The organism is Paenibacillus sp., assembly GCF_035645195.1.
Taxonomy (GTDB): domain Bacteria; phylum Bacillota; class Bacilli; order Paenibacillales; family YIM-B00363; genus Paenibacillus_AE.
This window is the reverse complement of sequence record NZ_DASQNA010000039.1, coordinates 169,711-227,381: the sequence shown is the minus strand read 5'-3', so window position 1 is coordinate 227,381 and position 57,671 is coordinate 169,711. Positions and strand designations below refer to the sequence as shown.

At 59.4% G+C, this 57,671-nt stretch carries 44 protein-coding genes (2 of these 44 only partly in view); 6 read left to right on the top strand and 38 right to left on the bottom strand.

Annotated features, from left to right (window positions below; all coding sequences use genetic code 11):
• The 8 genes from VE009_RS21540 to VE009_RS21505 all read right to left on the bottom strand — a co-directional run.
• Positions 1–1,069, bottom strand: the 5' portion of a protein-coding gene (locus VE009_RS21540; RefSeq protein WP_325011263.1) for a TRAP transporter large permease. It extends 218 nt beyond the left edge of the window; only the first 1,069 of its 1,287 coding nucleotides appear in the window; it begins with the start codon at positions 1,067–1,069; its stop codon lies beyond the left edge, outside the window.
• A 1-nt stretch (position 1,070) separates the two neighbouring features.
• Positions 1,071–1,502: a TRAP transporter small permease gene (locus VE009_RS21535; protein WP_325011261.1), complete on the bottom strand. Its 432-nt coding sequence runs from the start codon at positions 1,500–1,502 to the stop codon at positions 1,071–1,073.
• Positions 1,503–1,615: 113 nt separating this feature from the next.
• Positions 1,616–2,689, bottom strand: coding sequence for a C4-dicarboxylate TRAP transporter substrate-binding protein (locus tag VE009_RS21530; RefSeq protein WP_325011259.1), 1,074 nt, complete (start codon positions 2,687–2,689; stop codon positions 1,616–1,618).
• A gap of 96 nt (positions 2,690–2,785) precedes the next feature.
• A complete protein-coding gene (locus VE009_RS21525) occupies positions 2,786–3,919 on the bottom strand; it encodes a mandelate racemase/muconate lactonizing enzyme family protein (RefSeq protein ID WP_325011257.1) in 1,134 nt (377 codons plus the stop codon).
• Positions 3,920–3,948: 29 nt separating this feature from the next.
• Positions 3,949–4,965, bottom strand: a complete 1,017-nt coding sequence (locus tag VE009_RS21520) for a zinc-binding alcohol dehydrogenase family protein (RefSeq protein WP_325011255.1) — start codon at positions 4,963–4,965, stop codon at positions 3,949–3,951.
• A gap of 34 nt (positions 4,966–4,999) precedes the next feature.
• A complete protein-coding gene (locus VE009_RS21515) occupies positions 5,000–5,698 on the bottom strand; it encodes a GntR family transcriptional regulator (protein WP_325011253.1) in 699 nt (232 codons plus the stop codon).
• 40 nt (positions 5,699–5,738) lie between these two features.
• Positions 5,739–6,857, bottom strand: a complete 1,119-nt coding sequence (locus tag VE009_RS21510) for an enolase C-terminal domain-like protein (protein ID WP_325011251.1) — start codon at positions 6,855–6,857, stop codon at positions 5,739–5,741.
• 8 nt (positions 6,858–6,865) lie between these two features.
• Positions 6,866–7,540, bottom strand: coding sequence for an RraA family protein (locus tag VE009_RS21505; RefSeq protein WP_325011249.1), 675 nt, complete (start codon positions 7,538–7,540; stop codon positions 6,866–6,868).
• A gap of 281 nt (positions 7,541–7,821) precedes the next feature.
• Between VE009_RS21505 and VE009_RS21500 the strand changes: the two genes are divergently transcribed.
• Positions 7,822–7,983, top strand: coding sequence for a hypothetical protein (locus tag VE009_RS21500; RefSeq protein ID WP_325011247.1), 162 nt, complete (start codon positions 7,822–7,824; stop codon positions 7,981–7,983).
• A gap of 193 nt (positions 7,984–8,176) precedes the next feature.
• Here the strand turns inward: VE009_RS21500 and ligA are convergent, their stop codons facing one another.
• The 13 genes from ligA to VE009_RS21435 all read right to left on the bottom strand — a co-directional run bounded on the left by ligA (position 8,177) and on the right by VE009_RS21435 (position 27,913).
• Complete coding sequence (ligA, locus tag VE009_RS21495) at positions 8,177–10,201, bottom strand: NAD-dependent DNA ligase LigA (RefSeq protein ID WP_325011246.1); 2,025 nt, start codon at positions 10,199–10,201, stop codon at positions 8,177–8,179.
• 123 nt (positions 10,202–10,324) lie between these two features.
• Positions 10,325–12,640: a DNA helicase PcrA gene (gene pcrA / locus VE009_RS21490; protein ID WP_325011244.1), complete on the bottom strand. Its 2,316-nt coding sequence runs from the start codon at positions 12,638–12,640 to the stop codon at positions 10,325–10,327.
• Between the two features lie 82 nt (positions 12,641–12,722).
• Positions 12,723–13,415, bottom strand: a complete 693-nt coding sequence (locus VE009_RS21485) for a heptaprenylglyceryl phosphate synthase (RefSeq protein WP_325011242.1) — start codon at positions 13,413–13,415, stop codon at positions 12,723–12,725.
• Positions 13,416–13,493: 78 nt separating this feature from the next.
• Entirely contained in the window at positions 13,494–13,727 is a 234-nt protein-coding gene (locus VE009_RS21480) for a hypothetical protein (RefSeq protein WP_325011240.1), read from the bottom strand.
• Positions 13,728–14,062: 335 nt separating this feature from the next.
• Entirely contained in the window at positions 14,063–15,106 is a 1,044-nt protein-coding gene (locus VE009_RS21475) for a pectinesterase family protein (protein ID WP_325011238.1), read from the bottom strand.
• Positions 15,103–16,146 (bottom strand): alpha/beta hydrolase family protein, encoded by a 1,044-nt coding sequence (locus tag VE009_RS21470; protein ID WP_325011236.1) that lies wholly within the window; start codon positions 16,144–16,146, stop codon positions 15,103–15,105. Before VE009_RS21470 ends, VE009_RS21475 begins: the two co-directional genes overlap by 4 nt.
• Positions 16,147–16,735: 589 nt before the next feature.
• Positions 16,736–17,734, bottom strand: a complete 999-nt coding sequence (locus tag VE009_RS21465; protein WP_325011471.1) for a spore coat protein — start codon at positions 17,732–17,734, stop codon at positions 16,736–16,738.
• Entirely contained in the window at positions 17,734–17,988 is a 255-nt protein-coding gene (locus VE009_RS21460; RefSeq protein WP_325011234.1) for a hypothetical protein, read from the bottom strand. Before VE009_RS21460 ends, VE009_RS21465 begins: the two co-directional genes overlap by 1 nt.
• Before the next feature lie 124 nt (positions 17,989–18,112).
• Positions 18,113–22,564 carry a S8 family serine peptidase gene (locus VE009_RS21455; protein WP_325011232.1) on the bottom strand — a complete coding sequence of 1,484 codons (4,452 nt, stop codon included), beginning with the start codon at positions 22,562–22,564 and terminating at the stop codon, positions 18,113–18,115.
• A 169-nt stretch (positions 22,565–22,733) separates the two neighbouring features.
• Positions 22,734–24,710, bottom strand: coding sequence for a glycoside hydrolase family 127 protein (locus VE009_RS21450; protein WP_325011230.1), 1,977 nt, complete (start codon positions 24,708–24,710; stop codon positions 22,734–22,736).
• Between the two features lie 27 nt (positions 24,711–24,737).
• Positions 24,738–25,562, bottom strand: coding sequence for a carbohydrate ABC transporter permease (locus VE009_RS21445; RefSeq protein WP_325011228.1), 825 nt, complete (start codon positions 25,560–25,562; stop codon positions 24,738–24,740).
• Between the two features lie 14 nt (positions 25,563–25,576).
• Positions 25,577–26,443 (bottom strand): sugar ABC transporter permease, encoded by an 867-nt coding sequence (locus tag VE009_RS21440; protein WP_325011470.1) that lies wholly within the window; start codon positions 26,441–26,443, stop codon positions 25,577–25,579.
• A 153-nt stretch (positions 26,444–26,596) separates the two neighbouring features.
• A complete protein-coding gene (locus tag VE009_RS21435; protein ID WP_325011469.1) occupies positions 26,597–27,913 on the bottom strand; it encodes a sugar ABC transporter substrate-binding protein in 1,317 nt (438 codons plus the stop codon).
• Positions 27,914–28,102: 189 nt separating this feature from the next.
• Between VE009_RS21435 and VE009_RS21430 the strand changes: the two genes are divergently transcribed.
• A complete protein-coding gene (locus VE009_RS21430) occupies positions 28,103–28,993 on the top strand; it encodes an AraC family transcriptional regulator (RefSeq protein WP_325011227.1) in 891 nt (296 codons plus the stop codon).
• Between the two features lie 95 nt (positions 28,994–29,088).
• On the opposite strand, the gene VE009_RS21425 is transcribed toward VE009_RS21430, so the two are convergent.
• From VE009_RS21425 to ssuE, 4 genes are all read right to left on the bottom strand, one after another.
• On the bottom strand, positions 29,089–30,456 hold the full coding sequence (locus VE009_RS21425; RefSeq protein WP_325011224.1) for a glycoside hydrolase family 140 protein: 1,368 nt from the start codon (positions 30,454–30,456) through the stop codon (positions 29,089–29,091).
• A gap of 53 nt (positions 30,457–30,509) precedes the next feature.
• On the bottom strand, positions 30,510–31,994 hold the full coding sequence (locus tag VE009_RS21420; protein WP_325011222.1) for a DUF5060 domain-containing protein: 1,485 nt from the start codon (positions 31,992–31,994) through the stop codon (positions 30,510–30,512).
• Positions 31,995–32,343: 349 nt separating this feature from the next.
• Positions 32,344–33,564 (bottom strand): MFS transporter, encoded by a 1,221-nt coding sequence (locus VE009_RS21415; RefSeq protein ID WP_325011221.1) that lies wholly within the window; start codon positions 33,562–33,564, stop codon positions 32,344–32,346.
• A complete protein-coding gene (gene ssuE, locus VE009_RS21410) occupies positions 33,554–34,126 on the bottom strand; it encodes an NADPH-dependent FMN reductase (protein ID WP_325011220.1) in 573 nt (190 codons plus the stop codon). Before ssuE ends, VE009_RS21415 begins: the two co-directional genes overlap by 11 nt.
• A gap of 128 nt (positions 34,127–34,254) precedes the next feature.
• Here ssuE and VE009_RS21405 point away from each other — a divergent pair, with 128 nt between their 5' ends.
• Positions 34,255–35,913: a PucR family transcriptional regulator gene (locus VE009_RS21405; protein WP_325011218.1), complete on the top strand. Its 1,659-nt coding sequence runs from the start codon at positions 34,255–34,257 to the stop codon at positions 35,911–35,913.
• Here VE009_RS21405 and VE009_RS21400 read toward each other — a convergent pair.
• From VE009_RS21400 to VE009_RS21365, 8 genes are all read right to left on the bottom strand, one after another.
• The gene (locus VE009_RS21400) at positions 35,902–36,132 is read right to left on the bottom strand and encodes a hypothetical protein (protein ID WP_325011216.1); all 231 of its coding nucleotides are present in this window, start codon (positions 36,130–36,132) and stop codon (positions 35,902–35,904) included. The genes VE009_RS21405 and VE009_RS21400 overlap by 12 nt on opposite strands.
• Before the next feature lie 126 nt (positions 36,133–36,258).
• Positions 36,259–37,584, bottom strand: coding sequence for an LLM class flavin-dependent oxidoreductase (locus VE009_RS21395; protein WP_325011214.1), 1,326 nt, complete (start codon positions 37,582–37,584; stop codon positions 36,259–36,261).
• Between the two features lie 76 nt (positions 37,585–37,660).
• Positions 37,661–39,268, bottom strand: a complete 1,608-nt coding sequence (locus VE009_RS21390; RefSeq protein WP_325011212.1) for an ABC transporter substrate-binding protein — start codon at positions 39,266–39,268, stop codon at positions 37,661–37,663.
• Between the two features lie 36 nt (positions 39,269–39,304).
• Entirely contained in the window at positions 39,305–40,300 is a 996-nt protein-coding gene (locus VE009_RS21385; protein ID WP_325011210.1) for an oligopeptide/dipeptide ABC transporter ATP-binding protein, read from the bottom strand.
• Entirely contained in the window at positions 40,260–41,288 is a 1,029-nt protein-coding gene (locus VE009_RS21380) for an ABC transporter ATP-binding protein (protein WP_325011209.1), read from the bottom strand. Before VE009_RS21380 ends, VE009_RS21385 begins: the two co-directional genes overlap by 41 nt.
• Before the next feature lie 34 nt (positions 41,289–41,322).
• Entirely contained in the window at positions 41,323–42,255 is a 933-nt protein-coding gene (locus VE009_RS21375) for an ABC transporter permease (protein ID WP_325011207.1), read from the bottom strand.
• A gap of 15 nt (positions 42,256–42,270) precedes the next feature.
• A complete protein-coding gene (locus VE009_RS21370; protein WP_325011205.1) occupies positions 42,271–43,188 on the bottom strand; it encodes an ABC transporter permease in 918 nt (305 codons plus the stop codon).
• Between the two features lie 413 nt (positions 43,189–43,601).
• Positions 43,602–46,109 (bottom strand): DUF3656 domain-containing U32 family peptidase, encoded by a 2,508-nt coding sequence (locus tag VE009_RS21365; protein ID WP_325011203.1) that lies wholly within the window; start codon positions 46,107–46,109, stop codon positions 43,602–43,604.
• A gap of 154 nt (positions 46,110–46,263) precedes the next feature.
• On the opposite strand from VE009_RS21365, the gene VE009_RS21360 reads away from it, so the two are divergent.
• Complete coding sequence (locus VE009_RS21360; RefSeq protein WP_325011200.1) at positions 46,264–47,232, top strand: sugar phosphate isomerase/epimerase; 969 nt, start codon at positions 46,264–46,266, stop codon at positions 47,230–47,232.
• Between the two features lie 114 nt (positions 47,233–47,346).
• Here the strand turns inward: VE009_RS21360 and VE009_RS21355 are convergent, their stop codons facing one another.
• Complete coding sequence (locus VE009_RS21355; protein ID WP_325011198.1) at positions 47,347–47,604, bottom strand: DUF2759 family protein; 258 nt, start codon at positions 47,602–47,604, stop codon at positions 47,347–47,349.
• A gap of 347 nt (positions 47,605–47,951) precedes the next feature.
• On the opposite strand from VE009_RS21355, the gene VE009_RS21350 reads away from it, so the two are divergent.
• Positions 47,952–48,704 (top strand): hypothetical protein, encoded by a 753-nt coding sequence (locus VE009_RS21350; RefSeq protein WP_325011196.1) that lies wholly within the window; start codon positions 47,952–47,954, stop codon positions 48,702–48,704.
• 61 nt (positions 48,705–48,765) lie between these two features.
• On the opposite strand, the gene VE009_RS21345 is transcribed toward VE009_RS21350, so the two are convergent.
• The 3 genes from VE009_RS21345 to uvrB form a co-directional block, all read right to left on the bottom strand.
• A complete protein-coding gene (locus VE009_RS21345; RefSeq protein ID WP_325011195.1) occupies positions 48,766–49,104 on the bottom strand; it encodes a hypothetical protein in 339 nt (112 codons plus the stop codon).
• 144 nt (positions 49,105–49,248) lie between these two features.
• On the bottom strand, positions 49,249–52,152 hold the full coding sequence (uvrA, locus tag VE009_RS21340; RefSeq protein WP_325011193.1) for an excinuclease ABC subunit UvrA: 2,904 nt from the start codon (positions 52,150–52,152) through the stop codon (positions 49,249–49,251).
• 37 nt (positions 52,153–52,189) lie between these two features.
• Positions 52,190–54,187: an excinuclease ABC subunit UvrB gene (uvrB, locus tag VE009_RS21335; protein ID WP_325011191.1), complete on the bottom strand. Its 1,998-nt coding sequence runs from the start codon at positions 54,185–54,187 to the stop codon at positions 52,190–52,192.
• Positions 54,188–54,269: 82 nt separating this feature from the next.
• Here uvrB and VE009_RS21330 point away from each other — a divergent pair, with 82 nt between their 5' ends.
• Positions 54,270–55,442: a glycosyltransferase family 4 protein gene (locus tag VE009_RS21330; protein WP_325011188.1), complete on the top strand. Its 1,173-nt coding sequence runs from the start codon at positions 54,270–54,272 to the stop codon at positions 55,440–55,442.
• Between the two features lie 33 nt (positions 55,443–55,475).
• Here the strand turns inward: VE009_RS21330 and VE009_RS21325 are convergent, their stop codons facing one another.
• A protein-coding gene (locus tag VE009_RS21325) for an Ig-like domain-containing protein (RefSeq protein WP_325011187.1) crosses the window boundary here: on the bottom strand, positions 55,476–57,671 show its 3' end. The gene runs 3,612 nt beyond the window's last position; only the last 2,196 of its 5,808 coding nucleotides appear in the window; its start codon lies beyond the right edge, outside the window; its stop codon occupies positions 55,476–55,478.

Below are 57,671 nucleotides of genomic sequence, written 5' to 3'. Positions count from 1 at the left end.
GATCGATGCCGTACGCACCGACCATCGGCATCAGCAGCGGAACGAGAATGATCATTGCGACGTTGCCCTCGATAAACAACCCGATAAATAGCAAGAAAATGTTAACAATAACTAAGAACAACAAAGGGTTGTCAACGAAGCCCAACACAAAATCAGTAGCTTTATGAGGGATTCGCTCCATCGTTAGCACCCACGCGAAAGCCGACGAGGACGCAATAAGAAGCAAAATTGATGCGGTCGTACTCACCGATTCGACGATCGCTATCTTGAGATGCTCCAGCTTCATTTCCCGGTAAATCACCAAACCAAGCAGCAGCGTAAAGACGACCGCCATGGCTCCGGCTTCCGTCGGCGTGAAAGCGCCGATCCGGATGCCTCCGATAATAAGAACCGGAAGAATGAACGCTACAAGCGCATGGCGCGATTCTTTAATGATTTCTACCGGCGTGGCCCATGTCTCGCGAATCGGCTGGTAGCCCCTTTTTTTCGAAATGATATGCACCGTAACCATCAGGATGATACACAGCATGATGCCAGGGACGATACCGGCGACAAAAAGTTTGCCGATCGAAACGTTCGCAATATATCCGTATAAAATAAGGGCTATACCAGGCGGAATGATCGGCGTAATAATGGAAGACGCTGCGGTGACCGCTGTAGAAAACGCCCGATCATACCCTTTCTTCTCCATTTCCGGCACTAAAATTTTCGACTGCATCGCCGCATCGGCCAGTCCGGAGCCGGACAGTCCCCCCATCAGCGTGCTGAGCAGCACGTTCACCTGCGCCAATCCGCCCGGCAGCCGTCCTGTCACGACCTCGGAAAAGTTAATGAGCCGCTTGGATATGCCGGAGTAATTCATCAGGACGCCGACGGCCACGAAGAACAAAATCGCCATGAGCGGAATCGACTCGACGCCCGCGACCATTCTTTGCACCATAAAAATGCTGCTGATTTGAGAATCGGAGAGCAGAAAATAGGTCAGCGTTCCCGCGATGAGCGAAAAAGAAACCGGAACCTTCAAGAGAATGAGTACGAAAATGAGGATGACGGGGATGAGGACTTCCAAGCTACTCTCCTCCCTTCAGGACGTTCCTTAATCCGATCGCAAGGCGAGCGACGGCAAACACGCCGCATAATACAACGGATAGGTCGATGAACGTATAAGAAATTCTCAGAATGGGAGTCAACTTGTCTCCGGCTTGCATCGCCAATTCGAACCCTAACCAAATGAAGACATACAGCAAAATAACGATCAGAACGAGATGCCAAACGATCATGACCCATCGTTGCAGCTTCTTGTTTAATCGATCTACAAAAAAACCGATGCTTACGTGGCCGTCTCCCCGGAATGCCGCGCTCGAACCTAAGAAGGTGAACCAAACGATCAAAGCGAGCGTCGCTTCCTCCGTCCATTTTAACGGCTCGCCCATGACGTACCGCATGAATACGCCCGCTACCGTAATCCCCACGATCATAATGAGGGCCAATGAAGCCAACATTTCATCAAGACGTCCCATGATTTTAGTCATTCTGGTAAGCAGATGAGACACCCCCACGGTCGAATTTGAGAAAGGGGAAAGGGGAACATCGTCTGCTCCCCTTCATCCGTATCCTATTCTTTCAAAATGTTTTGAACGGTATCGTAGAGGCCTGGCGTCCAATTCGTGAACGTCGCATAAACCGGCTCAACCGCCTTCTTGAACACGGAACGATCGATTTCATGGAATGTAACGCCTTCCGCTTTCAGCTTCTCGATCGTTTCTTCGTCGCTTGCTATGACCGTTTCCGTCATGAAGTTGCCTGCTTCGTCGCCTGTCTCTTTCAAGATCTGAACGAGATCTTCCGGCAGCGATTCCATATATTTCTGCCCGGCGATCCATGTCGTGATGTTCACGATGTGGCCCGTCAAGATGATGTGCTTCGCTTGTTCATAGGCTTTGGAGCCGTAAATTACCGTCAGCGGATTTTCCATGCCGTCGATCACGCCTTGAGACAAGGAGGGGTATACGTCGCCAAGCGGCATCGGCGTAGCGGTAGCGCCCATGGCTTCGACGGTCTTGATGAAAATGTCCGCGTTCGGTGCGCGAAGCTTCATGCCTTTGAATTCTTCCGGTGTCTGCGCCGGCTTGTTAGCGATGACATGGCGAATGCCATAGAGCCAGTTCGTCGTCACGATATGAATGCCTTGATCTCTCAACTGTTGATCGATGCCTTGGAACCAATCGGATTGGTAAAGCTTGAACATGGAGTCGACATCGTCCGCTAAATAAGGCCCCATCATGATTCCCATATCCGGCACGAAATCGCTCAGGAACGAACCGTCGGACAGCGTAATGACATTCGCGCCGCTGCGCATTTGCTCCGTCAAGTCAACCTTCGTTCCGAGCTGGGAGCTCGGGTACAGCTCGAGGACCAGACGGCCGTTGCTTTTTTCTTCGGCGAGTTCCTTCCAACGGTTCGCGGCCAGGTCGATCGGCTCTCCCGGATTGTTTTCGTAACCGATTTTCAGCGTATATGTTTTGTCATCCGCCGGCGGATTCGCCTCAGGCTTGCTGTCGGAGCCGGTATTCGTATTGGAGTTTGTATTTGAGCCGGAATTGTTCGGTGTCGTTGTTTGAGCGCATGCCGTCAATAACATCACAAGAGCCAACGCCGCCGTGAATACCCATTTCGTGTTTCGTTTCATGTTTTTTGTACCCCTCCGTAATTGAATGTACACCGCAATGGTTCATTGACTGAACGTACTGCCTCTCCTCACCTCCTCTAAGCGGAATCAACTTGTTTATTTGCTTCCGCCCACGAACGTCGAAGCCGCATGTTCCCGAATTTCATATTGCGAAAGCTGCTGCCGGTTCAGCACGATCCCGTGCCCGGGCAGCTGACTCGGAACGCCTGTCGCATTCTCGACTGTGATCGGTATATCGAGAATGCCCAGCTCGGAGAACGAACCGCCTGTCACGTTTTCAAGCATGTAGCTGTTCTGCACGCCGCACAGCAGATGCAGCGAAAGCTCCATCATAAAATGCGGCGCGACCAATTTGCCGAACGCGTTCGACATATGGGCGATTTTCAGCCACTCCGTAATTCCTCCGACGAAGGCGACGTCCGCTTGCACATAGTCCACTGCATCCGCTTTCAAATATTCCAGCACTTGATGTTTGCTGTGCAGGCTTTCCCCGAGCGCGATCGGCGTCTTGAGCCGGCTCTTTAAGAGCTTGTGAGCATGGACGTCATGGAAGAGCAGCGGCTCCTCGATCCATCCCAGATTCAGGTCGTCCAGTTTGCTAAGCAGCGCGATCGAATCGACGGAGCTGAGCTTTTGATTCAGGTCTACGAGCACGCGTCCGTCTTTGCCGAGACGTTCCTGAACCTTCGTAATGCGCTCGACGTCCTCCTCGATGTCCGGCTTGCCGATTTTGATTTTGACTGTGCGGTAGCCTTGTTCCATATAGCTGTCTACCCGCTCGAGCAGCTTCTCGATCGTGTCGTCCGACCGAAGATTGATTTCGCTAATATAAGCGGGGATTTGTTCTCTCGCGCCGCCGAGCAGTTTATACAGCGGCTGGCCGTAATGCTTCCCCATGACGTCCCAAACCGCGATATCGATCGCCGCGATCGCCATGGAATTGACGCCGAGTCCAAGTCTGCGCGATTGTCTTTGAAGCTTATACCAAATTTCCTCGTAATGCAGCGGATTCATGCCGATCACGAGATGGGCCAAATACTCCTCCAACAAAGCTACGATCGCCTTGCCGCCAACGTCTACGGTATAGCTGATCCCCGTCCCCGTCAGCCCTGTATCCGTTTTCAATTCAACGACGATGATTTCCAGCCATTGCACCTTGTTCGTTGCATCCTCCCACGGGATGCTCGGGGGGATCCGGTACCCTTTGCACGATACGTGTTCGATTTTCATCGTTGACTTCCTTTCCTACAAGCTGGCGATTATAACTCAAGTACCGCTTTGATCATATTGCCGCCGGGCTGCGTCCAGCTGCGAAACGCTTCCGTTCCCGAAAGGAATGGAGCGCGGTGCGAGATGAAAGAGGATGCGTCTACATGCCCCGATTGGATCGCTTGGATGACTTCCTGAAACTCTTCCTTGGATGCCGCCCGGCTGGCCAACAAATCCAGCTCCTTCTTATGGAAAACGGCGTCCGTAATCGGAATATCCCCTTTTACGAGACTGATGTAGACCACTCTGCCGGCGTGAGACGCATAATGTATGGTGTTCGCCATCGATTGCGCATTGCCGGTCGCGTCGAACACGATATTGGGGAATTCGCCCCCCGTGAGTTCGGATAGCTGTGCGATCACGTCGGTCCTGGCCGAGAGCGTATGATCCACTTGCGCCCACTGCTTTGCGAAATGCAGTCTCGCATCGCTGATATCCAACGCAGCCACCTTCGCGCCCTTGAGCTTGCAAAATTTCATCGCCGCCAAGCCGATCGGACCCGCGCCGACGACGAGCGCAACATCGTCTCTCCCTACTTTCCCGCGATTGACCGCATGCGCGCCGATCGCCAGCGGTTCGACGATCACGCTCTCGTCCCAATCGAGCCCGTTGACGGGTACGAGCTTGTGCTGCGGAACAGCCATGTACTCCCGCATCCCTCCATCGAGATGGACGCCGAGCACCTGCAGGCGTACGCAGGCGTTCGCCTTGCCGCTGCGGCATGCGACACACATGCCGCATTCCAGATACGGGATGACGCACACTTTGTCCCCGACTCGCAGCCCTTGTTCGTTAGCCCCGCCCAATCGGACGATTTCGCCGGCAAGTTCGTGTCCTAGTATTCTAGGATACTCAAAAAAAGGCTGGTTGCCGTGATAAGCATGGTAATCGGTTCCGCACACGCCGATCCGATGCAATCGGATGATCGCTTCCCCTTCCATACAGTCAGGTTCGTTCTTTGCCGCGAATGCGAGTTCGCCAGGCTGCCGCAGGACGATTGCGTTCATCGCAAACCCTTCTTTCTCCATATATACAATATATTTACTCGAAAAAGTCGGCGTATTTATCCATGATTTTTTGCCAATCGTTCACAATGTATCTCAGATGCGTGATCAACAGCTGCTCCGTCTTCTCCACTTCGTTGCGCTTCAGATGCTCCAAGAGCATTTCGTGATGCTTGATGGATTCCTGCTCGTGCCTGCCTTCCCTCAGCTCCAAATATCTCATTCGGTTCAAATGCGCTCTCATGACTTGAAGAACTTGCATTAGCGTTTGGTTGTTCACTAATTGCAGAATTCTCGTATGATAGCTTGCATCCAACTGAATAAAATCGATATAGTTGCCTTGTCTGACGGCTTCTTTCTGCTGGACGATGATCGACAGTATGTCTTTCTCGGCCTTCTGATACGTTTCGTCCTCGCGATCCCATAGGCCCGCAATCGTCTTGAAGGCGCCGATCTCCAAGGTTTCCCGGACGAATTGCGCTTCCCTGACCTTCTTTTCGGACAGATGCGCGATAATGGCGCCGCGCTGCGGATAGATTTGAATCAGCTCTTCCTGCTGCAGCCGGTTGATAGCTTCCCTCACGGGAGTTCGGCTGATCCCGAACGCGGAGGCCAGCGAGCTTTCATAGATCATTTCCCCCGGCTTTAACTGCAAAGTCACGATTTGTTCCTTAAGAGCCTTATATACGTCATCGCCTAATGTTTTGCGAGAAGCTTTTAATGGATGAAAATTCATAGCTTACTCCTCCTCTCCCTCCATTATTCCCCCCCTCCAATTATTTAGCAATAACTTTATAGGATGAGCATTGCGAGCGGATCAGTTCCCAGTCGAGCTCGACGCCGATGCCTGGCGCAGTAGGCACGTGAATGAAGCCTTCCTCATCGATCGGCAAATCTTCTTTCATCAGAAATTTGAAGTTGTCCTCGGGCACGAAATATTCATAATACTCGCAGTTCCGGATCGCGCACGAAACATGCAGGTTCACGATATCCATATAGTTCATCGTTGTCGTATGAATCTCGCAGCGCAAGCCGAACGATTCGGCGAGATGGGCAATTTTCATCGTTCCCGTAATGCCGTTTTTCCACGATACATCCGCTCTTACGATGTCCGCAGCGTTCATCGCGATCGCTTGCGCGACTCCCCAATGACAGCCTCGGGTCGTTTCCGTAGCCGCAATCGGAATGTCGAGACTTCGGCACAGCTCGCGATATTTATAAAGTTCGAAGTCGCGGAACGGTTCCTCGAACCATAAGTAATTCAACCGCTCCAGCTGCCTTCCGACACGTATGGCTTCGTCCAGGCTGTATTCGGCGACCGGGTCCGTCAATAGTGTGAAATGGTCCCCTACCGCGCCGCGAAGCGCTTCGTGAATTTCCATGTCTTTCTGAACCGGTCCCGGCGGATGGGCTTTATAAGCCTTAATTCCCTTCGATTGATAGTACAGCGCTTCCTGGACGTAGTCTTCCACCGTTTCGTGAAATAAACCGCTTGCATAGACGGGCAGCTTCGTCCGGTACGCTCCCATATACTTATAGAGCGGCAGGTTTGCCGCTTTGGCGGCTATATCCCATAGCGCCACATCTACCGGGCCGCATATGTAGACTGGGAAGAACGCCAAGTGCCGGTCGATATTCCACAGCTCGTGCCAGATCGCTTCCCGATCATAAGGGTCCCTGCCGATCAGCACCGGCGCGATATTTTCCTGCAAGTAGGCTTCCGTTATCGTTCCGGAACGCGCCGCCAGCGCGGTCGCGATTCCTTCGATGCCCGTATCCGTTGTAATTTTAAGGACGACAACATCCCACGGCATGCCGCTTTTCCCTTGGCGCTTTTGGTCGAAGAAGCTCTTCTCCCGCTTGACCAGCCAAGTCTCGAATTTCGTGATGATCATAGCGCCTCCTACAGGATGCCGTATTTCTTAAATGCTTCCGTGCTGGACATGCCGTTCTCGATTTCCTTCCGGACAAGCTTCTCGCCGCGAACCTTTTCCAGCGCCCGTTGAATGACCTCGTGCTCGACCTTCTTCGGAACGATCAGCACGCCGTCCAGATCGGCAAACACTAAATCTCCCGGATGAATCCATACCCCGCCGATTTCAATCGGGCACCGGTAGTTGACAACCTGGGTGCGTACGCCGGAGTCTTGCGCATAGCGGCCGCGCGAGAACACAGGCCAGTTTTGCTCCAGCACCATCTTCGTATCCCGGTGGAAGCCGTCGATGATCGCCCCGACCGCCCCGCGTTTGCGCGCCGTTGCGGTTAAAATTTCGCCCCAATACGCGCATCGCATCGTACCGCCGGCGGCAATGTACACTTCTCCGGGCTGCAGTTGGTCGAGCGCCGCCGTTAATTCGCCGAACGGCTTCTCTTGCTCGCCGAATACGTCGATCATAAGCGCCGGCATGGCCCTGCCGACAACGACCATGTCTTCCTTCATCGGCTGAATCGGCTGAGGCAGGAACTGGTGGTAAAAGCCTTTCGCGTCAAGAATGTCCCCTACGACCGGCGTGTACAGCTCCTTCTTGATCAGCGCGAATAATTGTTCGTCGCTGCTCCATTCCGCTTGGGTTTGCACTCGTTGGTATCCCCCTTGTCCTTTTATTACCGTATCCTTGGCCACTAGTATACAAGTTGTGAGGGTATACGGATCCGCCTTCTATGTAGATCGATTTCTCAATACAAGAATACTTGAGGACTAGTATACCAGTCAATGCTTTTTTTGAAGCGCTTTCTCCATGCCGATGGTGAAGTTCACGTTTCCCCCACCCTTCCGCAGGTTATCTGTCTTCCCTTTGGCTAGCTTACGCCCGCGTGCAAATGGCTAAATTTGCGCAAACTACTCTGGGGGTGATACGTATGACTGGACGCAATTCGCATCCGAAACGGGACGGGGGCCAAGCCCAGCCTTCCCGCCTAGACCAGTACGGCGAGACGATGGCGAACGACAACGATTGGCAGGATTTCACGCCGGAGCAGCAGCAGGCGATCGAAAGCGACGCTTGCGAGCAGAAGGATTGATTTGCGGAAGAAGGGGGCGGCGGCTCGCCCCCTCTTCACACACACGTGCCGTTCTCCTTCACGAGCAATGCCGCTCGACAGCCCTTGGTTCCTCCGGCCGGGAGAGAATGAGGGCTGTTTGCGTTCCGGAACGGTACCGCCGCCGCCAACAAAAACGAGGCTTTCGGATGAAGATCCGAAAGCCTCGCTTCTGTCACATGCCCAACAATCGCTTCAGTTCCTCTTCGTCGTCGATGATCGCGACGCCGAGCTCCTGCGCCTTCGTCAGCTTGCTGCCCGCGTTCTCGCCGGCGACCACGAAGTCCGTCTTCTTGGACACGCTGCCCGCCACCTTGGCGCCGAGCGCTTCGAGCCGCTTCGCCGCTTCGTCGCGGGTCATCGTGGTCAAGGTGCCCGTCAGCACGACGGTCTTACCGAAGAACGGCGAATCGGCTGCCGCGGCCGCGTCGAGCGCCGGCGCCTCCGCCTCCGCTTTGACGCCGGCCGCTAACATGCGCGCCACCGACTCCTGCACGAGCGGATCGGCGAAGAACGAGTGGATGCTCTCCGCGACGATGCCGCCGACGTCCTGCAAGCCGACGAGCTCCTCCGGCGTCGCCTTCATGACGGCTTCGAGCGAGCGGTAATGGTCCGCGAGCATTTTCGTCGTCGTCTTGCCCGTGTTCGGAATACCGAGCGCGTACAAGAACGAGGCGAGATCGCGCGACTTGCTCTTCTCGATCGCGTCGAGCAGCTTCTGCGCCTTCTTCTCGCCGAACCGCTCGAGGCCCAGCAAATCGTCCTTCGTCAAATAATACAAATCCGCCGGGTCTTTCACGTCCCGCTCGTCATACAGCTGCTCCGCCGTCTTCTCGCTGAACGTCTCGATGTCCATCGCGTCGCGCGTCGCGAAATGCGACACCCGCGCGACGATCTGCGGCTTGCAGCCGAGCTTGTTCGGGCAGAACAGATGCGCTCCGCGTTGCTCTACCGGGTGCCCGCAAGCCGGACACGCCGTCGGCGCGACGATTTCGCGGCCCTCCGCTTCCTCCGCCTTCCCGAGAATTTCGGGAATGACGTCGTTCGCGCGCCGGATCGAAATGAGCGTACCGATGCCGTACCGGAGCCCTTTGCGCTCGATGTCGTCCATATTGTTCAGCGTGCAGTTGGACACCGTCACGCCGGCGATGTCGACCGGCTCGACGATCGCGAGCGGCGTCAGCTTGCCCGTGCGGCCGACGTTCCAGACGACGTCGTTCAGCACGGTCGTCGTTTCCTCCGCTTCGAACTTGAACGCCACCGCCCAGCGCGGAAACTTGTCCGTATAGCCGAGCACTTCCCTCGTGCGGAGATCGTTCACCTTGACGACCGCCCCGTCGATCAAGAAATCGAGCTCGTGGCGCGTCGTCGCGAGGCGCATCAGCTCGTCGTACACCGCCTCGATCGATTCGAAGTGCTGCGCGTACGGATTCACCTTGAACCGGTTGTCCCGCAGGAACGCCAGCATCTCCATATGCGTCGCGAACGGACGCTCCTCGGACGCGTAGCCGATGTTGTAGAAGAACGCGTCGAGCTTGCGCTCCGCCGTCACCGCCGGATTCAAGTTGCGCAGCGCGCCCGCCGCGGCGTTCCGCGCGTTCTTGAGCGGCTCCGCCGCCGTCTCGTTATATTTCTGGAGGACGGACAAATACATGAAGCCTTCTCCCTGCACCTCGATGAGTCCGTTCTTATACGGAATGGAGGCCGGCACCGAGCGGATGGTGCGCACCTGCGGCAGGATGCCTTCGCCGACCGTCCCGTTGCCGCGCGTCGCCGCCTGCACGAGCTCGCCGTTCTCGTACGTGAGGTTCAACGTCAACCCGTCAAACTTCAGCTCGAGCACGAACGACGGCTCCGGCAGCGGTTCGTCCGGTTCGCCCGCGTTGTACTCGTTCACGAGCTTCTGCACCCGCGCATGCCAAGCGAGCAAATCTTCCTTCGTCTGCGCCTTGTCGAGACTCCACAGCCGGGCGCGGTGCTTATGCGGGTCGAAGCCCTTCAGCACCTCGCCGCCGACGCGCAGCGTCGGGGAATCGGGCAGCACCTCGCCCGTCTCCTTCTCCAGCGCCGCGAGCCGGTCGTACAGCTTGTCGTACTCCGCGTCGCTGATCTCCGGCCGATCCAGCGTGTAATACAAATAATTGTGCCGATTCAGCTCGTCCACGAGCTGCCGCATCTGCTCCCTCGCCGTCGCCGCCATCCTGCTCACGACCTCCGAAACGATAATATATGGTTATGTAAAACGGCCGCCGCGCGCGAAACAACGGAACGCCATGTCCGCGGTTTCGGCCGAACGGCCCTCTTGCCCGATTAGAATAAGCAGTTACACCTTCGTGATCGGCGCGAACCGGGCGAGCAGCTTCTTCACCCCGACCGGCGCCGGGAACGCGATCTGCAGCTCCTTGTCGTCGCCGTCGCCGCGCACCGACACGACCGTGCCCGTGCCCCACTTGCCGTGCTGCACCTTGTCGCCCGGCGCGAAGTCGGCGCCCGCGGCGCCGCCGCCGGCGAACGTCGGCTGCATCTTCGTCACGCGAGGCACGCCCGCGCCCGCGCCGCCGGAAGCCGCCGTGAAGGCGCTCTTCGCCGCGTTGCCGAAGCTCGACGGTCCGCTGCCGAACGACGAGCCGCCGAGTCCGCCGCCGCCGAACCCGCCCGCAGGCCGCGAGCCGAACGTCGGCCGGCCCGGGGAGACGATCTCCTTGTACTGGTCCGGAATTTCGTCCAAGAACCGCGACGGCGCGTTCGCCTGCGTCCGCCCGAACAGCGTCCGCATCCGCGCGCACGTCAGGAACAATTCCTTCTCCGCGCGCGTGATGCCGACGTAGGCGAGGCGCCGCTCTTCCTCGAGCTCCTCGACGTCGTTCGCCGACCGGCTGTGCGGGAAGACGTTCTCCTCCATGCCGGCGATGAACACGACCGGGAACTCGAGACCCTTCGCGCTGTGCATCGTCATCAGGATGACCGCGTCGCCGCCTTCCTCCGGATCGTCGTTCATAGAATCGATGTCGGCGATCAGCGCGAGATCGGTGAGGAACGACACGAGCGACTTGTCTTCGTTCCGCTTCTCGAAATCCATCGTCACCGACAGGAATTCCTCGATGTTCTCAAGGCGCGCCTTCGACTCCAGCGTATTTTCGCGTTGCAGCTCCATGCGGTACTGCGTCATCTCAAGCATCTTCTCGGTCAGTTCCGTAACGGACAAATATTCGACCATGCGGGATAAATTATCGATGATTTCTTTGAACTCTCGCAATGCCGTCGCCGCCCGGCCCGTTACGTCCACCGAGGTGATGCCGTCGATCATCGCGTACATCGACACGCCCCGCGCCGCAGCCGCCGCGCCGAGCTTGTCGATCGTCGTATCGCCGATGCCCCGCTTCGGCACGTTGACGATCCGCGCGAACGAAATATCGTCGTCCGGGTTCGAAATGAGCCGCAAATACGCGAGCAAATCTTTGATCTCTTTCCGATCGTAGAACTTTACGCCGCCGACGATTTGGTACGGGATGTCCGACTTGATCAGCACTTCCTCGATCACGCGGGACTGCGCGTTCGTCCGGTACAAAATCGCGTGCTCGCCGAACCGGCGTCCCGCGGAGCGGTTTTTCCGGATCGTTCCCGCGATGAAATACGCTTCCTCATGCTCCGAATCCGCCATATACAGCTGGATCTTATTGCCTTCGCCTTGGTCCGTCCACAAGTTTTTCGCCTTGCGGCCGGCGTTGTTCTTGATGACCTCGTTCGCGGCGTTCAGGATGTTGGCCGTCGACCGGTAATTTTGCTCGAGCAAAATCGACCGCGCCTCCGGATAATCCTCTTCGAAGTTGAGAATGTTCGAAATATCCGCGCCGCGCCACTTATAGATCGACTGGTCGGAGTCGCCCACGACGCAGATGCGGTGATGCTTGTCCGCCAGCATCTTACACAGCATGTATTGCGCGCGGTTCGTATCCTGGTACTCGTCGACGTGAATATACTGGAACTTGTTTTGGTAAAACTCCAGCACCTGCGGCTCTTCCTGGAAGAGACGGATCGTCGTCATGATCAGGTCGTCGAAGTCGAGCGAGTTGTTCGCCTTCAGCCGCTCCTGATATTTCTTGTACACCTTCGCGACGATGCCGTCGAAATAATCGCCGATTTTCTGTTCGAATTGCTCCGGCGTAATCAGCTCGTTCTTCGCGTTGCTGATCGCCGCCTGCACGGCGCGCGGTTCGAACTTTTTGCTGTCGATGTTCAGATCCTTCATGCAGTTCCGAATGACCGACAGCTGGTCCCCCGAGTCTAGAATCGAGAAGCTCTGCGAAAACCCGATCCGCCCGATGTCGCGGCGCAGGATGCGCACGCACATCGAGTGGAACGTCGATACCCAAATGTCCTGCCCCTGCGGGCCGACCAGCTTCGCCACCCGCTCCTGCATCTCCCGCGCCGCTTTGTTCGTGAACGTAATCGCGAGAATCGCCCAAGGCGCCACCTTCTTCGCGCCGATCAAATACGCGATTCGGTGCGTCAGCACCCGCGTCTTGCCGCTCCCCGCGCCCGCGAGCACGAGCAAAGGGCCGTCCGTCGCCTCCACCGCCTCCCGCTGCCGCGGATTCAGCTTCGTCACCGCTTCTCGAATGTCAACCGGATGTCCCATGCGTGCTCAAACCTTTCTATTCCCGAAATGCTATAAATGATAAAACCGATAATATGATGAAAATGTTCCCGCGAATCCGCCCCTACGACTTTACAGCCCGCACCGTCTCCAGCGCAAGGGGTAAAGATTGATAAACGATATTGCCGACTACGATCGTGTCCGCCACCTGCGCCGCCGCAGCGGCCTTCTCCGCGCCGTCGATGCCGCCGCCGTAGAAGAGGCGCGCGTTCGTCATCGCGGCCTTCGCCTTCGCGACGGCCGCGAGATCGCCGAACGCGCCGGAGTATTCGATATACACGATCGGCAGTCTCAGCAGCCGGTCGGCGAACCTCGCGTACGCGACGATGTCCGCTTCGTCGACCGGCTTCGCCTTCGCCACGCGCGCCGCCTCGCAGTCCGGGTTCGCGATGACGTACCCTTCGGCGGCGACGACGCCCTCGCGCGGCAGCAAATGCCCGTACCGCTTGAGCGCCTCGGCGTGCCGCCCGACGACGAAATCGGCGTCGGCGCTGTTCAGCGCGATCGGCACCAAGTACGCGTCGAACCCCGGCACGACGCCTTCCAGCGTCGTCACCTCGAGCGCGCAGGGCAATTCGTACCGCCTGAGGCGCGCCAAAAGGTCGACCGTGTTGTCATACGTGACCCCGCTCGACCCTCCGACCAGCACGGCGTCCGTTCCGGAGAGGCACAAGGCATCGAGCGCCTCGTCGTCCAGCTCCTTGTCCGGATCCAGCTTAAATACATGCTTCCATTCTTCCATCCAACGATCGACCATGACGCCCCCTGCACGCATCGCACGAAAACATTTGTTCTTCTTTTTCCAGTCTAAACGAGGCGGAAAACCATGTCAAACCTAGGTTTTGGCATATTCGTCGTATTTGTCGTCCGGCTCCTTCGCCATGCTCCGGATGATTTTCGTCTCCTCCGCGATCGGGTCGCGTTCGGCCCGAACGCGGTACTCGTACGGCGCGCTGATGCGCTCCCGCGCCAGCTCGTTCGTATCGAAGCGCTTCTCGTCCCGCTCCTTCGTTACGTCGAGCGCTTCTTCCAGCACGCGTTCCAGTTCATCCTTTTTCGTCTCTTCCATCGGTGCATCCATTCCTTCCTACGGTATGGTAGTCCCTGTTAGGATGCCCAAACGAGGGAAAAACAAGCAAAGGCGCAGCGCTGCGGCGGCACGAAAAAAGGGGCGTCTCCGCCCCCTGCCGCGCCCATTCGAGCCCCGTTTGTTCGGCATATCTAACTTTTAATTCACCTAGCCTTACAAAAGTGCTTACAAACTCTTTCCATTCTGGCCCCGAAGCCCCGTTTGTTCGGCATACCTAACCTTTTGTTCCCCTGGCCTAACAAATGGCTTACAAACTGTTTCCATTCTTCGCCGGTCGGGGATCACAGCGCTCACCCGCCTCGACCGCGGCGCCCCTAGTCTCCCTCTTCCGGGTTCCAGCCGTCGCCGCCGGCGAGAACGCGCGCGGGCTCGAACCGCGCCGCCTCCCCCGCGTCGAGCGGCTTCGCCCACGGGACGCGGCGCGACGGGTCGGCCCCGGGGCCGGCGCTGCCGTACTCGCGGAACCGGACCGTCGCCTCCCGCTCCGGCTTGCCCCAGTTGCTCCAGCCGGCCGGCGCGACGCAGGCGTCCATCCGGCAGCGCAGGAACGCCACGCTCGCATGCTCCCGCCATGGCCGGCCGAGGTAGACCGAGCCCGGCGCGGCGTCGCCCGTGATCAGGCAGTCCCAGAACACGTATCCGTACGCCGCCTCCCGCGGGGTCGACGCCGCCGTGATCCACCCGTTCGCTTCGCCGGGAGGCGCGTCCGGCCGCCGGCGCGAGAACAACTCGCAGCCCCGGAACACCGCCGTCGCCGAGCCGAAAATAAAGTCGACGTCGCCCTCGATGTAGCAATCGCGGTAGTATTGCCGCACCTGCCGCCGAGGGAATACGTCGCCCGGACCGCCGAACGCGGCGCGCTCGACCGGCGCCGGCGGCAGCGGCCCGGTGAACAGCGTATCCTGCGCGCCGACGAACCGGCAGCGCCGGAACTGCGCGCGATCCCCGTCCGCGTAGACGGCGACCGCCTGCCCGACCTTCGCGCCGGGCCCCGCCGTATTCGCGAACGTCATGTCCGCCGCGAACAAATCGTCCCCGCCGAAATAGGCGGTATACGAATTGAACGTGTTATACATCTCTCCGTTCGGATACTTCTTTAACGCGTAATCGTCGTACTCGACGACCGTCCGGTCCGCCCCCGAGCCGATCAAGTGGACGCCCGGCTTGTCGACGAACAGCTTCTCTCGGTATACGCCCGGCTTCACGGCAATCGTTGCCGGCGCGCGGTTCCCGGCGGGAACGGCGTCGATCGCGGCCTGAATCGTTGCGAAATCGCCGCTCCCGTCCGCCGCCACGACGACCTCGAACGTCTCGAAGACCGTCTCCTCCCACAGTTTCTCTCTCCGCCCGCCGCTCATGCGCCTTCGCCTCCGAGCTCCGCCGCGAGCCAATCGTAGGCGACCGCGCCGCTGATTTCGTGCCCGCCTTGGAAGAAGTCGGCGCGCAGCCGATCCTCCGCTCCGGCGGCCTGATAAATGTCGCGCAGCGACGCATACGCCTCCACCGCCGGTCCGCGCGGGAACACCGCGTCGCGGTCGCCGCTCTCGATCAAAAGCGGCCGCGGCGCGATCAGCCCGATGACGTCCGGCATGTCGAAATCCGTCAGCATGCCCGGAACGTAATTATCGATGCAATGATTCCGATCCAAGACGCTGCCGCGGAACGTATTCGCGTACCCGCTCACGACGGCGGCGCGCAGCCGCTCGTCGAGCGCCGCGGCGAACGCCGCGACCAAGCCGCCGCCGGAGATGCCCATGATGCCGATCCGGTCCGAGCGGGCTTCGGAGCGGCGCTGCAGGTAGTCGACCGCGCGCAGCGTCTCGAATACGCGGTAGCCCGCGATCGTCCGCCCCGTCATCAACAGATGAACGGCGATGCGGAAGCACGAATTCGCCTTCGGCCCGCCCGCCGCATCCTCGGCGTAGCGGCGATCGCCGAAGCCGAGCAGCTCGGGGGCCGCTACGACGAAGCCCCGCCGAACGAGAGCGACGGCGAAATCTTTATGCAGTCCCGGGTCTCCCTTGCGCTCTCCGCCGTCCGGCTCGAGACCGACGATCTCCCGCACCCCGTAGCCGTGCCCGTGGCAGGCGACGACGGCAGGCGACGGCCCTTCCGCGCCGTCCGGGATCAGCACGTACATCGGCATCCGCAGTCCGTCGAACGTCGTGATCTCTACGCGTTCGCGAACGTAACCGTCCAGCTGCACCCGCTCCTTGACGACGGGCGCCGGATCGACCGCGTCATCCGGCAGCGTTCCCAGCAGCACCTTCTGCCGCGCGGCAGCCGTCTCCCTCCAGGCCCGCCAATTGCCGCCCGGGACGAAGCCGCGCCTCGCGACGCCCTCCTCCGTCAATCGGCGAAAATACGTTTCAAGCTGTTCCCCCTGACTCTGTTCCATCCCGTTCTCCTCCTATTCTTCGTTCGTTCATTCTGGTCCCTCCGCCGCTTCCGCGCTTCCAGCCTCGGAATTCCCGGTTCTGCGTTAATGCACGCCTTCGATGCCGTGCGTGAACAATAATTTGGGCTTGCCTGGCCGGTGATCAACAAGACGGCGCAGCCGACACGGCGATGATCGGATACCGGCTTCGCTTTAAGAGTACCGAGTTCCTTCGTCTGAATGAAACCGTTTTCCCATTAGTTTATACTATGCCGCGGTCTCTTGGAAACAGGGAGCGGAAGAATGCGGACAAGAGCCGAATTCATCGGCCCTCGTCCCGCGAAGTCAAGCTTACAGCGGCGTTACAGCTTGCTGCCGCGAAGAACGGTCGTACTGCACCTTCGCTCCTTGATGAAAATAAAACTTGGAGTTCGACGTCACGATGCGGCTGATTTCCATCCCGTCGATTTTCGATCGCCTTCCAAATCAAGATCGTTAGCTTGTTGTACAGAATGCGGAGTATCGTACCAGAACGTGCGGAAGCGGTTACAAGCAAATATCAAAACAAGCCCTGCGCGGCTTGTCGCTGCGCAGGGCTTGCTTGCGGCGGCTATGTGGTCAGCTGCTCCGATTCGCCGCCATGGGCGTCGGCGGCTTGCGTGTCGGCGGCGGCGGCCGCTTTCGTGCGGCGGGGCCGCTTCGTCGCCGGCGCCGCGGGCACGGACGCCGGCGGCGCGGCTTCGGCGGCGTCCGCCTGCGCCTGCAGCGACGCCTCCTCGCGGAGCGCGGACGATTCCGCCGGCTCCGCGTCCCGCATCGGCGGCGGCGCCTCCGACGCGCTCTTCGCGCCTTCGGCCGGCGGCTCCGCGTAGCGCGGCTGCATCGGCTGCGCGTGCTGCGCCGTCAACGGCGGCTGCGCGGCTGCGCGCGGCGGCTCCGCGTAACGCGGCATCGCCTGCTGCGCCTGCGACCGAGCTTGCTGCTGCGGCTGCGGCGGCACGTACGCGGCCGTCGGCGCGCCGCCGAACGGCATCGCGTGCGGCTGCGCGAACTCCGGCGGCCGCGGCGCCGGCTGCGGGCCTGGCCCCGGTTGCGCGCCTAGCCGCGGCTGCGCCCCCATTTGGGGCGGGGCGTAGCCCGCGAAGCGCGGCGGCTCCGGCGGCGCGTACACGTGCGCCGGCCGCATCGTCGGCGCGCCCGCGAACTGCGGCGCCATCGCCTGCGGCATCGCTTGGCGCCCGGCCTGATGCATCGCCTGAGGCGCCGCTTGATGCGGGGCCTGCGGCTCCCGCGCCCGCTGCGTCACCGCCCGCGCCGCCTCCGCCGCGCGCGACGCCGCCCGCTGCACCTCTTGCGCCGGCGCCGGGAAGCCCGGCTCCAGCAGAGCGTGCTGCCGCATCATCGACGAGAGCAGCTCGTGCTGTCTCGCGGCGTCGTAGCCGAGCCGCTCGAACAACCGGCGCACGTCCGGCGTCGTCGCCTCCAGCGCCGCTTCCATATACATCAACACGGCCTGCCGCAGCTCGCCGAGGATCGCGCCCGCCAGCACGGCGTCCGGCAGCCCTCCGCGGCGCGACGGCGCCGTCCGTTCCATCATGCCCGGAATCATCACATGTAGACCCCCGTATTCGGATATGCTCGGCCGGCGCCGGCGTAAGCCTGCAGCGTGCGCGCCAGCTCGTCCAGCCGCTCGCCGCCCCGTTCGGCTTGGTGCGCGAAATAGCCGCGCAGCTGCGCCTGCCCGCATTCCGCCGCGCCGAGCGCGAACCAATGCGCGAGCCGCTCTTCGAGCTGCAGCGCCTGCGACAGCCGCACCAGCTCCGCCCCCGTCAGCGCGGACCGCGAAGCGTCGTTCGTCGCCATGATGACGTCCCCCTTCCAAAAAATACCCATCCCCTGTAGGGTGCGGCACCGCAAGGAAATTTATACATCCCCTCCCGGAAGCAAACGAAAACCGCAGCCCCGAAGGGCTGCGGTTCGCAGCAACTTAATCGATAAAGTCGACCCGCTGCAGCAAGCGCCGCAGCATGACCGCCGCCTGCGCGCGATCCGCCGCGGCCGCCGGCGCGAACGTGCCGTCGGGGTTGCCCCCGACGATGCCCGCCGCGCTCGCCTTCGCGACCGCGTCGACCGCCCACGGGCTGATCGACGCCCGATCGGCGAACGCCGCGCCCGCGCCGGTGGCGGCCGTCGCCCCGGCGAAGTCGAGCGCCCTGCCGAACATAACGGCCATTTGCTCGCGCGTGATGCGCTCGTTCGGCCGGAACGCGCCGCCGTCGAACCCGGTGACGAGGCCCGCGTCCGCCGCCGCGCCGACCGCACCCGCGTACCAGGCGTCGGCCGGCACATCCGCGAACGCCGCGGCCGCGGACGGCTCCGGCGAGAGGCCGAGCGCGCGCGTCAGCATCGCCGCGAATTCCGCCCGCGTCACCGCGCTCTCCGGCGAGAACGCATCCGCTCCGGTGCCGTTCAGCACCAGCTTCCCGGCGAGCAGCTCGACGTCCGCTTCCGCCCAATGGCCCGCCATGTCGGCGAACTCGCGCTTCGACTGCAGCAGGACGTACACGCTGTTCCCGTTCCGCTTCAGCGTCGCCTTCGTCTTGCCGCCGCTCGTCCGGAACGTCGCCGGCACGAACGACAGCGCGCCCGTCGCCGAGTCGAACCGCGCCGCCGTCGCGTTCCGCGCGTTCAGCGTCCCGTCCACCGTCATCGTGCGTTCGACGTACGTGTCGCCGAAGTCGTCGTACGCGAACTCCCGATCGCCGGACGTCACGCGAAGCGCGAAATCGACCGGGTCGCCGATCGTCGATGCCCCCGCGCGGGACGCCGCCGCTCGGACCGTCGAAGCGTCGCCGCCGGCGACGGGGGTCACCGCGACGACGGCGCTCCACGACGCGCCTCCGGCCGTCCCGAACCGCTCGGCTAACGCATCCGGACGCAGCAGCGCCTTCGGCAATCGGTACGAAGCCCGGCTCGTGCGAATTTCCATAACCGGGAACCTGTCCGCTGAAACCCATGCGTCGATCGGAAGCCGCACTTCGGCCGCCCCCGCCGTCGCCACCTCGATGACGAGCTTGCCGGCCGGCCCGTCGCTCCGCTTCAGTGCATCCTCCAGCTCCTTGCCCGTCAGCTCGACGACGGCAACCTCGACGCCGTTCCGCGTCTCGGAAACCGCAGAAGGCTTATACACCAAATCGTCCCCGTCTTCCGCAAAGTTAGGTTCCCCGTCCGCCGGCGGCGGGACGACGATCGGCACGAAGCCGCCGCCGCCGCCTCCGGGCGGAGCCCCTCCGCCGCCCCCGCCGTTGTTGCCTCCGCCGGAGGCCGGGTCGACGAGCAGCAGCGTATCCATCGCCTTCAGATGATAAATTTGCTTGCCGTCGCTCAGGAACGCGGTACCCGTCGATACGGTTCCCGACGCCTTCCGCGCCCCGTTCTCGGCCGTAATCTCGTACGTCCCGTCCGGCGCGTAGAAATACACGTCCAAGTAGCCGGCCGATTTATACATCACGCCATACCGCTCGAATCGAGAAGCGGTCGGCCGATTCGCGTCGTACGTCGCCGTATACAGCGTCGCGCCGTTCTGCCTGCGAACGGTGAACGTCGTGCCATGCTCGGGCGATCCGTTCAATTGAATGACCCCGTAGAAGTACGACTGGTCTGTCGCGAATTGGACGCGGCTCGGCTGGGATCGGGTGGCGACGCCGCCCTTGTATGCGTCGACCCGGTAATAATACGACGACGCGATTCGCCCGTACAGCTCGTCGGTGAACGACGTCCGAGTCGGCGCCAGCTCCGCGATCGGGGCATACCGCTGCCCGGTTTCCGACCGGAGCACGACGTACCGATCCGCACCGGCCGCGGCGTTCCACGTAATGTTGACGGAGCCGCCGCTCTGCCGGGCCTCGACGTTCCCCGGCTGCCCGGCCCCGTCTTTGAAGATGACATCGACGCCCGCATGCGCGCGAGCGACCACGTCCGCGTCGACGCCGGCGAACGCGCCGTCCAGGAAACGTACCGCCATACCGGCGGTCGAATTCGCGGCCGCATGGGAAGAAGCGCGCCCTGTCAGCCGAATGTTCACGGTATTGTCGGGACCGAACGTCGCCTGCGGCGTCAGCCCGGCCGGAACGCCGTCGAACGCAATGTGATCCGGCGTCAACGGCTGCCCCGGACTGCCTGCGAACGAAGCATCGAACAATCGCGCCGTAACGGCCGTATCGATCGTGCCGTCGTTCTTGTTGCTCTCGATAAATTTATAATTATAGTACTCTAGGGTCGGCGTCCGAGCGCTGTCATTATAGTAGGACAAATATAAGGTGCGAGACGCACCGCCCACGGCGTCGGCGTCTCCGCCCGCGAAGGCCGCGTCTTGGAACGCGAGCGAAAACTTCCAATTCAACTCGGCATATTCGGCCAGCGAATCCCCGTACACCTCGATGGAAACCGTCGATTCGCCCTGTTTCCTCACGGTGACGTCCAGCCCTTCGAGCAAATCGCTCACGACGACCCGATCCGGACCGAAGACGTCCCCTGCGCTGCCCGTGAACGTCTCGTTCGTCAGCTGCGCATAGACCGTCTGCGTGACCGTCGCGCCGCCTTCCGACCGGAGCGCGATCTCCTCCGTATCGAGCCGCAGCACGGGTCCCGCCGCGTCGGGCGCGACGGCGAACGCGCCGGATGCGATGCCGCCCGGATCGTTGCTGGTCGCCGCCCGGATCGTATACGTGCCGGTCTGTCCGTTCCGCACCGGAGAAGCGAACCGGATCGCCGCGGCCGATCCGCCGGCGACGTCTACGGGCGTAAGGAATCGAACGCCGCGCAGCGTCCGCTCGAACCCCGATGAAGTACCTAACGGGGCGCCGTTGACGGTAATCGAGCCGGCCGTAAGCCCCCCCGGATCGACGCCGCGCAGCTCGAGCTCGATCCAATCCTCGTTCGCCTTCACCCCCCCGTATTCGCTCGTCCACAGCGACACCGTCAGCTCGGCCGGCTCGAATTCGACGTCGCTGCTCCGCTCGATGTCGATGCGGCTCGGCGACGTATGGACGACGCTCGCGAGGCTCGCCATCTTCCCGGTCGACACTTTCCCGGCGAGCGACGTGAGCGCGACGCCCGATTCCAGCAGCAGCCGTCTCGTCTGGGCGACCGTCAGCTGCTTCTGCCCCATCGCGACGGCCGCGATGCCCGCTACGTGCGGCGCGGCCATCGACGTGCCGTTGAGATACGCGTACTTGCCCCCGGGCACAGCGTTGTAAATGGCGACGCCCGGCGCGGCGAGATGCACCGTTTCCGGACCGTAGTTGGAGAAGGCGGCTAGATTTCCCGACGGATCGATCGCCGCTACCGTAATTTGCTTTTCGCTGCGGACGTTGCTCGGCGAAATCGCGGCTAGATCGGTGTTGACGCCGTCGCCGTACTCATCCCCGTTGCCGGCCGCGCCGATAAACAGCGTATCCGCCGAATCGATCGCCTGCTTCAGCAAGGCGTCGACGATCGGGGAGTCGTTGTTCCAGCTGTTGTTGGAAATGCGCGCGCCGTTCGCCGCGGCGTACTCGATCGCCCGCACCGCGTCCATCGTCGTGCCGCCGTTCGGTCCCATAAACTTCACCGGCATGATGACCGCGTTGTCGGCGACGCCGGCCGCGCCGCCGTTGCCGCGAATGCCCGCGATCGTCGCCGCGACGTGGGTGCCGTGCTGATCCTCTTCCGGATCGTCGTACACCGTGTTGTCCTCGTTGTAGAAGTCCCATCCGTTCACGTCGTCCACATAGCCGTTCCGGTCGTCGTCGATGCCGTTGTTCGGCACCTCGTCCTCGTTCACCCAAATGCGGCCGTTCAATTCCGGATGGTTGATGTCCACCCCGGTATCGATGACGGCGACGATCACTTTATTTAGCCGAATGTCGCTCCGCGACCAAACATCGGCCGCTCCGATATCGACGCCGTATTCGCCGGTGATGCCGGAATTCGCCTCGTTGCGAATGAGCTGACCGCGGTTTTCCAGTCCCCAATTTTGCTCATAATCGTACGAGGTCGGGGACACGTTTCCATTCGCCGGATAATAGACGTAGTTCGGCTGAACGTGGGCGACGAGCGGATTCGCCTTCAGATCCCGGATCGCCTCCTCCACGTCGGTTCCCTCCGGCAGCTCGACGAGCTCGGCGCGGAGCTTCTCGAACCGCTCCTTCGGCGCTAGCAAATGCGACTGCCGCACCCGCGAAGCGTCGGCCGGCTTTACCTCGGGTTTATACGAAACTAGCAGCTCGCCTTCAACGTATGGAGCCCGAAGCTCGTCGGAAACCGCCGCGGCTTCCTCCGCGCCCGCCGCCACGCCCTCCGCACGGACCGGCAGCGCAGGCCCGGACAAGCCGAAGGACGATGCCAACAACGCGGCCGAAGCCAATGCGGCGATGCTGGAACGCCATCGAATGTTCATGATCGCTCTCCTCTCCCTCAAAACCTACTTACTAGTATAATTGGGATAGATTTCAAGAGACAAGGTTGTTTTTATAGGGAATAGATCCATAGGATGGAGAACGAGCAAACCAAAGACGCCCGACGCGGGTCGTGCGTCAGGCGCCTCGTTTAACGATGGCAGATTTCCCTTACTCCACTCGAATCCAGACCGTCATCTCGCCTGGCGTTCGGTTGCTCCAAGCGTAATACGGAATCGCGGTGACAGGCGCGGGCACCCGTTCGTACCGGCGCGTCGTGTACAGAGACATATTCTCGCCGTCCGGCAGCTCGGTTCGAGTTCCCGTCGTCGAAATCGTGCATACGCCGCCGAGCAGCGCCTCGTCGTACGTCACCTCGAATTGCGCGTTGGCCGGCAGGACGAGGTCCCGCAAATTCGGCCCGTTGTCGGCTTCCTCGAAGCAGTACACGATCGGACCGCGCTGCAGCGCAGCCTTGCCTGCATTCTCGCGCACGTTCGGGTGAGCGCGGACGACGTCGACCGGCATGTCGAGCTCGAGCTCGACCGTGTCGCCGTCCGTCCACGTGCGGGAGAGGACCAAGTAGCCGTTCGCGAGCCGCGACGCGTCGACGCTTTCGCCGTTCACCTTCACGGTCGCCTTGCGGCACCAGCCCGGGATCCGGATCGACGCGTCGAATGCCGACGGCTGCTCCAACGCGACGCTCATCGTAATGCGGCCGTCCCACGGATAGTTGGACCGTTGCGTCCACTTCACGGTCGCGCCGTTCAACTGCGTCTCCATCGTCCCCCCGATGAACAAGTGGACGTACAGCGACGACCGGGACGCATCGACCGAGTAAATATAGGAACCTAGCGACGCGATCAAACGGGCGATGTTCGGCGGGCAGCAGGCGCAGCCGAACCACGGCTGCCGCGTCACCTTCACCGTCGACATGTCGTGGCGGAAATCGGCGGTATCCGGCCACACCTCCAGCGGATTGACGTAGAAGTAGCTCTTGCCGTCGAGCGAAATGCCGCTCAATACGCCGTTGTACAGCGCCAGCTCCATGACGTCGGCGTACTCCCGGTTCTTCTCGATTTGCAGCATCCGCTGCGCCCAGAAGACGAGCCCGATCGATGCGCACGTTTCGGCGTACGCCCGGTCGTTCGGCAGATCGAACGGAACGGTGAACCGCTCGCCGTATTCCTGCGAGCCGATGCCGCCGGTCACATACATTTTCCGGGCGACGACATCCTTCCACAGCGTCTTGCAAGCTTCCATCAACGTTTCGTCCTTGTAAGCGGCGGCGAGATCCGCCATGGCGCTGTACAAATACACCGCACGGACGGAATGTCCTTCCGCCGTCTTCTGCTCGCGCACCGGCAGATGCGCCTGGAAGTAATCGTGGCCCATGCGCTTCTGTCTCCGTCCGGGCAGCGGCTGCTCGTTCCGCTCCTGCGCTTCGATCTCGAAGAAATGCGGCCTCTGCCCCCGCTCGTCGACGAAAAATTTGCTGAGCTCCATATACTTTTGCTCGCCGGTCGCCCGCGCCAGCTTCACAAGCGCCAGCTCGATTTCGGGATGCCCGTCGTAGCCGCGCTTCTTCCCCGGCTCCGCGCCGAACACCTCGCCGATGTAGTCTGCATAGCGGCACATCACATCTAGAAACTTCCGTTTGCCGGTAGCTTCATAGTACGCGACGGCCGCCTCCATCAAATGGCCCGCGCAGTATAACTCATGGTTGTCGCGCAAATTCGTCCACCGCTGACCCGGCTCTTTCACTTGATAGTACGTGTTCAAATAACCGTCCGGCTGCTGCGCGCGCTCCAGCAGGTCGATCACCTCGTCGGCGATCCGCTCGAGCTCCGGGTCGCGGCCGCCCGCGAGGACGAAGCCGACCGTCTCGAGCCATTTGCCCAGGTCGCTGTCCTGAAATACCATGCCGTAGTATTCGCCCTCCGCTTCGCCCGCCGCGATGCGGAAATTTTCGACCGTGTGGCTCGGTTCCGCTCCCGGAATTTCGTCGTTGAGCGCCTGCCATTGGTACGGGACGACGGTGTCGGTCACGTTGCGCACCCGCGGCGTCCAGAACGGATCTTCGATCGACACTTGCTTCAAATTCGCCGCCTCCAAAGGACGATTCGTCGCATGTTCCAATTTGCTCATAGCCACGTTCCTTTCTGTTTTCCGTAATTAGCCTTTCAATCCGGACAGCGTCACGCCTTTGATGAAAAAGTCCTGCGCCAACAAAAAGATGACGATGAGCGGCGCAATCGACAGGACGGTGCTCGCCATCAGCACGGGCCAATCGGTGCCGTACAGCCCCTGCATGGACGCGAGGCCGAGCGGCAGCGTCATCTTGCTTTGGCTGTTGATGTAAATGAGCGGTGCCATAAATTCGTTCCACATGCCCATGAACACGAATACGCCGAGCGTCGCCATGGCCGGCTTCGAGAGCGGCACGAAGATGCGCCAGTAAATGCCGAAAGGCGTACAGCCGTCCATCTTCGCCGCCTCCTCCAGCTCCGCCGGGATCGTCAGGAAAAACTGACGGAGCAAAAACGTGCCGAACGCCGACACGAGCGCAGGCAAAATCAGCGACCAGTGCGTGTCGATCAAATTATAGTGCCGCATGATGATAAAGTTCGGAATGAGCGTCACTTGGATCGGAATCATCATCGTCGCCAGGTACGCAGCGAACAAGGCGTCCCGGAACGGGAACCGGAGACGGGCGAAGGCGAAGCCGGCCATCGAGCTCGTGACGAGCTGGGCGGCGACGACGATCACCGTAATTTTGAAGCTGTTCAGCACATAGACGTCGAACGGAAACCGATCCGCGATGCGCAAATAATTGTCCCACACGAGCCTCTCCCCGAAGAGCGTCGGGGGGAAGACGAACACTTCTTGAAGCTGCTTGAGCGAGGTGCCGATCGTCCACAAGAAGGGAGTAATCATCGTCAGCGCCCCGAGCATCAGAAAGAGATGCGAAGTCAGTTTGAGCGGCAGGCTCGTTTTCACGTCAAATCCCCTCCTTAGTAAAACGTCCCCCACTTGCGGCCGCGCCAAAATTGGACGACGGTGATCACGAACATGAGGAAAAACAGCACGTACGCCATCGCGCTCGCGTAGCCCATGTTGAAATATTTAAAGCCGTGCTCGTACAGATAATGAACGATGACCGAGGTCGAGCGCGCCGGACCGCCCTGCGTCATCAAGAAGATGGTGTCGAACACTTGGAACGACGCGATGAACGACATGACGGTGACGAAGAACGTCGTCGGCGCGAGCAGCGGAATCGTGATGTGGAAAAACTTCTGATGCCACCGCGCTCCGTCGAGCGAAGCGGCCTCGTAATAATCGTCGGAGATGCCCTGCAGCCCCGCCAGAAAAATCAACATGTTGAACCCGAGATTTTTCCAAACGCTCGTGATGATGACGGCCGGCATCGCCCAGACGGTGCTCGTCAGCCAATTCGGCCCCCGGATGCCGAACCAGCTCAAGATGTAGTTGAGCAAGCCGTACTCCGGGTTGTAAATAAACTGCCACACGACGGCGATCGCGACCATCGAGGAGACGACGGGCAAAAAGTACGCGGCTCGGTAGAACTTCTTAAACTCGATGCGGTCGAGCGCCACGGCGAGTAACAGCGACAGCGCGATGCCGAGCGGCACCGACACGCCGGCGAAATAGATCGTGTTCCAGAACACTTTCACGAACGTTTCGTCTTTCCACAGGTCGATGTAGTTTTGGAGCCCGACCCACCGGACCGGCGTCAGCATATCCCAGGACGTGAAGCTGAGAACGAAGGACGCGAACACCGGAATGAGCGTGAACGCCAGAAATCCGAGCACATTCGGCAGCAGCAGAACGACCGCCCAAGCGCCGTCCTTGCGGAACATCCGTTTCAGGAAGCCCGGCCTCGCGGAGCCGAAGTCTGCATGAACGCGGATTCCGGAGTCCGGGACGCTTTTTTGCACATTCATTGCACTCCCTCCTTGGAAGCCTTGGAAGCCTTGGAAGGGCGCCCCGCGGGCGAGGCGCCGATCCCGACGTTATTTCGCCAGCTCCGCGTTCGCCTTCTTCTCAATATTCGCCATCGTCTCGTCGACCGATTGTCCGGAATACCACAACTTATCCGTCTCCTCGGCGATGATGTCGTTGACGATCGCCTGCGTGATCAGCGTGAACGGGTACGGCTTCGCATCGGCGAAGAACGGCGCCATTTCTTTAAAGCCCTCCGGATGCACCTTCTCGTTGTGCCACTTCGCCATGCCTTCTTCCGTGTACAGCGATTTGCGGTTCGGCATCCAGAGGCCTTCGCTGATGAGCTGCGTTTGGTATTCCTCGGAGGAGAGGAATTGGATCAGCTTCCACGCCTCTTCCGGATGCTTCGTATTGTGGGCGGCGGCATGCACGTGCGCTTGACCGTGCGTCATCGGCTCCGCGAACACCGGCAGCGGCGCGACGCCGACCGGGAAGCCCATCGTCGCCAGCTCCTGCAGCGCCCAAGAACCGTCGACGATCATCGCGACCTTGCCCGTCTGCAGCATTTGATTCGCCTTCATGCCGATGCTTTCGAGCGTCTTCGCCGTCGGGGCCGCGCCGTGCTTCACCCGCAGGTCGAGGATGCTCTGCATGACCTCCTTCGCCTCCGGGGTGTTGACGGTCAACGACTTGAAGTCGTCCGCGAAGATCGAGCCGCCGTTCGACAAGATGACCGCCGACGTCATGTAAAAGTTTTCGAGGCCGAACGCGCCGTACTGCTCGACCTTGTCCCCGTTTTTCACCGTCAGCTTGACCGCGGCGTCCCGGAACTGCTCCCACGTCCACGCCTCGCTCGGATCGCTCGGCGGATACGCAAGTTGAGCCTTGTCAAACAAGTCTTTGTTGTAATACAGTACAGGAGATACGGTACAGCTGCTGACGCCGTAGATTTTGCCGTCGATCTCCATGATCTGCGCCGCCGAAGGAATGAAGTCGTCCAGCGACATCTCCTTCTCGAACATGGAGGTCAAGTCGAGGAGCACGTTCCGCTGTTGGAACGAGCGGTATTCAGCCGCGCCGAGGAAAAATACGTCGGGAGCCGCGTTGCCTGCCAGCATCGTCAGCAGCTTCTGCGCGTATTGCGCTCCTCCGGGCGTCGGCTGATACTCGACTTTGATGTTCGGGTTTTGCTGCATGAACATCTCTAAACCTTTCTTAACCGCCGCCGTTTCCAGCGGACTAGCCTCCCAGCCCATGAACTTCAGCGTCACGACCTCTTCGCCGGAACCGTTCGAGCCTCCGGCGCTCCCGCCCGTTCCCGTTGCGCCTCCGCCGCAACCGGCGAGCCATACGGCGGCAGCCAGCAGCACAAGCAATACTTTCATTCGCTTCACAATACGAACCCCTCCTCTAAAATGAAATTCGTAGTCGGATTTCCTGCCTGACCGGGTGACTTTTGCCTCCTTGTAAACGTTTGCAGGTAGAATATACCATGGTCCTCAGGGAATGTAAGTAGTCTCCCAATTACATTAGGTGGACAAAAATGACCAATCGCAGAAAACGGAGGAGGGCGCATGAAGGTTTTGCGTACGGGTGTCGAAAAGCCGGTCGAGTTTTTGTCTTGCGGACAATTTTACTCGGACGTGCCGTGGACGCACGATCGGCGATGCTTGGATTCGTTCGAGGTGATCATCGGCTGCGAGAAATGTTTGTATATTTCGCAGGGGGACGTCAAATACGAGGTTCATCCGGGGGACGTGCTCGTGCTGCTGCCCGGCGTCGTGCACGAAGGGTATCAAGCGTGCGAGGAAGGCGTGTCCTTCTTCTGGTTCCACTTCCTCGCGAACGATTCGTACTCCCTCTTGGACGAGGCGGAAATGCAAAAAGAGCTCGCCACGCTGCTCCAGCCGGAGTCGCAAAAACGGTGCAGCAGCGTCTATTTGCCTTTGTTTTTCGCGCCGAACAGCATCGAGCGGGCGAATATTTTGTTCCAGCAGCTGCAGCATATCGGCATGTCCAATTACTATACCCTGCAGGCCGCTCACTACACGGCGACGCTGCTGCTGATCGAGCTGTCCGACCAGATGATTAATCTGTACAAGTCTTCTCCCGAGACGTCCCAAGGGGATCGGAGCATCGCGGAAATTATCGAATGGGTGCGCATTCACGCGCTGAGAGACATTTCGCTGTCCGACGTGGCGGAGCATTTCAAATACAACAAACACTATTTGTCCCGGTTTTTCAAAAAGAAAACGGGATTGCATCTGCAAGAATATATCAATCTGATGAAGATTTCCAAAGCGAAAGATATGCTCACGAGGACGTCTAAAAGCGTAAAGGAGATTTCGGAGCGCGTCGGGGTTGCGGACGAGAAATACTTTATGCGGATGTTTAAAAAATACGAAAGCATGACGCCGACGGAATATCGGAAGGCGTTCTATAAAATTCATTTAAACAATCATTGACAGTAGGTGGATAAAAGTTACCTTTGGTGGATTTACGAGACATGCGGGGGAGGGTTCCCCCTCCCTGCATGCCCCCTTTATCCCTCGTGTTGCGATCAAGCCTCATTCGCGACGCCTGGCTTTCCGTAACGCTTCGAAGCGTCGTCGAGCACAAGCACCCAATCGTTCCCTTCTTCTCTCCCTCCGGGCGGGGTAAAGCCGACGATCCCCTCGTTATCGAATTCCCCGATCGCCAAACTCTCCCCGTCGCGCGGGTTGTACCACCAGCCCGCCACCCGAGTTCCGGAAATCGCGCCCATCCGAAGCTCGAACGGACGTCCCGTATACATGTAAGCCATAAGGCAGCTATGGCCCCTTGTGACGAGCAGCCGATCGTAACGGTATCCGGGATCGCCGTGAATGACGGTTTGGTCGGGAATCCGTTCTTCGTACGGCCTCGACAGCATCAACCGCTTGAGGTACGCCATCTGCCTGCCGCCCGGGTCGTCGAGCGCCTCCGTCCACGGCTTTGTACAGCCGTAAGCGCCGACGCCGTGCTCCGGTTTGTGCAGCTGCATGATCGCATTGTGGCCGTACGTGTGCCCGCAAGCTCCGGCGAACACCGACCAATACGCGTATCTTCGGCTATCGGCCGCGCCCCACAGCGGTTCGTTCGGATCGTGCAAGCCTTGCGGGATTCCTTCGTAGGACGGCTCCCCGTCCAAGGTCGGCTTCGCCGGCTCCCTCGCATAATCTTCTTGCACGTACCGCCAATTGTCCTCGCCCTTCCAGGTCGCCGGACTTTCGTCGCCCAGCTGGTCGTACCTCCGATGGCCGGATTGGAACATGTTGAAATCGAGCCAGTCCTCATGGTGGAACCAGGTCGACGATTGCGTCCTTCCGAACGGGTGGAACGTCATGAGCTGCCTCGGCGCGGCATCCCGGATCGATTTCGCGAGACTTCGCCACACCTCGGTCTTCGTGCTGCCGTGAATGTCGCCTCCGATCAGCCAAATGACATTCGGTCGATTCCCGTAACGCTCGGCAAGCCATCTCCCATACAGCGCGGCATGCTTCTCGTCCAGCGCCCCATGCTTGACGACGTCCCCCCAAACCGGAACCAGCGCGATGTACAAGCCTTCCTCTTCCGCCATGGCGACGACCTCGTCGGTATAATCCCAGTAGCTTCCTTCGCCGCCCTTGCGCTCCAGATCCGGCGACGCGAAATCCGCGCCGTGAAAGGGCGACCTGCCATATTCGTTCTCCGTCGGCATCCTGTGAATGACCATCACTTGAACGACATTATACCCTTTGGCGCGGCGGTCTTGGAAATACGCGCGCGCCTCCTCCCGCTTGGTCCTCGTTAGAAGAAGCCAAGCCGTGTCCCCCAGCCAGAAGAAGGGCGTGCCGTCTGCGTGGCGTAAAAATCTCCCGTTCGGCGAGACAGTCAATCTCCCTCGGCTCCAAGGCTTCTGAACGCTCATGCGCTCACCTCCCGTTATGATAAATACCTTTTGCTCGGGGCGTGCCCCGAATGTCATTGCGCTGGGGCCGTCTTGGCGCGAAGGCGCAGCGCATAGTACGGCTTGCCCGGCAGTGGAATGCGGCTCGAGCCCCGGAACGTTCCCTCCAGGCGAACGATGGTCATCCCGCGGGTATCGATCCATTCCGCCGTGAAATCGGTTCCATCCGGAAGCTCGACTTGGCGATACGCCGGTCGATGCTGCCCGTAGTAATGGAGGTAATACGAACCCTCCACGCCGATGACGGGCACGTCGCGCACCGGAATCGGCCGCAGGCCGGGCGGAGCGTCCTCCGCTACGGCGCGAAGGAAGCGGATATACTCCTGACTCGTACCGTACAAGCTTCCGCCCTTCGCCCACCAAATCTCGTCTTGGGGATGCACATATGTCTCCCCGTGAGCCGCGTACCCGCCACGCGCGAAGCTCTCCCAGCAGCGGTGCGCCAGCTCCTCCGCCGTCAGATTGCCCCAACGCTGCGGAAGGTTGCCCTCGTAGCCGCATTCGTCCACGATGACGGGCTTGCCGTATTCGCGCAGCCAGAACGATACCATCGTGACGTCCCAATGCTGAATACTGCAGTGGGTAATCTGCGGCTTAGCGTGGTCGTACATCACGACGCTCTCCGGTACGTACATCGTCGTCCCGTTATGAATCGACAGCAATCGCCCGTATGGGTCCTCCTCAGCGGCAAGCCGGATCAATCGGTCCCAATCCTCCAGGCGCTTCTCCTTCATGAAATCGTACTCATTCGCCATCGACCACCAGACGTTGCGGTACGCGCCGAGCCGCGCGATCGCATAGCGCAAATACCGGTCGTCGGCTTCGGGCTCCATCCGATCGAAGCCCCAGCGCCCTTTGTCGTACGGATGGAACAAGATCAGATCCGCCTCGACGCCGAGCGCCAGCAGCGCTTCGATGCAGCGCTCCAGATGGTTCCAGAACGGCTGATGAAACCGGGTGACGTCAAACCCGTCCTCCGGCGAGCCTTCGAACGGGTACAGCTGCGGCTCGTCGGCGTTGAACGGATAATGCTTCGGGAAGACGCACATGCGGATTTTATTGAACGGCGCCTCCGCAAGCGTGCGCAGGGTGGCCTCCCGGAGCGGCTCGGGCTGATGGATCCAAGCGTAGGCCGTCGTCCCGAACGGATAGTACGGCGTGCCGTCCGCGTAGATGAACCGGGAGCCTTCCGCCGTCCGCACGGGACCGCGGTTGCCCGCTGCCGGAGACGTGCAGACGAAAGCGCCGCTATGCCCGTTCAACGCCTCCCGTTCGCTCGACGTCACGTACGTCCATTCCCCGAGCGCATCGGGCATAAATCGGATGACATAGATGCCGTCCCCGGCGTAGAAGCCCCGGACCTTCACTTCCGTTCCATCATGGCGGAATGTCGCGAATACGTCGACGTCCGTGAACGGATTGCCCTCGGCCGGTCCCGCCAGCTTGATTTCGTACCGGTTCCAGCATTCGACGCGTGGATGCGGCGAGGCGTTGTGCAAGCAGAATCCCCCTCCTTATTGCTGCTCCATACAGATAGATTTAGCTCTATTGTAAGGGTGAAATCGAACGGAAAGATAGGTCGATCCCGTCAATATGTAGGTGTAAAAAGACAAAACCTCCGGACATCACGGTCAAGACCCATTTAGCGGACAGTGAAAAAAAGCCGTAGGCTGCCAGCTGACGTCGGTATTCAACGGCGGTTGGCGGTACGTCCAACCCTTGAACATTTGTCCTTTCCTTGCATGAAAAAACACCCCTTAAAATTCATCGGATACACCAGAGGTTTGCTCCAATGACCATTCTAAGGGGTGCACTTCACTGTGCGGTGAGGGCGTTCGGTACGTTCCTCTATTTCGAGGCCGCCGCGGCGACTTGTGCCTGGGTCCGGCTGAACCGTACGCCGGCGACGAACGTCGGAAGCGCCAAGAAGGCGGCCGCGGAGATAAACGCATACGCCAGCGGCACATGGCCCAAGCCGATAACGAACCCGGTCAGCATCGGACCGGCGGTCGCGAACAGATGCCGCGAAAAGAACAGCAAGGACAGCGCCGTCCCCCGGAGTTCCGGAAACCAGTTCACCATCATCGACGTGACGACGGAAAACACGATGCCCAGCGACACGCCGACCAAATACAGGTTCGGGATGATCGCCAATACGGCCGCGGGATCTCGGAAGAGATAGACGAGGGCCGCGAAGGCGCCGGAGCTGGCGCACAGCGCGACAAGGCCAATGTACACGATCTTTTCCCGCTCGATTCGGCTTAACAAGTTCCGGCTGATGTTGCTTCCGGTGAACACACCGAGCGGAATTGTCATGAAAGCATATCCCGTCCACGCGGCGTGAATATGGAAATGGTCCGTAAACAGGAAGCCGAGGCTCGTGTGGAAGCTTTGGATGACGAACGACGTCCCGGCGGCGGACAAGCATAAGTAAACCAGATGCGGGGCGCGAAGCAGCCGGAGCGCGGAACGGAAGGAGAACGAACTGACCTTACGCCCTTCCGGCATCTTCCACAGCAGCACCGCCATCACCCCGGCGACCATCAGGGTCAAAAACAGAAACGAAAAGCGCCAGTTGAGGAATAAGCCCACCGTCGCTCCGAAGGCCGGTCCGACGGCGGCGCCGACGCTGTGGAACATCTGAAACACGGAGATGGATTGATCCCGCTCCAGGCCGCTGAACAAATCCGAAATGATGGCGTTACCGCATACGCCGACCGCCCCGACGCCAAGCGCCTGCAGGACGCGGAACGCGATAATCCAATGAATGCTCTCGGACAGGAAGATGCCGAAGCTGGAAATCGTAAAGATCGATAGCCCCGTCATCAAAATGGTCTTCGGCGGCCAGCGGTCCACTAGCGGTCCGTACACGAGCTGCGCCACCGCCAGCGACAAAGAATACAGCGCCACGGTCAACGACACCTGCAGGGTCGTCGCGGACAGCTCCTCCCGAATCGTCGCGATGCTCGGCAAGAATACGAGCTGCGACAGCGTCGCGATCATGCCGACCGAGCACAGCATATACAGCACAATCCGTTCGCTTCGCATTCGCCCCCGCTTAGTTTCCATGCCGCGCCGAATCCGCGAGCGGCAACCCGGCCTTTCGAACGACTTCCTCTTTCAACTCGACGAGCGATTGGTTCAACCGAGATGCCAGCTCCTCTTGCATCGAGAACCCGCCGCCTTCGGCTCGTTGGATCCATTGGTCGACCGCGTACACCCCGCCTAAAATATGTCTAGCGGACAGCGCCGACAGGACCGGCTTTAGCGCATAATCGATGGCCAGCAGGTGCGCGATGCTTCCGCCGATAAACAGGGGCAGGACGATTTTGCCTTCCAGTCCCTTCTCGGGAATCATGTCGAGGAACGTTTTTAATACACCTGTATACGCGGCTTTATAGACGGGACTTGCGACGATCAACGCGTCGGCCTTCCGGACGAGCTCCGTTTTCTCCCGGATCGCCTCGCTCTGGAAATTGGCGCGTATCAAATCGTCCGCGGGCAGTTCCGAAACGATGATTGTATGAACGGCAAAGCCTTCTCCGGAAAAATACGATTCGCTCGCTTCGACGAGCGCGTTCAGTCGGGAGGTCGGCGATGAACTGCCGGAAACGATGACGATCGAAGGCATGGGCGTCAACTCCTTATAAGAGGTAGTAAAAAGCATGTCATTTTACATTCCACAATCTTCTCAAAAATTGTGCCAACACCCTGCGTGCGATAGTTACACGTCAATTCTAATCGTGATATACTTTTAGTATGTTATATACTCTTACGAGGACGGTGTTTCCACGGATGCTCTTATCGGAATTGCTCCAAAAGCCATTTTTCGCTCCCTCTACAATTCTTGCGGGACACTCGGGGATTCACCGCCCGGTTCAATACGTCAATATTATGGACGTTCCGGATATGATCCGTTATCTAAAAAAGGACGAACTGCTGCTCACCAACGCCTACGTCTTGAAGGACGACCCCGACCTGCTCGTTATGCTCGTTCGCGACATGCACGAGAAAGGCTGCGCCGGACTTATGATCAACTCTCGCCGCTTCATGCCCAAGAAGCCCGAGAAAGTGCTGTCGGAGGCCAATCGGCTGCAGTTTCCGGTAATCGAGCCTCCCCTCGGCATTACGCTCGGCGAAATATCCAACCAAATCGTCGGCTTTATCCTGGAGAAAAAGACGGAAGAGATGAAATACACGCTCGAGAGCCATCAATATTTTTCCGACTTGATTTTGCAGGGGAAGAGTTTACCGGAAATCGTCGACGCCCTCGCCGTCGTGCTGCACCGCCCCGTCATCCTGTTCAATCATATCAGAGAGCCGATCGCGGTCAGCGCGGATTTCCGTTCGCCCCCCTACGGGGAGGTTGTCACCCAGCTCCAAAACGCGCTCCACGCGCTCGCCTTCACGTCCCCGCCGACCCGCCTCAGCCTGCCCTCCCCGCAGGAGCTGCATCCCGAAGGGGCGACAGCCTACCCCATCCAGTCGTATCAATCCGGCGGTTTCCTGGTCGTCTTCGGGCAGACGGAACCCGAGAAAAACTTGAGCCATTTAGCCGTCGAACAGGCAGTCAATGTCATCCGCTTCGAAATGCTGAAAATGCAGGCGGTAAAGGAACGGTCCCGGCGATATAAAAACGAGTTTTTCGCCGACGTCGTCGAAGGCCGGGTCACCTCGGAACAAGAACTGCTGTACCGCGGAGGGCGTTACGGTCTTGCCGAAGGGAAGATGTACCTCTGCGTCGTCGCCAAACTCGACCCACCGCACCGCCCCAAGCGACTTCCGCCCGACCAAGACACGAGCTACACCCATGTCGAGCAGCTGTATGAAATCATAAAGCAAGAGCTCCAGAAGAAGGAGCTCATGAGCATCCGGTTCGTCAAAAACGACGCAATCGTCTTATTCGTATCCGATAACGACGCCTCGCTCGAAGAGCAGCTGAAGCACATCGGCGAAACGGTGTTCGAGCGGCACCAGATCGCGTTGTCGTTCGGCGTCGGCAAACCGGTGGACCAGCTGACCGACATTCCGTTGACCTACAGCGAAGCGATGGAGGCGCTCGAATTCGGCTACAGCTGCAATAAAGGGCGGTTCGTACAATCGTACAACAAGCGCGAGCTGATCGATCTGTTCCGGTTAATTCGAATGAAAGACCTTCACGCCTATTACAGAGACACGTTGCAGCCGTTCGCCCATTTGGAAGAAAAGGAGCGCGGCGACCTGCTGCAGACGCTCAAGGCGTACTACAGCCAAAACTGCCATATCGGCAACACGGCCGCCCGCCTGTACGTCCATCGCAACACCGTCATTTACCGGCTGGAGAAATGCGCTCAGCTGCTCGGACGCGACCTTCATGCCGCCGACGAAATTTTGCGGTTCCGTATCGCATTCTTAATCGAACCGCTCTTACAGCCGTGACGATTGCGCCGGCATCGAAGCGATTTTTTTGCGCACGTACCATACATCCCGTTTGTTCCACAGATACCCGCCCGATTTCAACCGGCGCAAACATTTGGCGACCGCGGACCGGGAGGACGACGCCTCGCCCTCCAACCCCAACACTTCCCGAATCAACTCGTTCGTCGTAAATTGACGTCGTTCCCCCGCGTATTTCAGTATGTCGTCGGTTAACTTCAATACGACTCTCCTGCCCTCGACGAATAAGGAATATAAATCGATTAATTATTTGAATTTCGTGCAGTATTTACCATTTGCGGGTAAGGGGTCGCCTTCCCGGCCCCGCGCGCCCCGAATCCGACGCCGTCAGTTCGACGATACCGCGGCAAACCGATTGACGGGCCTCGGCAAGCCCAAATGCTCGCGAAGCGTACTTCCCGTATATTCGGTGCGGAACAACCCCCGGCGCTGCAGCTCCGGAATGACATGCTGGATGAAGTCTTCCAATCCGCCCGGGAAATAAGGCGGCATGATATTGAACCCATCGCACGCTCTCGTAACGAACCACTTTTCCAACTGGTCAGCGATTTGCAGCGGGGTCCCGACGACCGTCAGGTCCCCGCGCCCAGCGGCCGTCCGATGGATCAGCTGCCGAATCGTTAAATTTTCGCGCCGCGCCAAATCGACGTACACTTTGTAGATCGTTTGCTGATTGTTGACCTCGCTGGCGTCCGGGAGCTCCGGCAGCGGGCCGTCCAGCGGATACTGGGACATATCTCGTCCGAGCAGCGTCGACAGCCGCCGCAATCCGTTTTGCAAGCTGGACAACTCGTTTAACCGCCACTCCTTCTCTTTGGCTTCTTCCTCCGTTTCCCCGATGATGACGGCGATCCCGGGCAATATTTTCAATTGTCCCGGCGACCTTCCCGCGGCGACGAGCCTCGTTTGCATATCCTGATAAAATTGCCGCGCCTCGCCGATCTCCGTTTGCATCGTATAAATGACCTCCGCATATTTCGCGGCGAACGCCCTGCCGTCCTCGGACGACCCCGCCTGTACGAGCACGGGATGTCCTTGAGGCACTCTCGGAATCGTCAAAGGACCCTTGACTTTGAACCATTTGCCGACGTGGTTAATTTCGCGAATTCTCGCAGCGTCCGTCATGACGCCGGCCGCTTTGTCGTACACTAACGCTCCGTCCTCCCAGCTGTCCCACAGCGCCGTCGTCACATCCAAAAATTCGCCCGCCCGCTCGTACCGCTCCGTATGCTCCATATGCGCGTCTCGATTGAAATTAAGCGCCGCCGCGGCATGCCCCGTCGTGACGATGTTCCAGCCGACTCTGCCTTTGCTGATATGATCGAGCGAAGCGAAATACCTGGCCAAATTGTACGGCTCCGTATACGTCGTCGACACGGTGCCGATGAGCCCGATATGCTTGGTGACGCCGGCCAACGAGGACATGAGCGTCAGGGGTTCGAAAAAGTTGACGTACCCTTTGCCGCCCGCCAATCCGTCCGCAAAGAAGATGGAATCGAATTTCGCACGCTCCGCCATTTGGGCCAATCGATGATAGTATCTAATATCGGACAACTGCGTCGGGTCGACGCCTTTGTACCGCCATGCGGCCTCATGGTGGCCTAAACCGAACATGAAGCAATTGAGATGCATTTGTCTCATCGGTTCCGCCATCGTTTTCACACCCTTCTTTATGATTGAATGTTCGCTCTTGCCCGAGTGCTTTGGAGCGGAAAGCCGTTCTGCCTACTTACTGCTTGAGCTTTATTTCTTCCGCGTAGAACATTTGGTCCACCCGAGGCGTATAATCGAGACGATCGTTCACGCCGTACATATCCGTGTGACGGTAGTTGTAAATATAGGGTAATTCCTCCGCGACGATCCGCTGGATTTCCTTGTACTGTTCCGCACGCTCCTCCGGATTCATGTTGACCAACGCCTTCTCCATCAGCTCGTCGACGCGCGGGTTGCTGTAACCGAATCCTTTGGGGTTATAGGTCGAGTGGAAGTGCTCCATCGCGAGCGATGCGTCGAACATCAAGTTGTTCCAACCGACCAACAGCAGCTCTTTGTTTTTCCCGCTGTTGCGCACATCCGCGTACGACGTGCCTTCGTGCAGCTCAAGTTTGACCTTGATGCCGACGGCTTCCAGCATGCCGGTAATCATCTGAGCCATCTCGTTGTTCGAATAAATGCTCGTTCCCGCGGAGGAGCCGAACGTAATTTCCAAGTCGTTGTTGTATCCCGCTTCCTGCAGCAACTGCTTCGCGCGCTCCGGGTCATAGCGGGACGTGTTATACAGCGCCTCTTCGAATCCGAGCACGCCTGGAATGACGCGCGTTCGGGATTGTACGCCGATGCCGCCCGTGAACTTATCGATTAGCGCCTGCTTATCGATTGCATAGTCGATCGCTTCCCGCACCCGCGGATCGGACGTTTTGAATTCGGGATTTTGATTGACCATAATCATCGACATCACGGTCGTTGCCGCTTCGACGACGGACGTGCCCTCCTTATTCTCGATACGGTCCCAATCGACGACCGGAACGGAGGAGGCGATATCGATGCCGCCCGTCAGAAGCTCCGCAATGCGCGTCGAATGCTCCGGAATCGTCCGGAAGATGACGGAATCCCACTCGGTCACGTCTCCCGCAAAGTAGTTGTCGTACTTTTTCAGAATGACGCGATCGTCTTTCACCCATTCGACGAATTCGTACGGTCCGCTGCCGATCGGCTGCTGAAGGTACGCTTCCCAGCCGTTCTCTTCGATGTACTTTTTCGGATAAATGCCGGCGCCTTCCCGAGCAAGCCTATAAGGAAGCACGGGGTCTGGCTGATGGGTAATGACTTCGAAGCGGTAATCGTCGATCACTTTCACTTCTTTAATCGTTTTGTAATGCGAATGCTGCTGAAGCGTGTTGTCCTTCGCTACCCGCTCCAAGGAAAACTTAACGTCCTCCGCCGTCATCGGGTCGCCGTTGTGGAACGTCACGTTCGACTTCAAGGTGAACGCCCACGTAACGTCGTCGACGTTCTCGTACGATTCCGCGAGGTGCGGCTGCAGCTTCGCTTCGTTGTCTCTTCGGAGCAAATAATCCTGGACGTTGACCATGATCGTCTCCGTCGAGACCGACGTTGAATTGTGCGTATCCGGGGTGTTCATGTCGAACGTGAGGCCGATCGTCAGCACCTTCTCCGCCGTTTCGGACGCCGCGGGACTTCCCGTGCCGGACGCACCTCCCTCCGGCACCGTTTCGGCGGTAGAACCGCCATCCGTGCCGCATGCGGACAACACGACGATGACGAGCGACAGCAACCAAGAACCTAACCTGAGCTTTCGTCTCTTTGTCTTCAGCACTTTCCCCATCTCCTCTTCTCGTTTGGCTTAGTCATATTAAGGCAGCGGATAATGGCACGCCGCCAGATGCCCCGACATTTGCTCCCCCTGCAGGGGAGGTTCCTCGACTTTGCAGCGCTCCTGCGCGAAAGGACAACGCGTATGGAATTTGCAGCCCGCGGGCGGGTTGGTGGGACTGGGGATGTCCCCTTCCAGGATGATCCGCCGCCGTTCTTGCCGCAGCGAAGGATCCGGAATCGGGATGGAGGACAGAAGCCCTGCCGTGTACGGATGCCGCGGGGACCGAAACAATGTTTCTTTGGCCCCGATCTCCACGATCTTCCCTAGGTACATGACCGCGATGCGGTCGCTGATATGTTTCACCGCCGGCAGGCCGTGTCCGATAAAGATGTACGTAAGATCGAATTCCTTCTGCAGGTCGGACAGCAGGTTCAAGATTTGGGATTGAATCGACACATCCAAGGCGGATACGGCCTCGTCGCAAACGATCAGCTTCGGCTGCAAGGCGAGCGCGCGGGCGATGCCGATCCGCTGGCGCTGCCCTCCGCTGAATTCATGCGGATACCGGCCGACGAACGTACGGCTCAAGCCGACGATCTCCATCAATTCTGCGACGCGGGCGTTCAGGCGACCGCCCTCCATCAAGTCGTGGGACCGCAGCGGTTCGGCAATAATTTCTCCCACCCGCAACCGCGGGTTTAAGGAGGAGAAGGGATCTTGGAAAATCATTTGAAAATCTCTCCGCTTCTCGCGCAGCCGGGCCGGGGGAAGCTTGCGTATATCTTCGCCCTCGAACCGAATTTCGCCGTCCGTCGCTTCGATCAGCCGCAGCACGACGTTGCCCGTGGTCGATTTCCCGCAGCCGGATTCGCCGACGATGCCGAACGTTTCCCCTCTGAACACTTGGAAGCTGACGTCGTCCACGGCCCTCAAGATTTTTCGCTTCTTGGCGACCCAGCCCTTGGTAACATCGAAATGCTTTTTGAGGCCTTTAACCTCCAACAGCGGCTCGCTTCTCGGCAAAACGCTCATCTAACGTCACCTCCCCGTGTTCATGCAGCCAGCACCGCACCCTCGAGCCCGACGGCAGCTCGAAAATCGGGGGCTCCTGCGACTCGCATTTCCCCAAAGCGTATGGGCACCGCGGATGAAACCGGCAGCCGGGCGGCATGTTGGAAGGAGCGGGCACCGCGCCGGGAATCGAGGTCAGCGAATCCTTCGTTTCGTGAATTTTCGGCGTGCTGTTCATCAAGCCGAGCGTATACGGATGGCTGGGCGAGCGAAACAAATCGAACACGTCCCCTTCCTCGACGACTTGCCCCGCGTACATGACGAGCACCCGATCCGCCATTTCGGCGATGACGCCCAAATCGTGAGTAATGATCATGATCGAGGTGTTCAGATCCTGCTTTAACTCGAGCATCAGCCGGAGAATCTGCGCCTGGATCGTGACGTCCAAAGCCGTCGTCGGTTCGTCCGCGATCAGCAGCTTCGGGTTGCAGGACAGCGCGATGGCGATCATGACGCGCTGCCTCATGCCTCCGCTCAATTCGTGCGGATAAGCGTTGTACACTTCCTCCGGACGGGCGATGCCTACTTTGCTTAGCATTTCGATGCTTCGCTGTTTCGCCGTTTTTTTGTCGACCGCTTGGTGCAAAGACACATTTTCGTAAATTTGGTACCCGACCGTAAGCAGCGGATTCAGCGAAGTGAGAGGCTCCTGGAAAATCATTGAAATCGCGTCGCCTTGGATGCTCTGGAGCTCCCGCTTGGACAGCTTCGTTAAATCTTTGCCCTCGAACCAAATTTCGCCCCCCGCGATTTTTCCCGGAGCATCTACCAGCCCCATGACGGAAAACGATGTGACACTTTTGCCGCATCCGGATTCGCCGACGACGCCGAGCACTTCGCCGTGATTGATCTTGAAGGACACACCGTCGACGGAACGAACGACCCCGTTCCCCGTGTAAAAATACGTTTTTAACTCGCGCACATCGAGCAGCGTTTCCTGCACCGACATCCCGCATCCCTCCTCGCTTGCCTCGTCAGCGAACTTATGACCGGCGGCTTTGCGCCCGCGGGTCGAATACATCGCGCAGCCAATCCCCCAAGAAAATGATCCCTAACACCGTGATCGTTATGGCGATGCCGGGAAACGCCGCGATCCACCAGCTTGTGGCGATGTGATCTCTCCCCTCGCTCAGCATGTATCCCCACGATACGGTCGGCGGCTGAATGCCGAGGCCCAAATAACTGATTCCCGCTTCGATGAGGATGTTCGTCCCGACGGTCAACGTCGAGATGACGATGCAGATCGATGAGATGTTCGGAAGAATATGCTTCAACATGATCGTTCGGTCTTTCGTGCCGATCGATCTCGCGGCCCGGATGTAGTCCCGCTGCGTGAGGCTTAACACTTCGCCTCGGATGAGGCGCGTGTAATTCGTCCATTCGGTCAGCCCGAGCACGAGAATCAATGTCGTGATACTGGTGCCGAACACTCCGATCACGACGAGCAGGAGCAGGATGCCGGGGATCGCCAGCTTCGCGTCGACGATGCGCATGACGATCGTGTCGAACCATCGGCCGCCGTAAAACCCGCACACGACGCCGAGCGCAATCCCAATGAACCCGGCGATCACGACCGACACCCCGCTGACCAACAATGAAACCTGGGAACCGTAGATGACGCGGCTCAACACGTCCCGCCCCAAATTGTCCGTGCCCAAAATATGCGCCGTGGTGCCTCCTTCGAGCCAAACCGGCGGCGCCAGCGTGTTGCGGGCGTTCATCAGCGTCGGATCGTGCGGCGCGAGCAACGGGGCGAACACGGCCGTCAAGCAAGCGAGAATGACGACGACGAAACCGACGGTTCCGGTTTTGCTTTGCCAAAGCAGCTTCGCCCATTTCGCGATCGGATTCGCCTTCCGACCGATTTCGAATTGCTTGCCCCCTATCAATTGCTCCATTCCAATGTCAACGGACATCGCCCACCCACCCCGTCATTCGTATTTAATGCGCGGATCGATCCACCGATAGGTCAGATCCGCCAAGAAATTCATCAAAATGATCGCTACTGCGCTGACGAAGACGGCCGCCTGCACGACCGACATATCCCGCACGTTCAAAGATTTCACTAACAACTGCCCCATGCCCGGCCAAGCGAAGATCGTTTCGGCAATGATGGAACCGCCGACGATGCCCGAAACTTGCATAGCGATTATCGTAATGACTGGGATCAAGCAATTGCGGAACGCGTGCCGGTATACGACGATCGTCTCTGACACCCCTTTGCTTTTGGCCGTGCGGATGTAGTCTTGGCTCAACACGTCCAGCATGCTGGAGCGGATCAGGCGCGTAATTTCCGCGGTCGCGCCGCTCCCGAGCGTAATCGCCGGCAAAACGAGATGCTTCCACGTGCCGTGGCCCGACACCGGGAACAGAGGCATCATGACGGAGAACAGCAGAATCAGCATAATCGCCAGCCAAAAGTTCGGAAGCGCCCTGCCTAGGACGGATACGCCGGTAATGATTAGATCGACGAACGTGTTTTTTTTGACCGCCGACATGATGCCGAGCGGGATGGAGATCAATATGGCGAAGAATACCGATACTGCGCCAAGCAGGAGCGTAAGAGGGAGTCGTTCGAGCACCAAAGACAGCGCATCCTGCTGGTAGACGTACGACGTTCCGAAATCGCCCTGCAGCAGATTCATCATATAAATGCCGTACTGAACGTAGAAGGGACGGTTGAGCCCCAGCGCTTCCCTCAGCTCCGCGATTTGCTGCGGCGTTGCCGACTCCGCGAGCATGAGCGAGACGGGGTCTCCGGTCATGTACATCAACACGAAGATCAGGGTAGAAATAATAAATAAAACAGGAATGACTTGCAGCAAGTACTTCAAGGCGTATTGCTTCATGGCACCACCTCCGGCACGGTTTTCTCTGCTCCGTTGTTTCCGACGCCCGCCCGTTTCGGCGGGTGCGTTATGTTTAATAACATCCTAGCAAAGCAAAAATGATGTGTCATTGTACACATCATCTAAACTTTTGCATGTTTTTCGGTTATAGTAACTATTTTCTCTTAGTTCTATGTCATGTTACCTTCCAACGAATATACGTAAATACGATCTGCTTTTGACAATATTCCACCGTCCACCCCCCGAATTGTCCTTGTAAGCGATTTGAAACCGACGGGCTTTGTAAAAAACAACTAAAACGGGCATGTATCGATTTCCATTTTTGGATTCTCCTCTAGCGCGCTCGGGGGATTTATTTGCGCAACAAAAAATCGCTCTTCCCGTAGGGGAAGAGCGATTTTTGCCGAGATCGATTACTTTACCAGCTGCCCGCGCGTGACGCCGAGCTGGTTCGTCGCCTTCAGCGAACGCCATACCTGCGTGCCGTTCACTTCGCCGCGGAGCGCTTTGTCGTACAGCTTCAACACTTCTACGACCTTGTCCGCCGATTCCTCGAGGAATTCGATGCGGTACGACGACACGCCGAGGTCGAGGAAGTGATCGAGATACTCCGCGCCCGACTGCTCGATCGCGTTGTACACCGTGTTGCGGCATCCTTCGTCGACGCGGACCGGATGCGACATGCCGATCCGGTCGCGCAGGCTGACGCGGTGCTCCTCGCACGGCCGGCCGCAATTCGTGAAGTCCGTTCCTTCGCTGAGGAACGTGCAGTAGACGCAATGCTCCGTATGGAACATCGGCAAATGCTGATGCAGCACGATTTCGAGCCGGCTCGTGTCCGATTTGCGCAGCAGGTCGATCATTTGCTGAATGTTCAGGTCGTACGACGGCGTCACGCGCGACAGCGCCGCGTCGTGCAGGAACAAATTCACCGCCTTATGGTTGGCGATGTTCAGCGAGAAGTCCCCGATCAGCTCGGGATGCTCGACGCCCGGGTTTTGCGCGAAATGCCGCGCGAACCAATACACCGCGCCCGTGTTGCGGACGAGCACCGCGTCCGGCTTCAGCCGCAGAATGTTTTGGAAATAGCCCGTCTCGCCCGGCATATGGATGCGCGGCGTCGCGAGGGCGATTTTTTTGCCCGCCGCGCGCACCGCCTCGACCGCCGCCGGGAACTGCTTGATGAACTCGAAGTCCGCGTAGATGAACTCCACGTCCGTGCGCGTCGCCGCCGCCTCGACCTGCTCGAGGGTGCGGCACAGCGCCGTGAGGCGCGGCTGCGCGGGGCGCGGCGCCGGCGTCAGCGCGTCGGCGTCGACCTCGATCTCGCGCTTGATATACGCCGGCGGCCGGCGGCGCTCCGCTTCGAGCAGCTCGACCGCCCGGCGGCGCATCCGGTTCAGCTCGCTCATCGGCACGATGACCGGACCCGTCAGCTGCGCGTCGAGCGAGCCGAGCTCGAACAGCGTGCCGCCGAGGCGGCCGAGCTGGTCGCGCAGCACGTTCTCGTCGAGCGGCCGCTTCTCGGCTACCGCGAGCGGCAGCTCGGAGGAGACGGTGACCGTCGCGCCCTTCGTCTCGTCCGTCCAGATCGTTACGAGCGGCTGGCCTGCCTCGCCGAACACGCTGACGGACACTGGGAACGTGCGATACGGCTTGTCCGTCTCGTACGTTTGCCGGAGCCGCTTGTCCAGCGCCGGATCACTCGTCCGCCAAATGCGGTCGCCGACGCGCACACGCTTCAGGTCGACGTCGTTGCGCCCCATGACGATCTCGACGAGTCCGCCCGGCACTTCGCCCTCGACCTTCGCGCCGCGCTGCTTCAGGTCGTACACGCGGCCGCCCTCCTCGTTCTTCGTCGGGTCGCCCGCGTCGAACACGATGCCGTCGCCGCGCTTCAGCGGCGCCTCCAGCTCGCACATGACGCCTTCGCGCGTCACTTCCTTCACGCGGCCGAGGAACACGCCGCGGCTCTTCGGGAACGTGCCTTCCACGAGCTGCTTGTTGTTCGTGCCCTTCAGGAAGCCGTGCGTGAAGCCGCGAGAGAAGCTCTGCTGCAGCTCGAGCAGCTCCTCCTTCGACGGCGCCGGATCCACGCCTTCGAAATATTTATCGATCGCCGCCCGGTACTTGCTAACGACGTTCGCGACGTATTCGGGGCTCTTGAGACGCCCTTCGATTTTGAACGAACGAACGCCCGCCTCGATCAGCTCGGGGACGAGCTCGAGCGCGGCGAGGTCCTTCGGGGACAGCAGGTACGCGATGTCGCCCATCGGGCGATGCTCCCCGTCGACCATCATGTCGTACGGCAGACGGCACGCCTGCGCGCACTCGCCGCGGTTGGCGGACCGGCCGCCCCACATTTCCGACGTCAGGCACTGTCCCGAGTACGACACGCAAAGCGCGCCGTGCACGAATACCTCCATCGGCAGCTTCGCTTGCTCGCCGATCGTTCGGATCTGCTTCAGGTTGTTCTCCCGCCCAAGGACGACGACTTCGAGACCGTAAGGCTTCGTGAACTCGACCGCCTCCGGCGACGTGATCGTCATTTGCGTCGAGCCGTGAATCGGGAAATCCGGGCTGATCTCGCGGATCATTTTCACAAGCCCTAAGTCCTGCACGATGAGCGCGTCGACGCCCGCGTCGATGCATTTCTCGACGAACGCCTTCGCCTCATGCAGCTCTTCCTCGAACACGAGAATGTTAAACGTGACATACCCCTTCACGCCGTAAGCGTGCAGGAACGACATAATGTCCGGCAGTTCTTCCGTATGAAAATTTTGCGCGCGCGCCCGGGCGTTGAACTTCTCCAAGCCGAAAAACACGGCGTCCGCGCCGTTCGCGACCGCCGCCCGCATGGCATCCCAATGGCCCGCCGGCGCCAACAATTCGATATCTTCTTTACGCAATGCGCGATTCATTCAGGTCCTCCTTGATTCGGCCTTGTCCTTATGATATCAATGTCCATCCCGCGACACAACGCGAGGGGAACGTCGTATTTCTTTAGTTTCTCCGCAATGACGTTAGTGGTATAATTTATGATGGTGTACAACCATTTTTCGGAGGTGCAGTCTTTTGAAATTAGGCGTATTTACGGTGTTATTCGCCCAGAAGCCGTTCGAAGAAGCGCTCGACTATATCGCGGCCAGCGGTCTCGGCGCCGTCGAAATCGGTGCCGGCGGCTACCCGGGCAAAGCGCATTGCAATCCGGACGAGCTTCTTGCGGACGCAGGAAAACTGAAAGCGTTTAAACAGGCAGTGGAATCCCGCGGCCTGATCATCAGCGCGCTGAGCGTGCACGGCAATCCGCTGCATCCGCAGAAAGCGATCGCGAAAGAGTTCCACGACGATTTGACGAAGGCGATCGAACTCGCGCAGCGGCTCGAAGTGCCGGTCGTCAATACGTTCTCCGGCTGCCCGGGCGACCACGAGGACGCGAAGTATCCGAACTGGCCGGTCGCGCCGTGGCCGAACGATTATCAGGACATCCTGAAGTGGCAGTGGGAAGAGAAGCTGATCCCGTATTGGAAAGAGATCAACAGCCTGGCGACGTCCAGCAACGTGAAGATCGGCCTCGAGCTGCACGGCGGTTTCTCGGTACATACGCCGGCGACGATGCTGCGCCTCCGCGAAGCGACGGGCGAAGCGATCGGCGCGAACCTCGATCCGTCCCACCTGTGGTGGCAGGGCATCGATCCGGTGCAGGCGATCCGTTACCTCGGCCAAGCCGGCGCGATCCATCACTTCCACGCGAAAGACACGTCGCTCGAGCAGAGCAACGTCAACAAGCACGGCGTCACCGACATGCAGTCGTACACGCAAATGTTCGACCGCGCCTGGCAGTTCCGCACGGTCGGCTTCGGTCACAGCATGAAGGAATGGGCGGACATTATTTCCGCGCTCCGTCTCGTCGGCTACGATTACGTCGTATCCATCGAGCACGAAGACGGCTTGATGTCGATCGAGGAAGGCTTCACCAAAGCGGTCGCGAACCTGCAGCAGGTGCTCATCCGCGAGCCGCTCGGCGAAATGTGGTGGGTATAATCCGCAATCCGCACGCTCCCGACCTTGCGTCGGGGGCGTTTTTTTTATGAAAAAAGAACGGCCTCGTTCAGCCGTTCTCCGTTCTATTCATGCGTTTCGTTCGGTTGTCTTCGCTTAGCCGCCTAAGCCGAACATTGCCAGCGCGTTGTCCAGCGCGTTGAACCAGTTCAGCACCATCACCAAATCGGTGAATAAGAACACAAGCAAGCAGACCGTGCTGAAGCCCAACGCGAATTTGTTGTTGTGCTGTTTCGCGCGAATGACCGCGAATGCACACAAAATCGTGAACAAAATCATGAAAATATCAAATGGATCGAAATTCAAGCCGCCGCCGCCGTGCGCCGCCGCTTCTCCCGCCGCTGCCAAGAGCATGCTGGACCCTCCTTCAATAAGTCACCGGGCTTATCGCCGTTTCTGTAATAATATCCTCTATGTTACGTTGGCAAACCTACATATCATCCCTATGTTACCTTCGGACGACCCGGAACGCAAGCCGAAGCCTCGTACTGTAACGAATTTGTCACGTTTGAGCCGCAATTTCGCGTGGAATCGGCCGCAAACGCCCGTCCCCATTAGGATTATAAGGGATTCGCGCGCGGAATACCAGCAAGGATTCCTCTTCAGCGAACTTTCAGCGTTCCCTCATGTTCGATTCAGCTTGACTGAGTAAGCTTGTTTTCGTAGGCACACCACACTCAAGGGAAAGGCGGTTTGGACAAATGAATCGAAAAAGAATTTCTGCAGCAGCAGGAGCGCTCGCGTTGTCTTTGGCAGTAGGCTGTGTATTATGGGGAGGCTATCAGGCGCAAGCCGCGGAGGAGTCGACGACGACATCCGGCGTCGCCGCGTTCGCCCACAAGCTCGGCTTCGGCGGCATCGCCGCGATGGGCGAGAAGCTCGCCGCATACTTGAAACTGGACGAAGCGGCGCTTCAGGAGAAGCTGAAGTCGTCGACTGTCGCCGAAATCGCCGAAGAGCAAGGCGTTTCTCGCGAGACGATGAAAGCGCAAATCGTGCAGTGGATTACGGAGAGCGCGCCCGACACGGCGGAGAACATCCTGGACTCGAAAGGCGGCATGCGCGGCGGACACGGCGGCTTCCGCGGAGCGATCGCCACGGACGACATCGCGGGTCTGCTCGGCATCACGACGGAAGAGCTTCAGACAGCGCTTCGTTCCGGCACGACGCTGTCCGCGCTCGCGGCGGAGAAAGGCGTCGACGCGCAGAAGATCATCGATGCGATCGTCGCCGTCATGACGGCGAAGCTCGACGAGAAGCTGGCGGCCGGCACCCTCACGCAGGAGCAGTACGACGCGCAAAAGGCCTCGCTCGCTGATCGCGCGAAGCAAATGGTCGAAAGCCAGTGGATGGGCAAAGGCTTCGGTGGCGGCAAGCGCGGCGGCGGTCGCGGCTGGGCTTCCGAGAGCGGCACGACGCCCGCCGAGACTTCCGCAGCAGCGACAGACGCTTAATCTTCAAGCATACGTAAAGCGGCTGCTGCCCGGGAGGGCGCGGCCGCTTTGCTGTCCCTTATCAGAAATCGCTGTGGTATCCATGCTGGATGCCCTGCAGCACGTTCATCGATGCGATATGCCGCTTGGTTTCGGGCGTGCCGAGCTTATAGATCAAGCGGTACATCGCCGTCAAATATTGATCGATCAGCGCGTTCGACACCAGCTCTTCCTGCAAAATTTCCGGATCGTGGATCAGGAGGTAGTTGTGAAAATCCGGCTCCGATTCCGACTCGAACAATTCTTGCAGCTGATGCACCTCTTCCGGCGTCGCTTCGATTTCTAGCTCATACGCGGCGTCGCCGCGGTGCTCCATCACCGTTTTCGCCTGTACCGACACATAATATTTCCGTTTTCCCATGAACGGCCCTCCCGTGCGCTTTTGCTCCTAGATTTCCCACGGAGAGCCATTTTCGCTCCAAGCAAAAACTCCCAACGCCGGCGTTTCGTCCGGGTTGGGAGTTATGGTTGGCTTCTTGTCACCGTTTCGCACCGCCGCCCGCCGTTATACAGCTGCGTTCTGCGGTTTGCGCTTTTTCTTCGGCTCGCTTTCTTCCATGGCCGCCGCCTCGGTCCGAGCGCGGTCGCGTTCGAGAACCGGCTTCAAATACTTGCCGGTATACGACGCAGGCACTTCGCACAGCGCCTCCGGCGTGCCGGAGCCGACGATCGTGCCGCCCCCGCTGCCGCCTTCCGGTCCGAGGTCGATCAGCCAATCCGCCGTCTTAATCACGTCGAGGTTGTGCTCGATCACAAGCACCGACTCGCCGGAATCGACAAGGCGGTGGAGTACCTCCAGCAGCCTTGCGATATCGTGAATATGGAGGCCCGTCGTCGGCTCGTCGAGAATGTACATCGTCCGGCCCGTGCTGCGGCGGTGCAGCTCCGATGCCAGCTTCACGCGCTGCGCTTCGCCGCCGGACAGCGTCGTCGCCGGTTGGCCGAGCTTCATATAGCCGAGGCCAACATCGAGGAGCGTCTGCAGCTTGCGCTGAATTTTCGGCACATTGGCGAAAAACTCGCACGCATCCTCGATCGTCATGCCGAGAATGTCCGCGATCGATTTGCCCTTCCACTTAATTTCGAGCGTCTCGCGGTTGTAGCGTTGTCCTTTGCAAATTTCGCAAGGTACATAGACGTCCGGCAGGAAGTGCATTTCGATTTTGATGATGCCGTCCCCTTTGCACGCCTCGCAGCGTCCGCCCTTTATGTTGAAGGAGAAACGGCCCTTTTTGTAACCGCGAATTTTCGCCTCGTTCGTCACCGCGAACACGTCGCGGATATCGTCGAAGACGCCGGTATACGTCGCCGGATTCGAGCGCGGCGTGCGTCCGATCGGCGATTGGTCGATGTCGACGACTTTGTCGATGTGGTCGAGTCCGCGAATTTCTTTGTGGGCGCCTGGCCGCACGCGAGCCCCGTTCAGGTCTCTTGCCAATGTTTTGTACAAAATCTCGTTCACAAGCGTACTCTTGCCGCTGCCGGATACGCCGGTGACGGCTGTAAACACGCCGAGCGGAATTTTGACGCTGACGTTCTTCAGGTTGTTCTCCTTCGCGCCGACGATCTCGATCCATTTGCCGTTCGGCTGACGGCGCTTCGCCGGCACCGGGATGAACTTCTTCCCGCTCAAATATTGTCCCGTCAGCGAGTTGTCGTTCTCCATGATTTCCTTCGGCGTGCCTTCGGCTACGACCCGTCCGCCGTGAATGCCCGCTCCGGGACCGATGTCGATGATGTAGTCGGAGGCAAGCATCGTGTCCTCGTCGTGCTCGACGACGATCAGCGTGTTTCCGAGATCGCGCATATGCTCGAGCGTCCGTATCAAGCGGTCGTTGTCGCGCTGATGCAGACCGATGCTCGGTTCGTCCAAGATGTACAACACGCCCATGAGACTGGACCCGATCTGCGTCGCCAGCCGGATCCGCTGCGCCTCCCCGCCGGACAACGTGCCCGCGGAGCGGCTCAGCGTCAGGTAGTCGAGACCGACGTTGTTAAGAAATCCAAGACGCGAACGAATCTCCTTCAGGACCAAGTGCGCGATCGTCATTTCCTTCTCGGACAGATTGAGCCCGTCGACGTACGCCATCGCTTCGTTAATCGACAAGCTCGTCACGTGCGCGATGTTTTTGTCGCCGACGGTGACCGCCAGCACTTCGGGCTTCAAGCGCTGCCCGTGGCACGTGCCGCAAGCCTTCGCGCTCATGTACTGCTCGATATGCTCGCGGATGCCGTCGGACGCCGTTTCGCGGTAGCGGCGTTCCAGGTTCGGCACGATGCCTTCGAACGGGACGTACGCTTCCCTCGTCACGCCGAAGTCGTTCTCGTAGCGGAACCGGACGCGTTCGCCGCCCGTTCCGTACAGCAGAACTTGCATCTGCTCCTTGGAGAGCTCGCATACCGGCTTGTCGGCGGGAATATTGTAATGCTCGCAGACGGCCGCGAGAAACTGCGGATAATAGTTGGACGTGCTTCCCGCCCATGCTTCGAACGCGCCTTGCTGGATCGTCCGCGACGTATCCGGGCACAACAAATCCGGGTCGACGATCATTTTCGCGCCGAGGCCGTCGCACTCCGGACAAGCGCCGTAAGGGCTGTTGAACGAAAACATGCGCGGCGCCAGTTCGTCCATGCTGAACCCGCATTCCGGACAAGCCAGATTGGAGGAAAACAGCAGCTCCTCTTTCGTGTCGAGCACGTCGACGATTACTTTGCCTTCCGACAGCTTGAGCGCCGTCTCGAGCGAATCCGCGAGGCGCGCCTGGATATCGTCCTTCACGACGATCCGGTCGACGACGACCTCGATCGTATGCTTTTTCGTTTTCTCCAGCGCGAACTCTTCGTTCACTTCGCGCATTTCGCCGTTGACGCGCACGCGCACGAAGCCCTGCTTCCGGATGTCCTCGAACACCTTGACGTGCTCGCCTTTTTTCCCGCTCACCATCGGCGCCAAAATTTGCAGCTTCGTCCGCTCCGGATACTCCATGATGCGGTCGACCATCTGCTCGATCGTCTGCGACGAAATTTCGATGCCGTGCTTCGGACAATGCGGGCGCCCGATGCGGGCGAACAGCAAGCGAAGATAATCGTAAATCTCCGTAACCGTGCCGACCGTCGAACGCGGGTTGCGGCTGGTCGTTTTCTGGTCGATCGAGATCGCCGGCGACAACCCTTCAATCGAATCGACGTCCGGCTTGTCCATGTTGCCGAGGAACTGCCGCGCATACGCGGACAGCGATTCCACGTACCGGCGCTGGCCTTCGGCGTAAATCGTGTCGAACGCGAGCGACGATTTGCCCGAGCCGCTGAGGCCGGTCAACACGACGAACTTATCTCGCGGGATCGTGACGTCGATATTTTTCAAATTGTGCGCTCTCGCGCCTTTAATTACGATATTCTCATGTGCCATTGCTTCGTTTCTCTCCTCCTCGGATCCCGCGAGGGCGCTACCCCTGCGCCTTCAACTCCAAAATCGCGTCGCGCAGCTCCGCCGCCCTTTCGAACTGCAAGTCCTTCGCCGCTTGCTTCATTTCTTGCTCGAGACGCTCGATAACCGCCGCGCGGTCCTTCTTCGACATTTTCTCCGTTTTGACTTCGGCGAGGTAATTCGACTTCGTCTCGGCCACTTTGGTCGCTTCGATGACGTCGCGCACCTTTTTGCGGATCGTCTGCGGCGTAATGCCGTGCTTCTCGTTGTACGCGAGTTGGATCGTCCGGCGGCGTTCCGTCTCTTGGATGGCCTTCGCCATCGAATCGGTAATCTTGTCGCCGTACATGATGACGCGCCCGTCGGCGTTCCGCGCCGCCCGGCCGATCGTCTGAATGAGCGACCGCTCCGCGCGCAGGAAGCCTTCTTTGTCGGCGTCGAGAATCGCGACGAGCGACACCTCCGGCAAGTCGAGACCTTCCCTGAGCAGGTTGATCCCGATCAGCACGTGGAATACGCCGAGGCGCAAATCTCTCAAAATCTGCATCCGTTCCAGCGTTTTGATATCGGAGTGCAAGTAGCGCACCTTGATGCCGATTTCTTTCATGTAGTCCGTCAAATCTTCGGACATCTTCTTCGTGAGCGTCGTTACGAGCACGCGCTCGTCTTTCGCGATCCGGTCGCGAATTTCTCCGATCAGATCGTCGATTTGTCCTTTCGTCGGACGCACCTCGATGATCGGATCGACGAGGCCCGTCGGACGGATGATTTGCTCGACCACTTCCGGGCAATGCTCCAGCTCGTAAGGTCCCGGCGTCGCCGAAACGAAGATGATCTGCTTGATCTTCTCCTCGAACTCTTCGAACTTGAGCGGCCGGTTGTCGAGCGCCGAAGGCAGACGGAAGCCGTGATCGACGAGCACTTCTTTCCGCGCCCGGTCGCCGTTGTACATACTGCGCACCTGCGGCAGCGACACGTGCGACTCGTCCATGACGATGAGCATATCGTCCGGGAAGTAGTCGAACAGCGTGTACGGCGTCGCGCCTCTCGGGCGGAACGTCAGCGGTCCCGAGTAGTTCTCGATGCCGGAGCAAAATCCGACTTCGCGCATCATTTCGAGATCGTATCGCGTCCGCTGCTCGAGTCGCTGCGCTTCGAGCAACTTGCCCTGCGCCCGCAGCTCGGCGAGCCGCTCTTCCAGCTCTTGCTCGATGTTGACGAGCGCCCGCTTCATGTTCTCTTCGTGCGTGACGAAGTGGGACGCCGGGTAAATCGCGACATGCTCCCGCTCCCCGATTATTTCGCCGGTCAGCACGTCGATTTCGGTAATGCGCTCGATCTCGTCGCCGAACAGCTCGACGCGAATCGCCTTCTCGTGCGTCGACGCCGGGAAAATCTCGACGACGTCGCCCCGCACTCGGAACGTGCCGCGCGCGAAATTGAAGTCGTTGCGCTGGTATTGAATGTCGACGAGCTTGTGCAAAATTTCGTTGCGGGGCCGTTCGGTGCCGACGCGCAGGCTTAACACGAGGTCGCCGTACTCGTTCGGCGAACCGAGGCCGTAAATGCAAGAAACGCTCGCAACGATAATGACGTCGCGGCGTTCGAACAAGGCGCTGGTCGCAGAGTGACGCAGCTTGTCGATCTCCTCGTTCGTGCTAGCGTCCTTCTCGATGTATAAATCGGTTGCGGGTACGTACGCTTCCGGTTGATAATAATCGTAATAACTGACGAAGTATTCCACGGCGTTGTTCGGGAAAAACTCCTTGAACTCGCTGCACAGCTGCGCCGCGAGCGTCTTGTTGTGCGCCATCACCAGCGTCGGTCGGTTCAGGCGCGCAATCGTATGCGCGATCGTGAACGTCTTCCCGGTACCGGTGGCGCCGAGCAGCGTCTGGTATTTTTTACCCGCCAGCACGCCCTCGACCAATCGGTCGATCGCCTTGGGCTGGTCGCCCTGCGGCGTAAAGTCCGATACGAGCTCGAATTTTTTATCTAGCGGTTGTATTCCGCGCATAGGATCACCAGACCAACAAGAGAATATTTGTTCTCATTTTTGCTTCCATTATATCATTGCGTTCGCGGGGGTGCAAACGAACTTGCATGGTACTATACTCCATTTCGCCACCGAACTCGGCTCTCGCGCCGTCGGCGGCGCCGGCACCTTGATCGACGAACTTCGACGCAGCTCCGCCCGGAACGTCGGTTTCGTTTGCCTCGGTCCTAGATCGAATGCCTCCAACGCCTGCCCCCGTGAACCGGACGTAGTATTCGCGGATTTCTACGAGATGGACGTGCTGAACCGGCTTGAATTCGACATGGCGGTATTCCATGACTATTCGCTCGCGTACTTGGCCGATGCCTCGTTTTTGCAGGGGCGCCCGCTCGTCTTCGTCGTTCACTCCGTGCCGACGACGGAGCCTTGGAGCCTGCTGGACCCGTACGGCGGTCACGCCGGCATCGCCCGCGCCTTCGAGCGGCTGTGCGACGCGGCGTGCTTCATCGTCTGCGTCTCCGACGCCGAACGCGGCAAGCTGCTGCTGTTGTACCCCGACCTCGAGCCGAAGACGCGCGTCATCCGCAACGGCTTCTCCGCCTTCGCGGATCAGCCGATCCGCCTCCGGCCGCGGCGCACGACGTTCGGGTTTCTCGGCCGCGCCGACGCGCGCAAAGGGCTCCGCGAGCTCGTTCGCGCTTTCGCCGCCGTGCCCGGGAAGCTGCGCATCGCCTGCGGCGAAGAAGACGCCGAATACGCCCGATCGGTGCGGGACGACATCGGGCGGCTTCGGCTCGGCGGCCGGGCGAGTTGGGAAGGGCGCGTCCGCCCGGCGGACAAGCTCGCCTTCCTCCGTTCGCTGGACGCCCTCGTCGTCCCCTCCCGCTGGGAGCCGTTCGGCTACGTCGCCCTCGAGGCGCTCCGCGCCGGCATCCCTCCGCTCGTCAGCCGACAAGGCGGCCTGCTCGAAATCGTCGGGACGGACTACCCGTACGCGTTCGACCCTTCAAGCGAATCGGCGATCGCGGCGTGCCTCCGCGCGTTCCTGAACGATCCGCTCGAGCGCGTGCACGCCGCCGTCGAACAAGCGAGGCGTCACGCCGCACCGCTAACCGCCGAACGAATGGCGGAGGCGTACGCCGCGCTGCTGCACGAGCCCGTAAATTCAGGCGCGGTCCCGAAAGGAAGAAGATACGCCGCGCTTGGCAGCGCTCCGCCTCCCGTTCCCGGCCAAGCGTCCGTCACCCCTAAGCCATTGGGCGCCGCGAACGACTAAAGCCGCGCAGGCTTCCCTGCGCGGCTCTCGCGATCACAGCCGTTGCTGCTGCACGATCACATCAAGCATATGACCTCGCACGTTGAACGGCACATCGTCGATTTCTACATGCCCGTTGTTCCATTCGACCGTAAACCGCATCGTATACGAACCGTCATTCAACGTGTCTGCATGTCTTTCCTCCGCCATCGTTCCCGAGTACCGAACCCGATCCCCAGAGATCAGATCCCTTTTATCCCCCGTTTGCACCAGTTCCGCTGTCACGCGGGTCGGCTTCGTCCCGCTTCCGGCCGTATTCGTTACGTCCGCCCCCAGCACGAATGCCTCGCCCGCCCAAAAATCGGACGGCGCCCTAGCCTGGTTCGGAAATTTCTCGTTCCAAGCTTGCCGGTACGCCTCCCATTCGGGGGTATGCGAAACTTGTCCCACAATGTCCAAGTCTCCTACCATGATCGTTCTCGAGACGCTATCGGCCGCACCATAGGGATCTGTTACGGTTAAAGTCACGGTGTACGCACCCGTTCGGTTTCGCGTGTCGGTTCCTTGAATCGAGGCTGCCTTCGAACTGAAACTTCTCGTATAACCGTTAGGTCCGGCGATGCTCCACGAGTAAGAGAGCGGCTGATTGTCGGAATCCGTCGACCGATCGATCAACATCACGGTGTCGCCCTCCCAAGCCGGGTTTGGCGTCCACTCGAAATCGGCCACCGGCGGCTTATTCGTGACGATGCGGAAGTAGCGCGGCGTGCTCCAATCGCTCCAGCCGAAGCCGGCACTCTCTTCCCCGTCACTTGATCTGATCTGCACGTACAAGTTGGTATGTTCCGGGAGATCAGAAACGGATGACCACGATACTGCCGTTCCCGTCCTTATCCCGGAGTCGTATTCGAGTATGCCTCCGTAACGGTAAATCCGAATCTGGTACTTGGCTTGGGGGTCTCCGTCAGGGTCCGTATACGTCCAAGTAAACGTCGGACGGGTCACATCGATCACATTCGGATTGTTCGGATCTTGACTGGCCGGCGACGAGATGCTTACGATCGGCAGTCGGTTATAAATCGTCACGTTCGTCGAGGCTTGCGATAGTTGTCCCAACGAGTCCGTTACGACCTGCCGAATCCTAAACGTACCAAGAGAATTGAATGTTTTTTCCCAATAAGTGCGTGAGTTGCTTTGCAACGTCTCTTGACCGCCTGCCGTGTTTCCGATGTAGTATTCGTGAGCTAGGTTCTCCCTCGGCCCATCTTCCCTGTCCCATGCCGTGGAATTGATCCCTACCGGAGCTCCTCGATGCGTCCCGAACGTGCTGACCGTGAAGCCTGCGACGGGCGGGTCGTTCGGCGTTGCGGGTCCCGGTACCGTGATGCTACGCTCTAGGAACGGACTCCAAGCCCCGTACTCATCCCGGACCGCCATTCCGACAGTGAACGTCCCTCCCTCCTTGGGCACGACGAGCTTTTCATTCACCGTTTGTCCCGACGGCGTGACATAATAAAACTTTTTCTCAAGGATCCCTTTCGTTGCAGCGTAATTAATGCCTGTTGGTTCCGTAGAGTATGTCCAGTCGTTTAACCATCGGTCTTTGTCGTGACTTCGATCCGTCCATCCAACCGTTCCGTCCGGCCTTAAGTAGAGGTCGTAATCCACTGTCGGGATTCGATGCACAATCACCTGCCGAGTCGATGTATTTGAATTTTTACGGTAGGCGCCGAATTGGCTAGACGGGTAACGGTAGTCCGGATGCGGATCGTCCACTCCGGTATACCTCACCTCGAAAACGCCGACCTTGTCGAACACGAGCTGCGGCGAAACGTAGGTTTGGCCGTGCAGCCCCGACCAGCCGGACCTTCCGTCCCCTGCGTCAAGAAATTTCTCCTGAATCTTAAAGTATGTCCACTGGGTTAGGGCGGGAACGAGCGGGTCGTTTTCCGTATCGGTTACCGTTGTGGAATACTGAACAGACTGTCCGACAATCGCTACATTTTGGACGTTGGAAACCGTGCTTAGCGCCGTTAAATCGGTGTAGGAAACGTTGTAGAACTCCGTCTTCGGAATTTCGGAATACGGTCCGAAGACCCCGGATATGAACGTCGTGTCGTACCTTTCAATTACTGGCACACCATTCACGTAAACCTTGATGGTTCTATCCAATACTTGAACCTTTACGTTTGTCAGCGCTCCTTCGGCGATGCTGTAATTCGCCGAGGATAACACGGCTCGGTTTCCGCC

Excerpts from the sequence above, each read along its gene's own strand:
- ligA (WP_325011246.1), bottom strand. The coding sequence starts at position 10,201 with ATGGCGGCGACGGCGAGGGAGCAGATGCGGCAGCTCGTGGACGAGCTG.
- VE009_RS21530 (WP_325011259.1), bottom strand. The coding sequence starts at position 2,689 with ATGAAACGAAACACGAAATGGGTATTCACGGCGGCGTTGGCTCTTGTG.
- VE009_RS21415 (WP_325011221.1), bottom strand. The coding sequence starts at position 33,564 with ATGGAAACTAAGCGGGGGCGAATGCGAAGCGAACGGATTGTGCTGTAT.
- VE009_RS21380 (WP_325011209.1), bottom strand. The coding sequence starts at position 41,288 with ATGTCGGTGCAGGAAACGCTGCTCGATGTGCGCGAGTTAAAAACGTAT.
- uvrB (WP_325011191.1), bottom strand. The coding sequence starts at position 54,187 with ATGCGCGGAATACAACCGCTAGATAAAAAATTCGAGCTCGTATCGGAC.
- uvrA (WP_325011193.1), bottom strand. The coding sequence starts at position 52,152 with ATGGCACATGAGAATATCGTAATTAAAGGCGCGAGAGCGCACAATTTG.
- VE009_RS21385 (WP_325011210.1), bottom strand. The coding sequence starts at position 40,300 with ATGAGCGTTTTGCCGAGAAGCGAGCCGCTGTTGGAGGTTAAAGGCCTC.
- VE009_RS21535 (WP_325011261.1), bottom strand. The coding sequence starts at position 1,502 with ATGTTGGCTTCATTGGCCCTCATTATGATCGTGGGGATTACGGTAGCG.
- VE009_RS21450 (WP_325011230.1), bottom strand. The coding sequence starts at position 24,710 with ATGAGCAAATTGGAACATGCGACGAATCGTCCTTTGGAGGCGGCGAAT.
- VE009_RS21480 (WP_325011240.1), bottom strand. The coding sequence starts at position 13,727 with ATGGAAGAGACGAAAAAGGATGAACTGGAACGCGTGCTGGAAGAAGCG.
- VE009_RS21525 (WP_325011257.1), bottom strand. The coding sequence starts at position 3,919 with ATGAAAATCGAACACGTATCGTGCAAAGGGTACCGGATCCCCCCGAGC.
- VE009_RS21470 (WP_325011236.1), bottom strand. The coding sequence starts at position 16,146 with ATGGAACAGAGTCAGGGGGAACAGCTTGAAACGTATTTTCGCCGATTG.
- VE009_RS21425 (WP_325011224.1), bottom strand. The coding sequence starts at position 30,456 with ATGAGCGTTCAGAAGCCTTGGAGCCGAGGGAGATTGACTGTCTCGCCG.
- VE009_RS21370 (WP_325011205.1), bottom strand. The coding sequence starts at position 43,188 with ATGAAGCAATACGCCTTGAAGTACTTGCTGCAAGTCATTCCTGTTTTA.
- VE009_RS21365 (WP_325011203.1), bottom strand. The coding sequence starts at position 46,109 with ATGAATCGCGCATTGCGTAAAGAAGATATCGAATTGTTGGCGCCGGCG.
- ssuE (WP_325011220.1), bottom strand. The coding sequence starts at position 34,126 with ATGCCTTCGATCGTCATCGTTTCCGGCAGTTCATCGCCGACCTCCCGA.
- VE009_RS21345 (WP_325011195.1), bottom strand. The coding sequence starts at position 49,104 with ATGGGAAAACGGAAATATTATGTGTCGGTACAGGCGAAAACGGTGATG.
- VE009_RS21475 (WP_325011238.1), bottom strand. The coding sequence starts at position 15,106 with ATGAGCGGCGGGCGGAGAGAGAAACTGTGGGAGGAGACGGTCTTCGAG.
- VE009_RS21375 (WP_325011207.1), bottom strand. The coding sequence starts at position 42,255 with ATGTCCGTTGACATTGGAATGGAGCAATTGATAGGGGGCAAGCAATTC.
- VE009_RS21440 (WP_325011470.1), bottom strand. The coding sequence starts at position 26,443 with ATGTTCCGCAAGGACGGCGCTTGGGCGGTCGTTCTGCTGCTGCCGAAT.
- VE009_RS21520 (WP_325011255.1), bottom strand. The coding sequence starts at position 4,965 with ATGAACGCAATCGTCCTGCGGCAGCCTGGCGAACTCGCATTCGCGGCA.
- VE009_RS21455 (WP_325011232.1), bottom strand. The coding sequence starts at position 22,564 with ATGAACATTCGATGGCGTTCCAGCATCGCCGCATTGGCTTCGGCCGCG.
- VE009_RS21460 (WP_325011234.1), bottom strand. The coding sequence starts at position 17,988 with ATGGCGACGAACGACGCTTCGCGGTCCGCGCTGACGGGGGCGGAGCTG.
- VE009_RS21395 (WP_325011214.1), bottom strand. The coding sequence starts at position 37,584 with ATGGCGGAACCGATGAGACAAATGCATCTCAATTGCTTCATGTTCGGT.
- VE009_RS21435 (WP_325011469.1), bottom strand. The coding sequence starts at position 27,913 with ATGAAAGTATTGCTTGTGCTGCTGGCTGCCGCCGTATGGCTCGCCGGT.
- VE009_RS21500 (WP_325011247.1), top strand. The coding sequence starts at position 7,822 with ATGACTGGACGCAATTCGCATCCGAAACGGGACGGGGGCCAAGCCCAG.
- VE009_RS21465 (WP_325011471.1), bottom strand. The coding sequence starts at position 17,734 with ATGATTCCGGGCATGATGGAACGGACGGCGCCGTCGCGCCGCGGAGGG.
- VE009_RS21485 (WP_325011242.1), bottom strand. The coding sequence starts at position 13,415 with ATGGTCGATCGTTGGATGGAAGAATGGAAGCATGTATTTAAGCTGGAT.
- VE009_RS21350 (WP_325011196.1), top strand. The coding sequence starts at position 47,952 with ATGAATCGAAAAAGAATTTCTGCAGCAGCAGGAGCGCTCGCGTTGTCT.
- VE009_RS21430 (WP_325011227.1), top strand. The coding sequence starts at position 28,103 with ATGAAGGTTTTGCGTACGGGTGTCGAAAAGCCGGTCGAGTTTTTGTCT.
- VE009_RS21405 (WP_325011218.1), top strand. The coding sequence starts at position 34,255 with ATGTTATATACTCTTACGAGGACGGTGTTTCCACGGATGCTCTTATCG.
- VE009_RS21515 (WP_325011253.1), bottom strand. The coding sequence starts at position 5,698 with ATGAATTTTCATCCATTAAAAGCTTCTCGCAAAACATTAGGCGATGAC.
- pcrA (WP_325011244.1), bottom strand. The coding sequence starts at position 12,640 with ATGGGACATCCGGTTGACATTCGAGAAGCGGTGACGAAGCTGAATCCG.
- VE009_RS21355 (WP_325011198.1), bottom strand. The coding sequence starts at position 47,604 with ATGCTCTTGGCAGCGGCGGGAGAAGCGGCGGCGCACGGCGGCGGCGGC.
- VE009_RS21510 (WP_325011251.1), bottom strand. The coding sequence starts at position 6,857 with ATGATCATCACGAAATTCGAGACTTGGCTGGTCAAGCGGGAGAAGAGC.